The following is a 55,611-nucleotide window of genomic DNA, read 5'->3' as shown; positions in this document are numbered from 1 at the left end:
CCCTCCTGCTCGACGAGCGCCCCGCGAACACCTCGCGCCGGGCCACCGCTGATCGACGCGAGGTCAGTGGCCCCGCCAGGTGACCGACAGCCCCTTCCCGACCGGGACCGTCGCCGAGCGGCAGCGGGAGTCCGCGGCCACCAGCGCCAGGAAGTCCTCGACCTCGGTCGGGTGGGACAGGACGTTGTCCACTGCCAGCACTCCCCCGGGACGCAACACCCGCAGCGGATGTGGCCACCAACTCGCGTACTCGGTCCGCTCCGCGTCGAGGAAGAGCAGGTCGACGCTGCCTGACGGAAGGTCGGCCAGGTAGGCGCCGGCCTCGAGCAGACGCAGGTCGACCGACACACCGGCGCGGCGCAGGTTCTGCCGCACGCCGGGCCACTCCTGCGTGTCGACGCTGATCACCCGGCCGCCCACGTCCCGCGCCGCCAGTGCGAGCCAGATCGTCGAGTAGCCGTTGGACGTGCCGATCTCGACGATCCGCCGCGCACCGCTGATCCGGACGAGCTGAGCCAGCAGCGCCGCCGTGTCCGGCTCGAGGTTGCGGCGGCGCAGCAGGCGATCGGGCTCGGCGGCGTCGTGGTGCACGCCGTCGGCGTACAACTCAGCGAGTAGGGCCTGCATCGGCTCGTCCATCGCGCACCTCAGAAGACGTCACGGACGGCGACCGGCGAGCCGCCGTTCCGCAACGACCGTACGCCTGCTTCGCTCGCCGCGGTGGCCGCGAGTCCATCCTGGAGGCCCGGCCCGACTACCTCGCCTCGCAGGCAGGCCGAGACCCAGGACTGGACCTCGATGTCGTACGCCGATGCGAAGCGCACCAGGAAGTCCGGCGCCGGGGAGGCGGGCACGAACGCCGAGCCCCTCTCACCGACGGCCTCGCACCGCACCTCGTACCCCACCTGGCTGTTGATGAAGACCTCCGTGGTCGCGATGCCGCCGCCCGCCATTCGGAAGATCGCCACCTGCGGGTCCTGGACGCCCGCAGGAGCCAGCCCCGACGGCGCGGGAGACAGCACGCTCACCGCCGCGATCTCGTCGGCGAACAGCCACCGGCAGACGTCCACCTCGTGCACCAACGAGTCCCGCACGATCATCTCGGAGGTGAACGACGCCGGCGCGGAGACGTTCCGGTGGACGTTGTGCAGCAGCAGGAGCCGGCCCAAAGAAGGCAACAATCCGTGAAGCCGCGTGTACGCCGGGTCGAAGCGCCGCATGAACCCCACCTGCGCCAGCGGCCGTCCGGCCGCGGCCTCGGCCGCGACAAGGCGCTGAGCCGACGCCACCGTCAACGTCAGCGGCTTCTCGCACAGCACCCACTTCCTCGCCGCCAGACACGCGAGCACCTGTTCCTCGTGAACCGCGCCGGGGGATGCGATGAGCACCGCGCCCACATCAGCGGAGCCGATCAGCTCCAGTGGCGACGAGAACACCCGCACACCGGCGGCCGCAGCCCGCTCCGGAACGGGATCAGCGACTCCGGCCAACACCGCGCCGGTGACCCGGGAGGCGAGCCGGCGTGCGTGGTCGGCGCCCATCACGCCGGCGCCGACCACACCGACCCGGAGTGGGCCCGTCACGAAACAGCGCCCGACGCCGGCGGCACGACCTTGCCCGCGTCCACGCCACGCAGTTCGTGGCTGAGCTCGGCCAGCTCGTCGCCGCCCGCCATCTCGGCGGCCAGCTGGTCCAGGGTCAGCTCGTCACGGTGCGCGTCGAGCACGACCCGGCCCAGCTTCAGGATGACGAAGTGGTTGCCGACCAGGTAGGCGTGGTGTGGGTTGTGGGTGATGAAGATGACGCCGAGGCCGGCGTCGCGGGCCTTCACCACGTAGCGCAGCACCACCCCTGACTGCTTCACCCCCAACGCGGCCGTCGGCTCGTCGAGGATGATGACGCGCGCTCCGAAGTAGATGGCCCGCGCGATCGCCACACACTGCCGCTGCCCGCCTGACAGCGACGCCACCGGTCGGTCCAGGTCGGGAATCGACACGCCCATCTTCGACAGCTCGTCGGCGCAGATCCGCTTCATCGCAGCGATGTCGAGCGTCCGCAGGAAGCCCTTGCGCAGCTCGTTGCCGAGGAAGAAGTTCCGCCACACCGCCATGAGTGGCGCCAACGCCAGGTCCTGATAGACGGTCGCGATCCCTTGATCCTGCGCGTCGCGCGGCGATCCGAAGTGGACCGGCTCACCATCGAGTAGCACGGACCCGGACGTGTGTGCGTGCAGACCCGACACGATCTTGATCAGCGTCGACTTGCCCGCGCCGTTGTCGCCCAGCACGCACGTGACCTCGCCCTGCCGCACGGACAGGCTCACTCCACGCAACGCGTGCACGTTGCCGTAGCTCTTGCCCACGTTCTCCAGCTCGAGGATGGTCATCGCAGGTCAGCCCGCCTTTTCACGTACAGGTTGACGATCGTCGCCAGCAACAGCATCACTCCGAGGAACGTGCGGAACCAGTCGGGGTTCCAGCCGGCGTAGTTGATGCCGAGCTGGGTCATCCCGAAGATGAGCGCGCCGATCGACGCTCCGACCACCGAGCCGTAGCCGCCGGTGAGCAGGCACCCGCCGATGACCGCGGCGATGATGAAGATGAACTCCTTGCCGACGCCTTCGCCCGACTGCACCGTGTTGAACTGGAACAGCAGGTGCATGCCCGACAACCACGCGCAGAAGCCGACCGCCACGAACAGGCCGACCTTGGTCGAGCGCACCGGCACGCCGACGGCCCGGGCCGCGGCCGCGTCACCACCTACCGCGAAGATCCAATTCCCGATTCGGGTACGCAGCAGCACGTACGCGCCGATGATGGTCAGCACCAGCCAGTACAAAATGGTGATCTTGAAGTTGACCGGGCCGATGGTGAGCTGTGAGGCGAAGACCGCGTGGGCGCTGGCGAAGCCGTCCATGTCGCTGATGCCGGCGCTGGCCACGTTGCCCGTCGCGAGCCGCGTCACGCCCAGGTTGACGCCCTGCAGGATGAAGAACGTGCCGAGCGTGACCAGGAAGCTCGGCAGGCCCGTGCGCAGCAGCAACCAGCCGTTGAACGCCCCGATCGCGACCGCGAGCACCAGCGAGAACAGCACGCCGACCCAGACGTTGAGGCCGAAGTTCCACGCCAGCAACGACCCGGACAGGCCCGCGGTGGTCACGGCCACGCCGGCCGACAGGTCGAACTCGCCGCCGATCATGAGCAGCGCCACGGGTACGGCCATGATGCCGATCGTCGACGCTCCATAGAGGATGGTGCCGATGTTGGCGACGTTGCGGAACGGCTCGGCGACGGCCATGAAGAGCAGGAAGATGACCACGGCGGCGACCAGCGACCCGACCTCCGGGCGGCTGAGCATCCGGGCCGCGAGCGGGCGGCTGGCGACCCGGTCGTCCCGGGTCGCCGCCACGTCAGTCGCGGTGCTCACCGCTTGCCGTTGTTGGCGTACTGCTCGACCGACGCCACATTGCCGCTGTCGATGAACGCCGGCCCGGTCAGGGTCGCCTGGCCGCCGCCGATCGTGTTGCCGTTGGTCTTGTAGAGCCAGAGGCTGTCGACGGCGAGATAGCCCTGCAGGTACGGCTGCTGGTCGACGGCCCACTGCACGGTGCCGGACTTGATGGCGGCGACGAGCTCCTTGTTGGTGTCGAAGGTGACCACCTTGGCCGAGCTGCCGGAGTCCTTGACCGACTGCACGGCGGCCAACGCGAACGGCGCGCCCATCGTCAGCACCCGGTCGATCGCCTTGTCCTGCTGCAGCTTGGACGTGATGGCCGCCTGGACGCCGGGCATGTCGGTGCCCGTCACGTACACCTTCTCGGTGTTGGGGAAGCTCTCCTTGGCGCCGTCGCAGCGCGCCTCGAGGCCGACGTTGCCCTGCTCGTGGATGACGCAGAGGGCCTTCTTGCCGCCGTCGGCGCCAATCTTCTGCCCGGCGGCCCGGCCGGAGATCTTCTCGTCCTGGCCGAAGTAGCCGAGCACGCCCATGCCCTGCCAGGCGTCGATGCCGCCGTTGAGGGCGACGACCGGGATGCCAGCCTGGGCGGCCTTGGTGACGTTGGCCTTCATCGCGTCGGGCTTGGCGAGGGTGACCGCGATGCCGTCGACCTTCTTGTCGATCGCGGACTGCACCAGGTTGGCCTGCCCGGGACCGTCGGGATCGGCCTGGTACTGGAGCTCCACATTGTCCTTCTTGGCCGCGTCCTCGGCGCCCTTGCGGACCAGGTCCCAGAACGTGTCGCCGGGACCGGAGTGGGTGATGAACGCGACCGTCATCCGCGGGGTGGTGGCGGCGCCGGCGGCGGGGGTGTCGTCGGTTTCCTGCTTGCCGCCGCTGGAGCTGCACGCAGCCAGGGCAAGCGCGGCCGCGGCGCCGGCCGCCAGTAAGGATGTCCGAAGTTTGCGTGTCATGAGGGGTCTGCCTTTCTCCATCCGCCGCGTCGTCGGGGCGGGTGTGGCTTGGTTGCTGTCATTGCGCTCGTAGCCCAGGGTGCGTCGCCAGGGCTCATGCGCCCGGGATTTCGGCGAGGGTGATCGGGCGGCCGGACGCGCGGGACAGCTCGCACGCCTCGGCCACCCGGAACGCCTCCAAGGCGTCGCGGACCGTGCAAGGTGACGGCGCGGCGCCGCGGGCGACATCGACGAACGCGGCCAGCTCGGCCCTGTAGGCGGGCTGGAAGCGGTCCATGAAGGACCAGTGGCGAGGGCCGGCCGGGAAGTCGACGCCGGTCTCGGCCGAGTCGAGGGCCAGCGAGTGGTCCAGGCCGACGCCGAGTGAGCCCTTCTCCCCCAGCACCTCGAGACGCACGTCGTGGCCGGCGCCGTTGTAGCGGGTCGCGGAGACCAGCACGATAGTGCCATCGTCGAGGGTCAGCAGGGCGCCTCCGGTGTCGACGTCGCCGGCCGAGGTGAAGAAGTCGGCGCCCTGGTTGGCGCCCGTGGCGTACGCGGTGGCGACCTCGCGGCCGGTCACGAAGCGTACGACGTCGAAGTCATGCACCGAGCAGTCACGGAAGATGCCGCCCGACGTGGCGATGTAGCTCGCCGCCGGCGGCGCCTGGTCGTGGGTGTTGGCGCGGATGGTGTGGACGAAGCCGAGCTCGCCGGCGCCTACCGCCGCCTGGACCCGCTGGTAGCCGGCGTCGAAGCGGCGTTGGAAGCCGATCTGCACGGGTACGCCGGAGCGCTCGACCAGCCTGGTCAGCGCGAGGGTCTCGTCGAGGGTCGCGGCGACGGGCTTCTCGCAGAAGGTGGGTATGCCGGCGGCGACGCCTTCGGACAGCAGGGCGGCGTGCGCGGGGGTGGCGGCGGCGATGACCAGGCCGTCGATCCCGGCTGTGAGCAGGGCGGCAGTGTCGTCGGCGACCGCGACGCCGAGCTCGTCGCCCAGCGCTCCGGCCGCGGCGAGGTCGGCGTCGGTGACCACGAGCTCGTCGACGGCGTCGAGCGAGGCCAGCGTGTGGGCGTGGAAGGCGCCGATCCTTCCCACCCCTACCAGGCCGATGCGCATGGCCGTAGCGTGCACTTTGGTCAATATGACGGTCAAGCATTTGTTCCAACATTTTTACGTCAAGTCAATCCGATGTGACGGGGTAAAGTGCGGTTCATGGCCCTACAGGTGGCCGTGACCATCGACCGCTCGTCGCCCGTGCCGCTCTACCACCAGCTCGCCGAGCAGCTGCGCGCGGCGATCGACGACGGGCGCCTGCGACCCGGCGACCCGTTCGAGAACGAGCTCGCCCTCGCCGCCCGCCTGGACCTGTCCCGACCGACCGTCCGGCGTGCCATCGCGGAGCTCGTGAGCCAGGGCCTGCTGCTGCGCCGGCGCGGACTGGGCACGAGGGTCGCGAACCGCAAAGTGCACCGCCGGGCCGGGCTGACCAGCCTCTACGACGACCTCGCGGGCCGCCACCCGAGCACCGTCGTACTCGGACACGAGCTCGTCCACGACGAACGCATCGCGGCGGAGCTCGACCTGCCACCCGACGTCGACCTGCTCTCGATCGTGCGGCTGCGGCTGGCCGGCGACCAGCCGCTGGCGCTGCTGCGCAACTGGCTGCCACCGCGCTCGGCCGGCGTGACCCGCGAGGAGCTGACCACGCAGGGCCTCTACCCGCTGCTGCAGGCCCGCGGCGTCCGCGCGGTGGTGGCACACCAGGAGATCGGCGCCCGCACCCCCACCACGTTCGAACGGCGACACCTGGGCCTCAAACCGTCGGACCCGGTGCTGACGATGACCCGCAGCGCCTTCGACGCGTCCGGGGTGGCCGTGGAGTACGGCGACCACAGCTACCGGGCGCGGGACTACACGATCGACGTGACCATCGACGAACGTTAGGCTGCCGGGATGAAGCGTGCGGTGCTGGCCCTGGTCGCCCTGGTGTGGCTGGCCTCGGTCGCCATGACGGTGTCGGGCTTCCAGAACGGCTTGAGCGCCCCGGGCCGCTGGAGCGGCTTCGTGGTGATGCTGGTTGTGACGGCACTGGCCAGCGGCCTGGTCGTGGTCGCCGCCCGCCGACTCCGGCGGCCCTGACTCCCGCGTCACCGTACTTGAACGACCTGCAGCGACGTCGTGATCGACGGCGGACTCACCACGACCCTCTGATCACGACGCGTCGCGCAGATCGGCGAGGCGTTCGCCGGCGAAGCGGACCTCCTCGAACGTCGCGGTGCACCCTTCACCGATCGGCGACTGGCCTTCGAGGCCGATCCGGTGGCCTGAGGTCTCGTCGCCGAGCGCGAACGCGCGAATCAACTGCCAGGCCTGACCGTCGATCGAAGCGTGGTACGCGTAGACCCGATCGATACGCGAGACCCGCAGCCACACTGACGGACCAGGCACCACGAAAGCGTTCGCATCGTCTGCGACACCGCGGCAGACGACAGACACGATCATGGGTTCGGCCGCGGGCGAGTACTCGAAGCACAGCTTGGCCCAATGCCGCTCATCCACCCACAGCAACAGCACGCCGGCGTCGAACGTCGCCGCGAAGCCCACGGTGACCCGAGCGCTGAACTGGAAGTCACCGTCGGGCACGTCGCCGAGGAGCGTCGTCGCGTTGAGCGTGGACTCCGCGGCGCCGCCGGCGGGGTCGATGAAGATGTCGGTGCGCGGCTGCGCCGTCACGGTCACCGCACCGGCCGCCTCGTCGATGTGCCAGAGCTCGGCGGCCGAGGGTACGAGCGGAAACGGCACACCGGGAATCGTCAAGTCGTCAGCCATGGCACAAGACCGTACAACGACAGGCCGCCGGCGGCGGACCGTCGTTATCCACTGATGGCCGTCAGCGCGGCCCGGCATGCGCGGAGCAGGTGCTCGTCGTCGACGACCTGCGCCGAGCTGTAGCCCGACCCGCTGGCGTTGTGCCTGCGTACGCGGGCAAGTTCGGCCTCCAGCGACGATTTGGCGACGCTCGCGGATGGTCCCATGTCCGACCACACCTGAGCGATCGCCGTGCGGGTGTGCGGGTTCGCGTCCCAAATGCCCCCGAGTACGGTCGGCGTCTCGCCGGCGACGTGCCACAGCGCACGGGCCGCCGCCAGCCGGAGCCAGCCATAGGGTCTTTGCGGCGCAGGAGCTTGCGCAGCTGGCCCGCGTACGCGGCTGCCGGAGGCCCCAACCGGCCAAGTCCCTCAGCGGCCGTGCGCTGGTCGTACTCATTCCCCGTCAGCAGCCTGTCGTACACGGCCAACGCCGGGGCGGCGTCCCCGCCGATGGCATACAGCGCGTCGGCAGCGGCGGCGGCAAGGCGCCCGTCGGAGGCGGCGGCCTGCTCGCGGAGCCAGCCCATCGCCGGGGCCGCGCCCGGGCCGACGGCCGCCAGGGCCCGCACGACAGCCGTGCTCGCCGGCAGCTTCATCAGGTCGGGCACGGCAGGCGCGGCGGCCGGACCCATCGCACCGACCGCGTACGCGAGGTTGTCGCGCCGCTCGTCGTGCCGGAGCTGGTGAAGACGGCGGCGGATGATCGGCAGCAGGTACTCGGCACGCGCGCCGTAGCCCCCGATGAGCTGCCCGACATCGCGTGGCAGCTCACGACGTTCGAGCGCCCATTGCAGCATCGGCAACGCCCGGGGGTCGCCGGTGCCGGCGAACGCCTTCAGGGCCGGGCCGACGGTGGGCACGCCCTGCGCCCATTCGACCACCCACGGCAGCTCGTGCTCCATCGTCGAGTGGTGCGCCTCGCGCGAGGATCGGGAGAGGGCCGCGAAGAGAGAGTCGGCGGCGGGACGGGACAGCTCGCCGAGGTTCTCCAGCACCTGCGCGGCCCGCGACCGTAGACCGGGGTGGTCGTCGTGCAGCTGGGCACCGACGAGGGCCACGAGCGGGGCGAAGGGCCCGCGCCATCCGTTGATGAGGTTGCCTGCGGGGAACATGGCGTCGAGTCGGCATTCCCAGTGCGGCGAGGCCAGCAGCGTCGACAGTAGAGCGACGCGGTCCGCCACGCGGTCACCCAGGCCGTTGCTGACCGCGCGCGCCAGATGCTCCGCCTGCGGGGCGCGGCGCCCGGCGGCCGCGGCCTCCCGCTGACGGCGCAGGGAGCCGATCAGGGTGTCGGTCGTGAACCCGGCCGGCTCCACGACCGGCGTTCCCCGCGTGTACGCCGCGTCGAGCAGCTCCAGCGCCGTTCGTATCGGCACGTGGGGCTGATCGGGGAGCCGCGTGAGCGCAGCGAGCGCGGTCACCCGCACCTGCACGTCGTCGTCCTCTGCGGCGAGCACGTCAGCGAGCCACCCTCCGATCGCCGCCGCGTCGGTGCCGTCATCGGCGAGTTTCGCCGCGCCTTCGACGATCGCGATCCGCACCTGCGTGTCCTCTTCGACCGCGAACCGGTCCCGCAACAGGTCGACGCGGTCCGTCGCCGGCTCAGCACAGACGGACAGCACGGCCGGCACCGCCGCGCGGACCAGCGGGTCGGGATCGTGGGCCAGTGCCGACCAGAGCGGGTACGCGTCCGAGACGGCCTGCCTCGCCTTCCGGTGAAGCCCGGTCGGAGGCTCGGGATCGTCGGCGCCGCCGATGCTCGCGAGCAGTTCGACGACCTCGCCACGGCCTGGGCTGCCGGCATCGGCGGCGATCCGCAGCAGGAACGGGATCGCCGCGACCGTGCAGGCGTACACGTCGCCTTGGTGGTGGACACTCCCGTACATCGCGTCGAGCGCGGCCTCCCGTGCCGCGGGATCGGCGGCGGCCAAGCCGCGCAGCAGATCGGGCACCTCCACGGCCGGGCCGTACGCGTGCCGCATCCGGCCCCACCGAACTTCGTCGACCCCTGCCAGCAGCTCCCCGATCCCTGTCACGCGAGGATCATGCCGCATACCCCCGACATCCCGGGAGATCGACATCTTCGTCGCGCCGGTCCTGCTCGCCCACAGCATTCGCCTCCCGGCGGCATCCGACAGCGACGGAAGGCTGAGCTACCTCTGATATCCGTTGTTGTCGCACGTCCGCCGCTGCAGCAGGCAGTTCTTCGTCCGCTTGTTCATCGTCTTGACGTCCCACATCACGAAGGCGTCGCCGTGCATCGAGGAGGCGCTCTTGCCCTCCTTGTCCGAGGACAGGTAGTAGCCCGCCTTCGTGCCCTTGACTCCATATTGGATGTCGAACGTGATCGCGGGGATCTTCACCGGATGGCTGCGGGGACACGAGCCACCGGAGCCGTACGACACGTGGTCCTTGTGGTTCGGGCTGTCCAGGTGCTTGCCGTCCCAGCAGTCCGAAAACTGCATCATGAAGTGCAGTGTCGCGTCACCACCGCAGATGGGCCAGTTCCCGTTGTCGCTGCGGGCGATGCCGTCCAGGTCGCCCGGGCCGTAGAAGGCGCAGTAAAACTGGCCCTGCGCTCCGCGCGGGGTCGGCTTCTTCTTCTTGGCGTCACCACTGATCATGCGCAGGCCGCTGGGCATCGGCATCTGGTCCGTCGAATCCTTCGACAGCGTGCGGTAGTACACCCTAAAGCCCGTGGTCTCGACCGGCTTGTTGGTCGCGTTGTCGTAGAGCGTCGGCACCCAGTAGGCCGAGTGGTCCAGGATCGGCTTGCACGTCGTGGCCGTGAACGTCGTCAGGTCCGCCGCCACGGTGCTGGCTTTGACGGCCTTGTTGCCCACGAACGAGTGCATGTGCGAGGCACCCGGCAGGCCCGGCGCGACGATCGGGTCGTCCGGCAGCCGGTGGCTGTAGGTGCAGTCCGCGCGGAACTCCGCCAGATTCCCCACCCCGGAAGGGACAGGATCGAATTTCAATGCCTTGTACGCGTCGGCCTGCGCTTTCCAGGCGGCGGGGTCCACCGGGATCCAACCGGACCGGGGCACCGGCGGCGGAGCGGCGGACGAGGCCGAGGGCTTGGCACCGGCCCCCGCGCGAGCGCTGGCAGTGTCCGACGGCTGCGTGGAGGCGGCGGGCACGTCCGCCGCCGGTGCGACGTATCCGGCCGCGTTACTGACGTTCGACGGTGTGGGCTCGGCCGAGCCGCCGGACACATACACGGCCGCGGTCCCGACGACCAGGACGGCGCCGACGCCGGACGCGATAGCCCACTTGTATCGAGCGATGTGCGACAACACGTCACTTCCCAGCAGCGAGAAAAGCCAAGGTCGTCGGTAGGTTAGGCGCTGGGTCGCCGTACCCGGAAGCTATCTAAGATTCCCTTAAAACCCCTGTTCGGATAACACTTTTTTCGGCTCGAAAGAGAAAATCAGCGGGTCGAATACTGCGGGCTGTAGCGGCGCAGGACCGGGCGTTCGACGGCGCCGATCACCGCGTACAGGGCGACCGAGACGACCACCACGAGCACCGCGCCGGCCCACACGGTGCCGAACCGTGAGCCGCTGTAGGCGACGACGAGCAGGCTCCCGAGGCCCTTGCCGGTCGCCAGCCATTCCGCGAGGGTGGCACCGCCGATCGCGGCGGGCACCGCGATGCGGGCCGAGGCGAACAGCGCCGGCAACGCGTACTGGATGCGGACTTTCGTCACCGCGTGGAACGCCGAGCCGCCCAACGAGGTGACCACCTCGACCGCCGGCGCCGGTGCCGCGCGCAGCCCGACCGAGAGGTTGACCAGGGTCGGGAAGAAGACGACGAGGGCGACGATGACCGTCACGCCCAGCAGGCCGCGGCCGAAGACGAGGGCGATCAGCGGTGCCATGGCGACCAACGGGACCGAGCGCAGCACGATCGCGACCGGCATCATCGTCTGCTCGACCGCGCGGACGGTCACGACGACGATCGCCATGAGCACGGCCACGACGGTGCCCACGAGGTAGCCGACCGTCGCGTCCACCATCGTCACCTTCAGGGCCGCGAACAGCTCGTCGCGGTGGGCGGCAGCCTCCGGGTCCGAGAAGACGTAGGCGAAGACGTCGGCCGGGGTCTTGGCGAAGTAGCCGTTGAGGTCGAACAGGCGCAGCAGCGCGTACCAGCCGGCGATGGTGACGGCCACGGTCAGCACGAGGAACCCGGTGGTCTCGAGCGCGCGGAGCAGACGACTGGCGCGCGGCGTGGCGGTGTCCCCGATGCCCACGTCCAGCATGCGGCCCGCCCACGGTGTGACGAGGCGGGCGACGAGCGCGGTGACCGCGTACAGCAGCCCGGCGACGGCCGAGATGACCAGAGCGATGCCCCACGTGCGGGAGACCTCGAACGACGACTGGGCCTGCACGAGCGCGACGCCGAGGCCGCGGCTGGCACCGAGGTACTCGCCGATGATGGCGCCGAGCAGGGCCGCCGGGGCGGCGATGCGCAGACCGGCGAACAGGTTGGGCAGCGCCGCGCGGACCCGGACGAGCCAGAGGGTCTGCCAGGCCGATCCCCCGTACGCGTGGACGAGGTTCACCGCCGTCGCATCGCTTGACCGCAGCCCGACGGCCGTCGCGACGAGGGTCGTGAAGAACACCGACAACGCCGCGAGGGCTTCTTTCGGTGCGTCGCCGGGCAGCACGACCACGAGGATCGGTGCGATGGCCACGAGCGGCACGCAGTAGCTGGCGATGGCCAGGCGCAGCAGCACCCGTTCGACGGCCGGCACCCGCACGAACAGCACGGCGAGCAGGATCGCGGCGAGGTTGCCCCAGAGGTAGCCGACCATCGCCTCCCGCAGCGTGACCGCGGTGTTCGACAGGTGGGCGGAGCGGTCCTGCCAGAGCTGGGTGACCACGTCCGCGGGCGACGGGATGACGCGCAGGTCGGTCGAGAGCGCGAACCAGATCGCGACCACGAGGCCCAGCCCGACGACCGCGGGCACGACACGTTTCACTGTGGCGGTTCCTGGGTGAAGAGCAGCTCGCCGAGCTCGTCGCAGAGGGCGTGGAACTCGGGGCTGCGCAGGATCTCGGGGGTACGCGGCCGCGGCAGGTCGATGTCGACTGTGGACAGGACGCGGCCGGGGCGCTGGGCCATGACCACGACGCGGTCCGACAGGAAGACGGCCTCGGCGATCGAGTGGGTCACCAGCAGCGTCGTGGTCGCGCGCTCCATCCAGATGCGCTGGAGCTCGAGGTTGAGGCGCTGGCGGGTCATCTCGTCGAGCGCGCCGAACGGCTCGTCGAGCATCAGGACATCGGGATTGATCGCCAGCGTGCGGGCGATGGCGACGCGTTGCCGCATGCCGCCGGAGAGCTGGGCCGGCCGAGCCTTCTCGAAGCCGTCGAGCCCGACCAGCTTGACCAGGTCGCGGATCTCGGCCGGGTCGGCCTTGCGGCCGGCGATCTGGTGCGGGAGGCGGATGTTGGCCTCGACGCTGCGCCACGGCAACAGCGCGGAGTCCTGGAAGGCGACGCCGACGCGGTGCTCGCGGCGCAGCTTGTCGGGGTCCTGACCGTGCACGAGGACCTGGCCGGAGGTGGCGCTCTCCAGGCCCGCGAAGATGCGCAGCAGGGTCGACTTGCCGCAGCCGGACGGGCCGAGCAGGGCGGTGAACGAACCGTTGGTGGTGGCGAGGTCGACCTGGTCGAGCGCGAGGACGCTGGAGCGGCCCATCCGGAACGACTTGCTGACCTTGTCGGCGACGAAGCCCTTGGTCTCGACCGTGATCATTCCCGTTCCGCCGTGGCCGCGGCGACCAGCCAGTCGCGATAGGTGGTGTCCCGCCCCGGGAGCTCGTTGGTGACCCGCGCCCCCTCCCGCAGGAAGTGCAGCAGGTCGCGGCCCATCTCCTGACCGCGGCGGGTGTGCATGTCCAGCGCGTGATCGGGGATCTGCGGCAGTCGGTCGGCGCGGGCCGCCCAGTTGGCGAGCTCGTCGGACGTGCGGTCCTTGGTGGCGCCGGCGAGCAGGCGGATGGCGTGCACGGCGAACAGGAACCGGTCGCCGCGCGGGCGTGGGACGCGCTCGTGCATGCGGTAGACCGCGTCGACGATGACGGGCTCCTGGAACGTCCCTGAGCCGACGTCCTCGACGGAGATGACCTGGAGCCGGTGCCAGAGGCACTCCTCCAGCTCGGCGCTGGTGGCGTACATCTCGTAGGCGAGCAGGATCGCCTCCTCCAGCTCGCCGCGCCGGATCGCCTTCTGGAACGCCGAGATGACCTCGTCGGCCGGCAGGTCGTGCAGGGTGCGGACCTGGGTCCAGGGATCGAATTCCATTGTGGTCATGCCTTATACCGTCGACTTTCCGGCGAAGACGTCCGCGAGGATCGTCGTGTCGAACAGCTCGTCGGCGGTCGCGGTGATGCCGACCGCCGCCATCGTCGCGATGTTCGCCTCGATGCCGGCCTTGGACATCGTGAGCAGGCCGTTGGTCTTCGTCTCCGGCGTCTGGATCAGCGGGACGAACGACTGCGCGGTGAGCAGCTGCTCGTCGGCGTTGAGCTGCAGGCTCTTGCCGTACTTCTCTACCGCGAGCTTCACGCCGCGGGCCGGGTCGGCGACCGCGTCCTGCCAGCCCTTGACGCTGGCGCGCATCAGGTTGACGAGGCGCGCGCGAGACTCCTTGTCGGCGAGGGTCTGCTCGCTGACGACGAATGCGTCGGCCCACAGCCCGTACCCGAAGTCCGCCAGGAGGAACGCTTCCGTCTCGATGCCCTGGCGCTTGAGCTGGATGGGTTGCGACGTGAGGAAGGACGCGAACGCGTCGACCTCACCGTTGACGAGCGGGGCCGGGTCGAACTGCACCGGCACGTACGTGACGGACTTGGGGTCGACGCCGTTGGCCTTGAAGAACGCGTTGTAGATCTCGGTGCCGGACTGCTGCACGCCGAGGCGCTTGCCGACCAGATCCTGCGGCGTACGGATCGGGCTCTTGGCCAGCGACACCACGGCGGACGGGTTCTTCTGCAGGGTGGCGCCGACGACCTTGAGCGGGGCGCCTTCCTTGCGCGCCCGGGCGATGGTGTCTACCGAGTCGAGGCCGACGAACGCCTTGCCGCTGGCGACCAGCGGGCCGACGGACACCGACGGGCCGCCCGGGACGACCGTGGTCTTCAGGCCTTCCTTGGTGTAGTAGCCACCGTCGTCGGCGACGTAGATGCCCATGTTCTCGACGTTGGCGAGCCAGCCGAGCTGGAAGGTGACGGGGCTGGTGCCTCCGGTCCCGCCTGCCTTGTCACCGTCGTCGCTGGAGCAGGCAGCGAGGGCTCCGCCGGACACGGCCATGAGAGCGCCGCCGCCGAGGAGTTTCGCGGTCACGGAAAGGAAATCACGGCGAGTGGTCATCAGTGTCCAATCAGGTTCGGGCCGGTGGACCCACGTACCAGCAGGTTGGTCTCGAGCACGATGCGGCGGGCGGTCACGTCGCCGCTCTCGCGCAGGCGGCGCAGCAGGAGCCGCATCGCTAGGGCGCCCTGCTCCTCCATCGGCCGGTCGACGACGGTCAGCGGCGGGTTGAGCAGCGCCGCGAGGTCGAGGTCGTCGAAGCCGATGACGGAGAGTTGGTCGGGCACGCGGATGCCGAGGTCGTGCAGGGCCCGCAGCGCGCCGACCGTCATCAGGTTGTTGGTGACGAACAGCGCGGTGGGCGGGTGTTCGAGGGCGAGCAGGCGCAGCACCGCCTGGTAGCCGCCCTGCTCGCGGAAGTCGCCGACCTCCTCGACGGGGTCCAGGCCGTGTTGTTGCAGCGTCTCGATGAAGGCTTCGCGGCGCTGGCGGCCCGGCGTCGAGTGCATGGTGCCATTGACGATGGCGATCCGGCGGTGGCCCAGGTCGAGCAGGTGCCGGGCAGCGTCTCGGCTACCGCCGGCGTTGTCGACGAGGACCGTGTCGAAGCTGTCGGTGCCGCCGATCTCGCGGTCGAGGAAGACGATCGGCAGGCCGGCCTGTTGGGCGCGCAGCGGTGCCTCGTCGGACTCGACCGTCGGCGCGAGGATCGCCCCGTCGACGCGGCCGACCAGGTCCGCGAGGACGGCGGCCTCGCGGTCGACGTTCTCGTCCGTGTTGGAGAGGAAGAGGTGGTATTCGTCCTGCCGGGCCACCGCTTCGGCACCCTTCACGACGGCGGCGAAGAACGGGTTGGTGACGTCGGGGACGACGACCGCGATCGACCGGGTACGACCGGAGCGCAGGCTGCGGGCCACAGGGCTCGGGCGGTAGGCGAGGTCCTGCACGGCGGCCCGGATCGACTCCTCGGCGCGCACGGGCTGACCGGCGAGGAACCGCGAGACCGTCGTCGTGGAGACGCCGGCCCGCCGAGCCACATCACCGATCGTCGCCTCGGACATAGCAGGTCACAGCCCCCTGGAATCGAACCCTGGTATCGATTGCACTGGACCGTAGATCCGTGCGAGCATCCCGTCAAGCAGACGTGAAAGATCTTGGAGGGATGACCTCTTCCCGCATGGAGCCGCACAGCATGACGAGTCTCGAGCCGGCACGCATCGTGGTCATCGGCAGCACGATGATGGACATGATCTCCTACATGCCGCGCATTCCGGACACCGGCGAGACGCTGCTCGGCGACCGCTTCGCTCTGGGCTTCGGCGGCAAGGGCGCCAACCAGGCGGTGATGGCCGGCCGCCTGGGCGCCTCGGTGTGGATGGTCGCGTGCGTCGGCACGGACGTCTTCGGCGACATGACCCTGTCGAACTTCGAGGCCGCTGGAATCGACACCACCCACGTGACCAGGACGTCCGCGGCGAGCAGCGGCGTGGCACCGATCTGGGTGGAGGCCAGCGGAGACAACCGGATCGTCGTGGTCCCAGGCGCGAACGCCCACCTGACCCCGGCCCAGGCGGCAGGTGCGGTCGCGTCGATCCCCCGGGTCGACGTGGTGGTCGGCCAGTTCGAGGTGCCCCAGAACGTGACGGCTGCTGGCTTCCGCGCGGCCAAGGACCGCGGCGCGGTCACGGTCCTGAACCCGGCTCCGGCCGCGGAGATCTCGCCGGACCTGCTGGCGGTCACCGACTGGCTGATGCCGAACGAGGTCGAGTTCGAGTCGCTGTCGGCGTGCGCGCCCACCGACGCGGCGATCGCGTCGCTGGCCCGTCGCCTGGGCGTCAACGTGGCGACCACCCTCGGCGAGGCGGGGGCGGCGGTCGTGGACGGATCCGGATCCGTCGTGCGGATCGCACCGCCTCCCACCACCGTCGTCGACACCACCGGCGCCGGCGACGCGTTCGTGGGCGCGTTCTCCTACGGTCTGGCCGCGGGCCTCTCCCCCGCAACGGCCGCACGGCTGGGCTGCGCGTGCGCGACCTCGAGCGTGTCCCGCGCGGGCACGCAGTCCTCGTTCCCGGAAGGCACCGACCTGGACGCGGCGCTCAGGTGGGCAACGCCCTGAAGCGCGGTCCTCGCCCCGCGACCGGGTCGCCCTCCAGAGCGCCTCACCCGTGGAACGCCCGGTGCCCCGCGTGGGCACCTGTGCGACGACCCGCAAGGCACGTGGCTCGCCCGCCCGGCGTCCGTGTCCGTGCGGGCGGAGCTCACCTCGGCGACGGCCTGAAACGCAGGTGGGTCGCCGCGCCCGCGACCGGCTGGCCTTCCTGGGTCAGCTCGGCGCGTTCCCCCCGGAACAGCGGCGTTCCCGATCCCAGCAGGATCGGGACCACGTGCAGATGAATCTCGTCGAGCAGGCCTGCCTTCAACAGTTGACCGGCGATGTCAGCCCCCATGACCAGGACGTGCTTGTCGCCTGCGGCCTTCTTCGCGCGTCGGGCAGCGGACTCCAGACCGTCGAAAGCGAACACGCCACCGTTGTCACCGATTAGGTCCTTCCTGGTCCGGTGGGTGACCACGAAGCTCGGGATGCCCGGCCACGGTGTGCCGCCCCACGGGCCGAGACCAAGGTCGAAGGTGTATCTGCCGATGAGGGTGGCGCCGACGCCGTTGTTGATCGCGTCGCGGGCGCGCACGTCCTCCGGTGTCGGACCGGCCATCCATTCGTGCAGCCGCTCGCCTCCGTCGCCCATGGGCTCGTCGGGACGGACGTTCGGACCCGTGGTGAAGCCGTCCAGGGACATCGACACGTCCAGCACGATCTTGCTCATCGTCTGTCTCCTTCGCCCGGCGCCGCCGTCCGGCGCCTCCACACGCGACGTCGGAGCCGCCGGACGGGTTTCGACAACCTCACGGCCGACGAGGTGCCGTCGTCGACGCAGGAGACATACGCCGCTGACGCCGTACTCAGCCGACAGATTCCGGTCCGTGCCCGACCGGAGCTACCTCAGACGGACCGGCGTCGCGCCGACCGGGATGCGGACGATCTGGTACGGCGGGATGCGGTCGTCGACGTCGTGGTTGAACAGCGGGGTGCGTGGCAGTTGGTTGAGGCTCACGTACAGGTTCCCGTCCGCGGCCACGGCGAGTGTGTCCGGCCACAGCGCCGCGGGCGTGTTCAGCACGGTGGACCAGGAGCCATCGGTGGCGAGCTTGAGTACGGCGCTGTGCTCGTAGGCGGTGACGTAGATGTTGCCGGAGGCGTCTGTCTCAAGGCCGTCGGAGGCGCCCTTGTCGCCGTGGTCGACGACCTGCTCGGCGACCTTGTCGTCGCTGAGCGTGCGGTCGATGAGGGCGGTCGTCGGGACGCTGTAAAGCTTGCGGCTCGCCAGCGGGCAGTAGTAGAGCCGGTCGCCCGTGGCGCTGATCGCGATGCCGTCGGCCCCTCCGTTGTACAACTCTCCCTGGCGGACGATGCCTTGGACGATCGCGCGGAAGCCGTCCTCGGCGTGGGTGCTCAGGTGCCCGCGGAGTCTGGCCCAGGTATCACCGGTGGCCAGGTCGATGACGACCAGGGCGCCTTCGGCCTGTGAGTCGGTGAGGTACGCGTAGCCACCGGCGCCTCTCGTCAGGTCGAAGCGGACGTCGTTGAGGTAGCTCGTCGGGGTCAGCGCCTCGGTTGCGGGCCGGATGACGCGCACCACGGTGTTGGTGTCCAGGTCGATCTCGACCAGCTTGGGGCCGTCCTCGATCCACGGGGCGAACGCGAGGCTGCCGGTGTCGAGGGCCCACAGGTGACCGTCGGGACCGATCACGACGCTCTGCACCGATACCAGGAGCTTGTCGTTGACCTGTCGACTCGGGTACGGGACGGGTTTGCCGTCGACGATCTCCGCGACCGTGTACGGCACCGGGTCGCCCCAGCGCGGCACGGAAATGAAGACCCGGCCGGAGTCGGCGGCGGTGACGCCGGTTGCCATCAGGTCATCCAGGTCGGCCACGACCTCGAAGTCGGGGGCGACCCACGCTCCCAAGGGTTCTGCGGTCATTGGTGCGCTCCTGTCCTCGGTGGGTTGTGCTACGCCCCGAACCAGGGTGTGATGACGCCTCGGGCCAGCGTGTGGCCTGCCATGTTGAAGCCGAGGAAGGCCGGCGTCGCATCCTTGTCGAGGCCGAGGGTCTCGACATCGAGGGCGTGCACACCGATGAAGTAGGTGTGCCGGCCGCTGCCGGGCGGCGGAGCCGCGCCGACGTAGCGGCGCATGCGGGCGTCGTTGGCCACCTGCCATCCACTACCTGGCATGTCGGCGCCGTCCGCGCCGGTGCCGGTCGAGAACGACGTCACGCTCGTCGGCAGGTCGGCTACGGCCCAGTGCCAGAAGCCGCTGCCGGTCGGCGCGGTCGGGTCGTAGACGGTCACCACGAAACTCTTCGTCTCCGCGGGGAAGTCGCTCCAGCTCAGCTGGGGCGACACGTCCTGCCCACCGGACCCGAAGATCCCGCTGGCGTGCGCCGACGGCATCTCTTCGCCGGTGCTGACGTCGGTGCTCGTCACGGTGAACGACGGCACCTTGGCGATCATGTCGTAAGGAGTGTTCATCGGCTCCTCCGTCGGCGGCTTCCAGAATGGGCTCGGTTCGTTGCCTCTGGCGGACGTTTTTCCACGCTAGCTCGGCCGGATTTCGCGTTCTAGCGATAGCGCCTTTCGTTGCCGCTGATGGTTTCGATGGATATGAGCAACGAGGGATCTCCCGAAAGACCTCGGCAGCGGTCGTCGCTGGGTACGGTGATTTCTTTGGGAATTCGATCGGGAGGTGCGCCGGACATGCTTGCGGTCAGCATGGACCACTACGGAAGCCCGGACGTTCTCCAACCTGCGCAGATTCCGAAGCCCGCACCGGAGCCGACCGAGGTGCTGGTGGAGGTGCGCGCGGCGGGCATCAACCCAGCCGACGTGAAACAGCGCGCGGGACACGGTCCATTGTCGACTTTCCCGATGATTCTCGGGTGGGATGTTTCCGGCGTCGTGGCCGAGGTTGGATTCGGAGTCACCATCTTCTCGCCGGGCGACGAGGTGTACGGCATGCCATGGTTCCCGCGGCAGGCAGGCGCGTACGCGGAGTATGTCACCGCGCCCTCTCGCCAGTTCGCCCCCAAGCCACCCTCCCGGTCGTTCGCCGAGGCGGCCGCATTGCCGTTGGCGGGGCTCACGGCATGGCAGCTGGTGACCGACACCGTTCATCTGGATGCGGGCCAACGGCTGTTGATCCACGGGGCGGCCGGCCACGTCGGCGGTCTGGCCGTCCAGATCGCCAAGGCGCGTGGGGCTCACGTCATCGGCGTCGTCGACGGCAGCGACAGAGACCGACTACGGTCGTTGGGCGGCGACGAGATCATCGACTACACCACGACCCGGTTCGAGGACGTGGTCGATCCGGTTGATGCCGTCCTCGACTTTGTCGGCCACGACTACACGTCCCGCTCCGTGCCGCTCGTCCATCGCGACGGAGTCATCGTCCAGGTGCCCTCCGGTACCTCCCACGAGGACGTCCGCCGCGGCGCGGACGCCGGAGTTCGCGTGACCGACTTTCTCGTCGAACCCGATCACTCCGGTCTCCTGGCCTTGACCGACCTCGTCGAGCACGACCAACTATCCGCACAGGTGGCCGCCGTCGTGCCGCTCGCCGAGGCCGCGCGAGCGCACGCGCTGGTGGAAAGCGGCAAGGTGAAGGACAAGGTCATCCTGTCGACGCCTGCCTGACCGCCTGAGACGACGGTCAGGCAGGCGTTGCCCCACGGTCGAATGTCGACGGTCAGTGCACGAGCATTGGTGTCACGTCGCCGGCCGGGCCGTCGCTGGGTTCGTCCGCGCGCGCTAAGGCGATCCAGGTCATGCTCGACGGCCTAGTCACCCCCGAACGCACTGCGGCGCCGTGACGTCTTCCCAGCTCATAGTGTGCGTCTCGATGCGGCGTAGGGGCGCGTCTCGGGTAGGGCTCGAACCTTCTGCGGAGCTCAGCCAGGGCTACTGCTCAGGTGTTCACCAGCCACTGTTGCCCGTCGATGAGTTCGCGAACCGCGTCGAGGTGTCCGGCGTGGCAGGCGGTCTCAGTGATGACATGGAGCAGGACATCGCGAACATTGTGCAGGCGCCACTCGCCCTCGGGAAAGGGCCACCAGACCAGGTCGGCGTCTGGGGATGAGGCGGCGATGACGGCGTCCGCCGAGGAAGCCTCATGGCGATAGCGGTCAAGGACGTCGGCGGCCGGCAGCGCGGGATCCACCTGCCATGCGCTGGCTTGGCTGCCCACCTGGTCGATGACCACCGGATCCCCAGCCACAACGGCACGGAACCACAAACGCTCCACCGACAGCGTGAGGTGCTGCACCATCTCCAGGCAGCTCCACCCGGAAGGCAGGACGGGGCGCCGTAGCGCCTCATCGCTGAGGCCTTCCACGGCACCGAGCACGTGGTTCCGCTGCCTCTGGAGGCACTGCATCAACGCGGTGATCTCGGCGTCGACCGCCACCGTCATCTCTGCACCTCCCGGACACGACACTTCATCATGGATGCGAATGTAACCTTGCGGGTACGTACCCACAAGGTTACATTCGCATCATGGACGCCGTGTTGCACGCGCTGGCAGACGAGAGCCGGCGCACGGTTCTCGGGATTCTCCGCGACCACCCGGCGAGTGCGGGTGAGCTGGCCGAGGCTCTCCCGATCGCTCGCCCGGGCGTGTCCCGGCATCTCCGCGTGCTGCGGGAAGCCGGGCTGGTCGACGTACGCCAGGACGCGCAGCGCCGGATCTACACACTGCGCCTGGAGGCGCTCGTCGAGCTGGACGAGTGGCTGGGAGATTACCGCCGGCTCTGGGAGAACCGGCTCGACGCTCTTCATTCTGAGATCGCACGAGGAAAGAAGGCACGACGATGACCACGATCGCGACGATGCGAGCGCTCGACGAGACCCGCGGAGCAGTCAGGGTCGAGGACCTTTACGACACGGACATCGGAGACCTCTGGCAGGCGTGTACGTCGCCCGAGCGGCTGGCCCAGTGGATCGCCCGGGTCGACGGCGACATGCGGGTCGACGGCACGATCCAGATCGTCTTCGCGAGCAGCTGGACCGGTCCGGCGCGCATCGAGGTGTGCGATGCGCCCCACCACCTGCTGCTGACGACGGAGCCGGGCACGGACGACGAGGGGCAGATCGAGGCGTGGCTGACCGCGGAGGGCTCCAAGACCCGGCTGGTGGTCGAGGAGCGCGGCCTGCCGATTAGGCATCTCCCGTTCCACGCCTCTGGGTGGCGGGTCCACCTCGAGGATCTCGGTCGGTCGCTGGAGGTCGACGGCCCGGTCCATCTGGAGGGCTGGAGCTCCGATGCCGGAGCGCCCGGCTGGAAGGAACGCTGGGAAGCGCTCACGCCGACATACCAGCAGATGGAGATTGGCTGATGTCGGACCTGATCAGGCTCAGCCTTACGACGGTCAACGCGCCCGACGCAATCGCGCTCGCGCGGTTCTACGCCGAGATCACCGGCGGGGTCGCGAAGGGTGACGAGCACTGGGCGCTCGTAGAGGGGCCGAACGGTGACATCGGGTTCCAGCAGATTGACGACTACCGGCCACCCACCTGGCCGGATGGTGAGGTGGGGATGCAGATGCACCTCGAGTTCTTCGTCGACGACCTAGTGGCGACCGGAGCGCGTGTGCTGGCGGCCGGCGCCACCCGATTCGAGCATCAGCCCAACGCGGACCACTGCTTCGTGTACGCCGACCCGGCCGGGCACCCGTTCTGCCTGTCCATGTGGGGAGCCCCGAGAGTCGACCACTGACTCAGCTCATTCCGACCACTGTTGTCAGGCGCGACCGCTCGGCGAGCTCTTGGCACGCGCCGCCAACGTGCGCAGGTAACCCCGCGACCCCGCCCAGCACCTCCTGCGGCACGGGTCATTCGCCGACGTACATGTCCATGACCAGGGACAACCGCGCGGACGGTGCGCAGGTGTGGGCTGTATCCCGCCTTCGAGATCAACCTGCGCCTCGGCGGGTATCCGCCCAGCTCAGGACCTATGCCTCGGCGCGTCTGGAAGCGCGTTTCGGGGTCGTGAAGCCGCGTCTAGGTGGGGCATGAACCTGCGCTCGATCCACTCACTAGGATCTGTTAACGCGGGGCTGCGTTAGCGGACGCTCCTGGCCCGAGGAGCGTAGTTCAAAACGTGCGCGCCTCGCTTCCATCGCCCGAACTGAAGTCGTGTCGACGGCGACAACGGTGCGATAGAGCAGCCCGAACAGGTTGGCACCGACGTCGTAATGGGAGGTGCGGCGCGTTCTGTCAGTTCACCGGGCCACGCACGACCTCATGCAACGCCACCGCGTGTTAGACATCGAGCGTGGATCAACCGCCAATACCCGCCGCCCTGGCCAGCTTCACCGCCGGTACGGCCGACGAACTCGCGCTCACATACACGGACCAGGTCGTTTACCCGCGCCATATCGTCATCGACCGGCCCGACGCACCAAACCGCCGATTCCCCGCCTGGCCGACACCCGTGCTGCTGCTCGCGATCGAGAACCAAGGCGTGTGCGCATGGGGCCTGCCACTCGACGGAGACGACAACCCACCTGTCATCGTCAGCGGCGAACGAAGCGACGGCTCCGACACAACCATCCCATACGGGGCGGACCTCGACGCGTACGTCGCTGCACGCCGGTGGGACCGTCAATGCCTCTCCTCCGCCGTGGTCCTCCAGGCACAGGCGGATCCAGTCGACCCGACGACACTCGCTTACCTTCACGCCAACTACGAACAGTTGCCCTCGACCGCGGGCTGGCCCGGCGACCTCACCTACCGCTTCCGAAACGGTCCAGTGCGGATCATGCTGTGGGCCGGCGCCGACCAATGCGACTGGTTCATCACTGGTACGGACACCGATCAACTCGCCGATGCGACAGCCGCCCTGCTCCCCTACTCAGACCTGCACACATCCCTGTGGTCCAACGACACCGCCGGCCAAGAACTACTCAACCGGCTCCGCCGGACCCCACCCAGCTAGACATGCACCCAGCCGCGCAGTTGGCCACCGGCACTCTCCCACAAAGCCCGAGCCAGAGCCAAGATCCATGTATATGGGCCAACACCTCGGCCGACGGTTCGGCAACGGCGACGTCTACAACCGCGTCACCCTCCGACGTAGACCTCGCCAACCACGGCCAACGCTGATCCTGCACAGTTGCGGTATGCATCCGGCCGCACGCTCGAACCTGTGCCTCGACGCTGTTTCTGCAGCTCAAAGTCCCTGCCTCGATGCGCTTGGGGGCGGGTTTCGGAGCATGGGGTGGGGCTCGAACCTGCGCACGACGAAACGACAAACGACGGCCGCCGGCCTCCCCAGCAACCACGACGCCGCAATCACCTAGGGCGCTCCATCCGCAGCGCCCGAGCTCAGCATGTCCGAGATTGCCGGGACGAGGATCTCCGGAACAAGTTCACCGCATCGACAGCGCGCTGCTTGACAAATTGGGACCGTTCGCATCTAGCAGGGTCCGCAACGACGCATGGCCTGCCGGCCGGGCCGCGCGCACGGTCAGCGGCAATAGCGGTGGGCGTCGATCACTCGTCGAGGAATGCGATCAGGGTCCTGAGGTACTCGTCTGGAACGGTCTCGTGCACCAGATGGCCGGCCGCGATCGTAGTCAGCCGGGCGTCGGCCAAACGATCGGCTAGTTCGGCAACGTACTCCTGGGGGATATGGCTCGCTGCTCCCCCGCCGATGAGCAGAGTGGGCGCCGTGATCCGGGCGACGACGTCGGCCCATCCTGGGTCCGGATCGTCGATCTCGGGCCGGACCTGCTCCACCATGTGCCAGTCGAAGGGCAGCTCCCCTGCGGGACGGTCGGGAAGCCCCGGCGGTCGAGGCCGCGGGTAACCGATGTCCTCAAGCACGAGTGTCTATCAGTTCAGGCACGCCCTGAGCCTCTCCGACGTCGCCTCCGGATCCAAGCCAATCCGCCGTGGGCAGAGCCACGCGCGGCATTCGGTAACTCTGGGTACCGGCTGCTCCGCTCGCTGTTACTCGGCGTAACGCGCGGCAGAACAGCGTGTCGGCGGAAGGCGAAGGCGACGCGCGGAATCGGGTCAGAACCAAGTCGACGGGTGCGCAAGTCGCCACAATGCGTCCACGCCAGCGTGCACGCCGAGGGTGGAGGAACTCGATGTCATTCAGCGCGTCGGCGGCAATACCTCTGACGTGGGGCCTGCCGCGGGCGAGGCGAAGCGCAGTGACACGATCCTCATCGAGTTGGCCATTGACCCTTGCCAGGTGCCCAAGGCATGTGGCGGCGAGCGCCTGCACTTGCTGGTCGTTGTGTTCAAGTAGAGCCAGGTATAGGTCCTGCGATTCTCTCCAGTCACCGTCGCCGTATAACGCGCAGCCCACCATGGCATCGAGAGCGCCTACGAGATCCTCGCGGTCGAGCGCCGTGCGTACATCAGCTGGCGTGGCCGGCGGAGGGTTGTGGAAGGTGCGGTGCTCGTGGGCCATGCCCACATCCTTGCCGCGCCGGGTCAACCAAGGCCCAGTCACGGGGTAGCCGCAGCCATCGGAACCGGCCGCCGCGAGCAGGTGAGCCGAGCCAATCTGCGTCGGTCCAAGTGAGAGATCACTCAATAGTCAATGCGTCGCCTCAGGGCGTATTGCGAGCCGCTTCACGGTCAGGCGATTTTGGAAACGTGGTAGTGGATGATCCGCCATCAACTTGATCGGACGCATCCGGCGCTTCTCGCTCAGAATTCGGGACTTCAATCCTAATTCTCCCATTTTGCGCATAAGCGAACCAACTCTCTCCTCCTCCTGCAACGAGAGAGGTTCGAGTCTGGCCGCTCGCCATCCACCACTGAGAAATCGACTGCGTCGCTCGATACGCCTGCGACAGCAAATAACTACCGCGTCGACCTCACGTTCGAGGTGCCACCGCCAACCGACCCCGCCCTTCTCGCGAAGGCGGCCCAGAAGCTCAGCGAGCTTTACCGCCCGGCTCACAGACCATCCGCATCGACTCGGGCACCGACCCAGAGGGCGTGGGTAGGGTAGCCGCGCGTGTGCCTGCGAACGGCCCAGCGCGCGCATTGCGGTCCGTGGCCTGGGCAGTGGAGATCATCGCGGCCGAGTCTAACCAACTGGACGACCTCGGCCCGATGCGGCGCGCGGTTGTCGAGTACGTCGGCGACTAGCTTCAGCCCTGCCAGCGCCCAACCGGTCGGATCGCGGTGGCCCAGCAGCACAGCGCGAGGCCGCAGTTCGATCTTTCCGACTGATCCTCACTTTCCACTAAGGACGGTCGCAGTACGGCATACCGCGAGGAGCGGTCCGGGGTGTGCCAACGACCGCCACGGCTTCCCTTCCGCCGTCACTTTAGCCATACGGCCAACTCCGACCCGGGTACCGTAGGTACGAGCAGGGTGACCGCGGCTTACTCGTCATTACTGACGATGACTGGCTCGTTTGCCGTAGGCGACGCTCGTGTCCGGCTCGATCGCGGTTAGCGGGAGCCGCTGGACTGTCCTGGCGCCGCCACCACCGGTCATGGAATCGACCGACACAGGCGGTATCGGCTCTGAGCGTGGTACCGAAGTTTCGACCCGGACGTTCGGCGCGACAAGCATGAACGTTGGCCGACGCGGCGGCCACTGGCATCGACGGCTCAGACCGGCAACCAGGAGGAATCATGGAATTCACCGGACAGCTTGACGCGCTGCAGTCGCGCGTCGCGACGGCCAAGACCGACGTGCAAGCGGCCGCCGTCGAGTCCCGCGAACAGCTCAAGAAGCGAGTCGACCAGGTCGGGCTCGACCTCGACCAGGCAGTCAAGAAGGCTCAGCAGCAGGCCGACCAGGCCAGCCCTGGCGCTCGCAGCAAGTGGGAGCAGATGAGGGCCGACGCCGCCGCCAAGAGGGAGGGCATCAAAGCCAAGATCGACAAGCGTAACCGGGAGATGGATGCGGAGGACGCGGCCATGGAGGCGAACTGGGCCGAGGCCGACGCGGCCGACGCGATCAACTTTGCGGGGCGGGCGGTGGAAAGCGCGGAGGTGGCCATTCTTGACGCCATCTCGGCTCGCGCCTACGCCGCCGAGCGGGCCAAGGCGGCGGGCTCCTGACCGGCCGAAGGGGCACGTTGACCATCGACTGGCCGGGTGTGCCGCGACGCAGAGGTGATCGCGATGGCGAACGCCGCTGACCAGTTGCCCGCCGGCAGTGCGGTGCTGGTGATGAATCCGCGCTCTGGCGGCGGGAAGGTGGCCCGCTTTCGCTTGGTGGAGCGGGCCCAGGCGGCAGGCGCACAGGTCAGGCTGACCGCACCAGACGAGGACGCGGCGTCGTTGGCGAGAGCTGCCGTCGCCGAAGGGGTAAGCGTTCTCGGCGTCGCCGGCGGCGACGGTACGGTGGCTGCGGTGGCCGAGGTGGCCGCCGAGGCGCGACGGCCGCTCGTGGTGATCCCCGCTGGAACCCGTAACCACTTCGCCCGGGATCTAGGCCTGGACATCACGAATCCGGCGTCGGCGGTGACCGCGTTGTCAGCGGCGGATCCGGTGTTGGTCGATCTGGGGCAGGTCGGCGCGCGGGTGTTCGTCAACAACGTCTCGTTCGGCGTCTACGCGGACGCCCTGTTAACGCCTGGATACCGGGAGGCGAAAGCCCGGACGCTGGTCAAGAACGCTCCTGGCTATCTCGGCGGGCAACAGTGCGTCAACGCCACTGTGGACACCCCGCAAGGCCCAGTCGATTCTCCCCAAGTTGTCCTCGTGTCCAACAACCCGTACCAGATCGCGACCCCGCAACACCTCGGCCGCCGCTTCGCACTCGACACCGGCCAACTCGGTGGCATCGTGCTCAAGCATCCTGCCAGCCCACCACCGCCAGACCTGCTCCTACGCCTTCACCACGAACTGCAGCGACAGGGCCAGGCAGGCCCACCCGGTGAGGGAGTCATCACCTGGAGCGCCACCCGAATCACATTGCACGGCACGGTGGCGCAACTGCCAGCCGGCATCGACGGTGAAGCCGTGCTGCTGGAACTCCCGATCGTGTGCCAGATTCGCCCTCGCGACCTGCGGGTGCTGCTGCCGCACAAGCGGCCCGACATCCCGGCTCAGCCCGCCGTCCCGACCTCAGGGCCATAGCTGGAGCGCCGAGCGATACCGGTCACGGCCCAGGCCCGCGGCTGGCGCGCGGTTCCCTTCCTACGGATGGCGAATCCGGTCGCATGCCCCTGCGACCATCGCGGCTGTTCCCGCTCCGATGATGGAGCCGAACACCACATCGCCCGGATAGTGCACGCCGAGGTGGACCCGCGAGTAGGCGACTCCGCCAGCCAACAACCTGATCGGCACAGCGAATCCGGGCAAGTGCCGGCCGACGGCGTAGGCAAACGCGAACGCCGTCGCGGCATGCCCAGAGGGGAACGAGGTGGATTCCGGCATCCGCACCTGCCGCGCCGGGAACCGGTCCGGACCAGCACCATCTGGACGCCGCCGTCGGGCAAGAGTCTTCACGCCAAGATTGACCGTCGCCGAGGTCACGCCGATCGCCAGGACGCCCTCCAGCGCGGCCCGGCGTCCCCCTTCACCGGCGAACAAGGCGATCCCCCCGGCGAAGCCCAGCCAAAGGCGTGAGTAGTCGGCGGCATGCGAAAGACGGCGGATAGGGCCGTCCAGCACTGCGGTAGGAGTACGGGCCACCGCCTCATACTTTGCTCCGTCGACCATGCCCAGCTCACGCAACGCCTCGACCCAAACCGAGGTCGGCGCACGCCGCGCTTGGAGCCGTCTCGCCAGCGCGCCTCCGACCGTCTCCTGTCGCTTGTCAGTCGACTGCGCCATGCCAAAAGCGTAGGCCGGGAGCCGGGACCTTGGCGTGACGGCGGTGAACATCGCCAGCGGGGTCCGTCGCGTCGTCGCGGTCCTTGCTGCAGTCGCGGTGACCGTAGTGACGGCCCGGCGTCCGCTGTTGTTTCTGGTGGATCCGTGGCGAGTGGGGGTGGTGCGGGCCGCGAGTCCAACGCGACTGGTGCGCCTGGATGATCAGCGCTTACCGCAACCGGCACGCTAGATCAGCCGACACGCGCCCGGACTACCAGTCCTCTTCGGATAGATCGATACTCCCTGACCGGTGATCACGTCATTGGCATTTGGTTCGTGCCGCCCGGCCGAGACGGGAAGACCACGCGATCAACCGGCCAGTCGTGATCACCGCTGCGCAGGATGCCGCGAACATCACCTGGCAACCAGCACCAACCGGCGCGGTCAGTCCCCACGTAGAAGTCACTGACCAGGGACAGCCGCCCGGACGGTGCGCAGTTGTGGGCTGTATCCCGCCATCGAGATCAACCTGCGCCTCGATCGGTATTCGCCCAGCTCAGGGCCTGCGCCTCGACGCGTCTAGGGGCGCGTCTCGGCCCGTCGAGGTGGGGCTCGAACCTGCGCACGGGTTGAAGACAGCCGTGGAGCTCAGTCCGTCGACGCGCGGGCTAGCACTTGCTTGGTTCGATCGCGAACGCCTTCGAGGTCAGTTGAACTGCCTCTGACCTCGATGACGGGCTCGGCCGCGGCCAGCAGGTGCTCAAACGTCCTCATCGAATGGAGTGTCATCCTGAAACCGATCGAGCAGAAACTCGAACTCACCCAGCACGGCTCGACGTGAGTGGCGGCCCGGTCGGATCGCCGTTTCGCCAGATGCACCATGCCGACTCGATCATCGCTATACCAGCGAGGTTCAACACGCCAAGACCACAACGTCCAGCGCCAGCAGCGACGACGCGGACCCAGCCAAGCCCCCGCCGCTGGCGAGCAGGCAGGAAGCGCCTGATCGCCGCGGGTCCGGCTTCCTGACCGATACTCAGGCCTGTGATCCAAGATCCTGCCGCCGTCCGCGAGGTCCGGCGATTCGCCGCAGCACTGCGTGACATCCGGGGACGGCTGTTCCACGACTTGTCGCCGGTCACGGACGTCGCCGGCCTGCTCAAGGCGGTTCGAGCCACCCGGGAGTTGCCGCGCGAAGGAGTAACCGCCAGCGGCATCGAGTTTCTCGTTCACGGCGCGGGTCGTCGGATGACTGCTGCCGACGGGCAGGAAGTCGACGTCGACCTCGTCGCTGATCCGGCGACAGGCGCTCAAGTGGAGGCGTTCGACGCATGGCGGATCCGCTGGTTCCTCGACGAAGCCGCCGATGACGGACTGCAGGCTGCCGAGGTGAACGCGGCATGCCGCCATCTGGTGGGATCCGGAGAGCTTCGCGAAGTGGTTCCCGACCGCTGGTTCGCGCTCAAGGCGGACTGAGACGGAGCTCCGGTCATGATCTCCGCAGAACCATGAAGCTCCCAGCATCGGCGTCTTCACCCGGCCTATTACGGTCCGGTCGGTGGAACGGGCAGACTTCTGGCGCATCGTCGAAGGTGCTCGCACTGTCCGGCGTCGCGCGCACGGTCCGCGGCATGTGCGGACGACAGGTCAGGGGTTCATTGTCCAGCTAGTCGCAGAGTTCGTCCGCGTGGGCCCGGGAGAAGGGGCGCAGCAGAGTTCCCCGGGGTCGCTGGTCGGCGTATTGGAAATCCTCGGCAGAGTTCCGAGGCGGTGTCGGATCGGGGCAGAGGCGTTCGTAGAAGGGGTGAGGACCGGAGACCCAGCCATATCTACTGACTTGGACAGGAACGATGATCGATTCGACGGCAACTCGCGCAACCAGGTCCTTCCGATTCGGGGTCGTTGCCCCGCTCAGAACTGACCTGTCGACGTGGCGAGAGCAGGTGCGCCGCATTGCCGACAGCGGCTACTCCACGCTGCTGATGCCTGACGTGCCGCGATGGCAGCCGGCGCCTGGCCCGACCCTGGCCGTCGCGGCCACCCAGGCCGACCTGCGGGTGGGTACGTGGGTGTATGCCTCCCCGCTGCGCCAGCCGTGGAGCACCGCGTGGGAATCGCACTCGCTGTCGGTGCTTACTGACGGTCGCTTCGAGATGGGCATAGGCACCGGCAGACCCGGTATCGAGGACGAACTCCGCGAACTCGGGCTGCCCGTGGTACCGCCCGGCGAGCGGTTGGCGCAAGTGCGCGAAACCGTGAGGGCGCTGCGCGATCTCGACGGCCCCGACGTGCACACGCCGGTGGTGATGGCCGTACGCGGGCCAAAGGCTCGGGCGATGGCTGCCGAACTCGCGGATACGGTCGCCTTCGCGTTGATGCCGGGAGACGATCGGGCCGAGATCACCCGGGTGGTACGTGGCTTCCGCGCCAACCGAGACGTCGAACTCGCACAGCACGTGGCGGTCATCGGCGATGCCGTCGCGCCGTTTATGGCTTCTCCGGACACCGATCCTGCCGCCCTTCGCGCGGTGGACTCGCTGGCGGTGCTTCCCCCCGATCCCGCGGCGGCCGCCGAGGAGATCCAGCGGCGACGGGAGGAGATCGGCTTCTCCTACTTCGTCTTCGGCGCCGACTTCGCCGACACTCTTGCTCCAGTCGTAGCCGATCTAGCCGGACGTTAGGCCAGGGAGCGCATTCGGTTCGACCGGAGTGCGGACGTGCGATCTTGCGGCAGGTAAGGATGGGCTCCATTGATCACCCAACGTAGCGACCGGGCAGCGGCATGAGAGCGTGCTCGATCTTGGATGTGCATGATGCCTTTGCCTGTTTGTGGAAGGCAGAACGCATCGCTGGGAAGATCAGTCAACGACCAACCGAAAGGCTAGAGCGGTCGCCGCGGCACCGTTCACCAACACGAAGCACCGCTTCCAGCACTTCGCGTTCGTGGTCGTCAGCGCGGTAGCGGTAGCGGCAAGAAGTTGGTCCGACTTGCCGTGAGACTGGGGCATCTCGTCCCAGGAAGCGCACATCGAAAAGGATCGCGTGGGCGGTCACGATGTCAGGATGCGATTGAGAGGCGCAGGTCCTCTACCGTTTCCCAGAGCCGTCGTTCACGATCGGGGTCGTAGGACTCCTTGGACGAGGAGACTTCTCGGGTGCGGTCGATGTAGGAACCGGAAGGTGCCAGGATGCGTCCGAGCGCGACGTCGGCGAGGTGTTGGCCGGCGGTCTTCTGGCTCGAGGCCATCGGGGTCAGCGTCATCAGCGGCATGATCCGTCGCCCCACGAACCGGACGGCTGCGCCTGCTTCGCGGCTCAGGCCGGTGCCCGGCACGAACCCGGGGTTGTAGGCGACAATGCCGACGCCCTGTGGCAAACGTCGTGCGTACTCGTGGACGAGGTATATCGCGGCGAGCTTGCTTGTGGAGTATGCGGCCCCTCCCGCTGTGACGGTTTTCGGATTCGGGAACGCGCGGATGCGGGCCAGGCTGGCCGGGTCTCGCCATGACGGCGCGGGCATCATTCCCGCGTTGTGGCGAAAGTCGCCGAAGTGAGCGTCGCTGACGGTGAGGACGATCCGTGACGGCGCCTTGAATCGGCCCTGGAGAAGACGGAGAAGGACGTGATTGGCGAGGACGTTGACGGCGAATGTCGCCTCGAACCCGTCCGGGCTCTCCGTGACGTTGTTCGTGTAGAGCAGGCCGGCGTTGCCGACGAATCCACGCAGCGGTGGCAGGTCTCCCGTATCGAGCCGTTGGATGAGCTCGTCGGCCGCCGCGCGGACGCTGGCCAGTGCCAACAGGTCCGTCGGGATTGATGTCACGGCGCGTCCGCCTTGGCCGAGATGAGCGGCGAGCTCAGATCCCGCGGCGCCCCGAGCTAGGAGCACGAGGTGCGCCTCAGGATCGCCGTCGACGATGCGCTCGACGGCGACACGGCCGAGCCCCCGAGTCGCGCCGGTCATGACAATGGTGTGGCCCACAGAATTCTCCCTTGTTGAAGACTTATGGACGTGCCCGGTGCGTATCGCTTACGACGTCAAGCCGACCGAACCGGTCGGCAGGCGAGCCGCCGGTGACGAGGGCGGGCTGTGTCAAGCCCATCCTCTTTACTATGTCACGTAAATTTACCGTGTATAGCTACAGTAGCGCTCCTTTGCTCGACCGTCAACGGTGCCCTTTACGAGATAAAGTAAGTCGCATGTCACCCCGACCGCCCGCCTCCGAACGACTCGACCGCGACGAGATCCTGTCCACCGCCCTCGCCATCGCCGACGCCGACGGACTCGACGCCGTCACGCTGCGCCGCGTCGCCGCCGCCTGGAACGTCACACCCATGGCGCTGTACTGGCACTTCAAGGACAAGGACGCCCTGCTCGACGCGCTGGTCGAACGGATCCTCGGCGAGGTGGACCTGACCACCAGCGGCAAGACCGACCTGCGTACCGTGATGACGGCCCTGCTGCGCGTCCTGCGCGCACACCCCGCCCTCGCCGAGATCACGCCGATCCGCTTGATGCGCACGGACGCCGGCATCGACATGGCCGAGCGGGTCATCGCGCTACTGCGCGCCGAGGGGCACTCGCCGGTGGCCGCCGCCCAGCTAAGCATCTTCCTGCTCAACGCGCTGATCGGGTTGGTGATCCGCCAGCCGGGTGACCCCGCCGCCGACCCGGCCCTGCGGGAGTCCCTGCTCACAGCAAAGCGCGCACGACTGAAGTCACTCTCCCCACAGGACTACCCCCACCTGACCGAAACCGCCGACTTCTTCCTCGGCCTGCCCGACGAGCAGGAGTACTACGAGCGAGGTCTGACCATGCTCCTCGACGGGGTACGTCTCACCTGACCAACCGAGCACTCGCATAGGCTCTGAGCGGCATGAAGAAGCCTTTCACAGCTGGTCCGAGGGCGCCGAGAACGCACCTCCGGCTGAGACCATGTGTTGCCGTGTCATGTTCCAGACCGTGGCGGAGACCTCCGACGTTGAACGGTGCGTCGATCGACGTCGATCGACGGCCTGCCCCGACCCAACTGGACCTTGCGCATTTCGTCCGTATTGTTTCTGATCTGCTTGTTAGTCTTCGACCAGATCGTCGAGGTCATTCATCAGCACGGCTTCGGTGAGGACGAGCGTGAAGACGGCATCGCATGAGCCGAGGCAGCCGCAACGCGCGCGGATCGCAGCATGAGAGTGCGCGCGCCGGCCGCCTTCGGGTCTCGACGAGGATTCGCACGGCGGCGGCACTGATCTACCTGACAGCAAGCGCCGGCTGCGACGCCCCGGCGGGATGAGCGGGCGCCGTCGCGTCGCGCCGGGTGGTGAGCGTGGCGCGAGCGGCCAACGAATTGTGGCTGGCTTCCGCTACGGGTCAGGGGATGATCACGACTCCACCGCGCACGGCGCCTTGGGCCAGCCGCTCGTGTGCGGCCGCCGCGTCGGCGAAGGTGTACACGTCAGCCACCCGGAGCGGGATGTCGCCGCTGGTGACGAGTTTGACCAGTTCGGCCAGACGGGGTCCGTCCGGTAGCACCTCCAGCGCGAAGGTCCGGATTCCTCGCACCGGCTCCGGGCGAAGCGGGGGTGACGCGGCCACGTAGCCCCCGCCGTCGCGGATGAGGTCCAGCAGCGAGGAGCCGATCACCGCCAGGTCGACGACCGCGTCGTACGTACCGGTCGGGTCGCCTGAGCGCGACAGGAACGCCGCGCCCAGCGACTCGACGAACTCGCGGTCGTCGGCCCCGGCAAGTCCCGTGGCGTGCAGGCCGGTCGCCCGGGCCAGCGCGAGAACGAACCCACCGACCTGCCCCGCGGCGCCGGTGACGAGCACGGTCGAACCCTCTGGGAGCGCGAGCAGGTCGAGGGCCTGGGCGGCGGCCAGGCCATTGGTCGGCAGCGTCGCCGCCTCGGTCGCGGAAACGCCGGTGGGCGCGGTCGTCAGCCAGCCGGCGTCGAGTACCACGTATTCCGAATGGGCACCGACGGTGGTTTGCAGCCACGGCGAGAAGCCGATGACCTCGTCGCCGACCGCGATCTCCTTGACCGATGGGCCGACCGTGTCGACGGTGCCGGCAACGTCCCAGCCGGGTGTGTACGGCAGACCGGTCGGCAACGGGGCCGGGAACCGACCGGAGCGGACCATCAGGTCGACCGGATGGACAACCGACGCCCCCACCCGCACCCGCACCTGGCCCGGTCCGGGCTCGGCCATCGGCACGTCGGCCACGTGCAGGACCGCCGGCCCTCCGAACTGTGCATACCTGACTGCGCGCATCTCCGTCTCCTTCGTGAGACCTCGTGATCACCACAACCGTACGAATCGTAGGTACTGTGAGTAAGTAGGTACCGCGAAGTGCCTAGGGCACCGGAGGTGAGAAGATGGCGACGACCACCGCCGCACAACGCCGCGAACAGGCCAAACGCGACTACGACGCGTTCCTGGCAGCTTGCCCGACCCGCGAGCTGCTGAGCAGACTCACCGACAAATGGGTCGCCCTGGTGATCCCAGCGCTCGCCGACGGCCCGCAGCGGCACAGCGAGCTCGCCCACCGCATCGCCGGCGTCAGCCAGAAAATGCTCACCCAAACCCTGCGCACCCTGGAGCGCGACGGCCTGGTCACCCGCACGGTCACCGCCTCAGTGCCGGTCCGCGTCGACTACGCCCTCACCCCACTCGGCCATGAACTGTTCCCCGTCATGATCGCGATCAAGAACTGGGCGGAGACACACATGGACCGCGTCTTCGAAGCCCGGCTCCAATTCGACGCACGCCCCTGAGTCGACAACACCGATCACAGCAAGAGCCCGCTCATCGGCAGTTCGGGAAGTCGGCCGGACTGAAGTCCAGCCACGCAGTGTGACGGCAACTGCGAGCAGGTAGCGCGCCCGATCGGCGGCAGATGCGGACGCTCGTCGGCCAACGGCTATCGCCACGCCGCAGCACATATCTCTATCCAGGCCGCGAGGTTGGGCACATGATCGATCGTGAGCAGTGAGTACGGCGGGGAGCCGGCCAACGGCGTGACATTCGCGAAAGCGTGGTCTGGTGCGAAGAGAAGGAGCCGGCCGTTATCGCAATGCGCCAGCGTCAGATTCCCGTTGGCCTCCACAGCGACGGCGTAGTACTCGTCGGGGTTGATGGAGACTTCGAGGCCGTCGTCTTCCCATAGCCATGCGTAGTCGGTGAGCACATCGGCGACTCGTACGCGCGTCGCGTCAACCGTAAGCACCTCGTTCTGGTTGTTCCACCAGGTGTCGGGCTCGCGGAACCGTTCGACGATACCGCCGCAGCGCTTCCAGAAGCTCTTGTGGGTCCAGGGAACGGAATCGCTATCCACGTCGTGGGGCGGGCGGCAGAGCCATCCCCGTCGATCGTCCGATGATCCCCATGCAAGCAACTCGTAGGCGTCGCCTTCGACGGAGACGGGTGTGAGGGTCGCCGAGGCGAACAGCGCGGAGAGTTCAGGCAAACCGTCGATTGATCCGCGGGTCCACGATTGCGCCTCACCCACTACGGCACTCTCTCCGGGACGGAGGAACCACGGAACCTCGTGGAGGAAGTGCTCCCAGTCGCTCATTGCTCCGATGATGCCAGGGTCACCTTCATCCACCAGTGGGAGCCGATCGTCCGCTCATCGACAGAAGCGGATGCAGCCGCCTGACAGTCTGCAAACCCACCTGCCATGATCTACACCTCACGCCGCCCCGTGCGCAGGTCCCCACACCAACTGCCCACCCAGCGACCCCCTACGGCGCGGTCAAATCGCCCACATACACGTCCGTGACCAGGGATAACCGCCCAGACGGTGCGCAGTTGTGGGCTGTATCCCGCCGCCGAGATAGACCTGCGCGTTCGGAGATGTATCGGCAGCACAACGGCCTTGCTTCCATGCGTTTGGAGGCGCGTTTCGCGGCTTCGAGGTGCGGTACGAACCTGCGCACCTGGCGATCTTCGATCACCGAGCCGAGTGTCGGAAAGCCAAACGTTGAAACGGCGAGCCCGGCGACGGTCCGTGGATACATCGTCCAGGCCGCCGGCATTGCTACCGTTCAGCGACCCTGTCTTCAGGTGATCGCGAAGGGTCACAGTGGATCGCGGGATCCCGGACCCGACGCCGCGCCGACGCACGTCGGCCAGCACCCTCAAGGTGTTCGAAACCATCGCGAAGAACGCTGCCTGAACCGGCCGCTGGTGCAACGTCGATCCCCGTGGCTACCTGGAGTGTGGCGTGTCGGGCTCGCTGGGCGGCTGCAAGGACGGCGACGGCACACGCAAGCCGTACCGGGCTCGGTCCGTCCCGATGACGTCCGAGCCCGGTCCCGGCGAACGGGCGCTCGAGGGCGCTGGCGAGAGCAGGAGTTTGCGGAGCAGCGTGGACCGCTCCATCCGGTTGTCGCCCAGGTCGACCGTCGAGGGATTCGCTTTGGTACGTCCAGACGGCTCCTTGACGGCCGAGGTCGTACACGTGCAATGGATGGACAACCACCCAACAGGTCCCGACACTCACGTGACAGTCTCGTTCGCAGACGGGTCGAACGTGGAGTTCGCATTCGATGTCCGAGTCGTGAAGGTCCCCCGGCATGAGAGGCGGCTGGTCTCGCCGTCGCCGTAGACCAACCACCGAAACTTCGAACGCTACGACTGCCGGTGTGACGGTCGGACTCGTGGCGCGGGTTGAAGCTGGACCAGGACCATCCTGGCGTGTGAAGGGGTTACGGTCTGCGGCGTGATTGGAGTGATGGACGACCCAGACGAGATCGCCGCCGAGTTCCGGGGCACGGTGCTGGATGGGCTGCCGGTCGAGGAAGGCCTCGGCGACACGTGGGTGGTCACCGGCGTCGAACCGAGCCGCCTCCTTCTCGCTTGGCGAGCGGCGCGGGCCGCCGTGGCGCGGACCGGCCGGTGGCCCGTCCTGACCATGGTCGACGAAGAGTGGCTCGACGCCGAGACCGAGCAGATCGAGGCGCTCGAGCATGCGGCTCGGACGGTGGATCCGTGGACGGTCTATCGCTGGTGGGGGTGTGACTCGCTGATCAAGCCGGACGAGCTTCATCTGTGGCTGCCTGATGTCCTCGGCGCGGATGCCACCGCCCACGCACTGCGGAGCCTTAGCCAGCCAATGTCACTGTTCGCGGTCGAGCGCTGGGCATGGGAGCGGCTATTGGCCAATCCTGCGGTCCTGGAGCAGTCTTGGCCGAGGGCTGCGCAGCACGTCGGCACCGGGCAGTGGTTCGCGAATGTCGGCGAGGCACAGGTTGTGCTCTTGCCGACGTCGACACAGTGGCTCGCGCCGGCATGGCTGAACTACTTCGGCGCGACGCAGAAGGCCAGTCGTACGGAGCCTAGCGACGATCCGGGCCGCGAGGGGCTCGCTGCGGCGATCCGGCAATGGGAGCGGCAGTGGGGCGCTGAACTGGTGGCGTCGTGGGGAACGATGCTGCAGTTCGTCGTCGCGAGGCGACCTGCCCTCGGTGAGCAGGCGTGGCAGTTGGCCCTTGAACTTCTTGCGGTGGGCGGCAGTCTTCAGTCGCCGAGCTGGGAACTCGCGCTCGCCGTGACCCGCAGCGACGCCTGGTTCCTCCACGACCGTCCCTGAGCCGGCCCGAGACGTGCCACGAGGTTCGAACAACGGCGACCCACCGGAGCCGAAGTGCTGTAGGCCCGGCTCGCGTGACGTCGTGTCGGGCGAGGCGGGCCTGATCATCGTTACTTCACGTGGACCTGCGGCGACCCGCCGCTCAACGTAACCGAGGCATGGAAGGCCGCCCCAGCGACCGAGGGCTGTCACACACGCAGTTGGTCCTGCCGGGCGGGCTTCGCGGATACGTCGGTCGGCGACAGCTTGGCGTGACCCGCTCGATGGTTCGAATCCGCGAATGATCACACCTAAGCGCCAGTCTCCCGGCCGCACGGTGGCCGGAGCCTTCGACCCCTGCGATGCGTCTCGGGCCTTCCCGGTCGGCGGGGTTGCCTACAGACGCTGAGACGCTGTCCGCCGGCCCGACCAGACGGCTGGCCTCTGGCATCCGTAGCGATTGACTGTCAACCGCTTGTGTGAGCAATCGGTGAGCAGGCGTCATGACCATCCATCGTGGACCTTCTCGGCTGTTTGTCGGCAGGGTCTGCGACTATGTCCGCATGACGACAACCGATCCCTTAGCCCCGTTCCAGTGGCTCAACGCGTCCGAGCCCGGCGGTCCACTGGGCGTGATCTTCAGCGTGGCCTTCTTCAGCGGGCTTGACGCCGCGGAGGTGGTGCGCCGCTTCAGCCGGGGCGCAGGCTCCGGCCAAGCGTCGGACTTCGGCGAACTCAACGCTAAGGCAGAGGAGTTCGTCAACAAGACGGGTGGCGGGAATGGCGGCGGTTACGTGGGTGTCTTCCAGACTGGCAGGTGGTGCGTGGCCATCGAGCCCTACGGCTGGATGACCACGGTCCACGAGGTGGTGACCGGACTGTCGCGTGGCTGCGAGGTGCTGGCGGTCACTCGACACGACTACGCTGCGGAGCACAGCTTCGAGTACGCGATCGACGGCACGATCGTCACCGGCTATCGACTGCGGCATCCATACGAGCGTTACGGCTCCAATCGTGACCGGCTCAATAGCTTCATGCGCGAGCTGGGAATGGGGGTGGACAAGCCAGAGGACCAAGACGCGTGGGACGCTGCCTGGGATGACAACTACTCCACTGCCGTGCCAAGAGGTTTCGCCCTGGCGGCGAAGGTCACCGGGGTGTCGTTCACACCAGACATGCTCGGCCGCCCGATGCTCGTTGGGCCTATCGTCGAAAGGTGACGTCACGCGGCGCTTGCGACCGGGCGCGCTCGGTAGGCCCGTAGGTCTAACGCCGCGCGGCCTCGATTCGCACAGGTTCTCCCCCGTTTCCTTCCACAGCGCTCGATCAGCGGCGCCACTAGCGTCGGCGTCCTACGGATCCGCAGAAGAGCCGTCGAGTGGAGCCACCGTCAGCGACCTGCTGCCGGAATCGACGAAATCTGGCTCGGTGCGCCCCGCAGGATCGGGGAATGTCAACCTCTTAACTGACTCGCGAGTGGCTTGCCGGCGAGGGTATGGAGCTGTACGCGGCCATCGCGGACCCGGGCGAGCACGCGCCAACCATCCCACTTCGGCTGGTACGCCCACGCCCACGCCGGCCCGGTCGGGATCTCGCTGACCGACGAGGCGATCACCAGCTCGACCGGGTAGTGCAGCGCGCTGCGGTCGCGCGGGGCCGGCCTGGTCACCGCCGGTCGACGGCCTGTGATCGCTAGTAACGCTCTACCTGGTCAGAGACGCGAAACGTGCTGCCGCACTGAGTGCAGGTGGCGTGGCCGAATAGGTAGGTGAGCGCTTCGGCGACGGGATGCTGCCCGACGTCGTTGCTCATGGAGTACAGCCGTAGACCGACGCCATCGAGGTCAACGGCTGTCGCGGGTAGCAATGGCGTCTGGACGACGTCCGATTTCGTCGCGTAGTCCTCGTGCGTGGCGAAGTGACCGCGTTCGCCGAACGCTATGAACAGGGAAATCTCGCACTGCGGGCACTCGACTTCGACCTCGTCGTAGATGAGCCGCTCAAGTTCTTCGCCCCAGAGCAGATCGCCCTCCAAAGCCATGACTGCCCGGAGACGGTAGATGAACGACCGCCCGTCAGTTGGCGTCGGCAACCAGTCGGTGGTCAGCTGACGTAACTGCTCCAGCGCACCGGCGTGCTGCCGGAGAGATCGCTCGTCCATGTCGACCGCCAGTTGTCCGGCCAGGATCAGCACATCGTCGCGATCGGCGGGTGTGAACTCGGCGGCGACGTTGGCCAATCGCGAGATGAGCAGCGCCTCTTCACTCTCGTGAAAGCCCTCCTGACAGGCGCGCTCGTACAGCACGTTCCATGCCGGCGCATGCGGGTCCGCCTCGGCCTCCACCAGCAAGTTCTCAACCGACGTCACGGCGTGATCTAACCAGCCGGTCATGGCGCCGATCAACACCCGGTCGGATGCGACCGGTCCAGGGCGAACAGGTCGTGGAGGAGCTGGATCGCGATCGAGCCCTCTCCGACGGCTGATGCGACGCGCTCCACGGAACGCCCGCAGGCGGGACTCCACGCCTTGATCGTTGTCCGGGACGCCGGCAGGGCCGCAGGAAGATTCGCGAGCGTGAGCGCGGCTATGCCTCGTCGAGCTCGTCCTCAACCCGCCGCCGGGCGTGGTCGGTCCACCGTGCCGGCTCGCCTGCGAGAGCAAGAAATCGCCGTCTGCTGATGGGGATACCTCCGCCATTGCCACACCTGCCCCTGTCGAAACGCATCCGTCCCGACAGCGCGGCCGGCATACTGACCGCCGTGGATGATGAGTGGCGGCTTGGCGAGGCCGGGGTCGGGGCGGACTGGTCACACGAGATGGTCTTCGCCGAGGAGATCGCCTGGAAGCGCGAGGACCTGGTGGCCGGGATGGTCGAGTTCCTTCGGACGCTGCCGGGCGTGACCGCGGTGGAGCACGTCGAGCGGGAGGCCGTGGTGATCTCGGCTGCGGCCGTGCCGACGGGGCGGCTGTCCGCGGCAGTGCGGCGCCGGTGGGAGGAGGCCAAGAAGGAGCGGCCGCCGTGGCTGGCCGCGATGGACCGGGCCGCCCGGACGGTGGCGAGGCTCACCGGTCTTCAGCGGGACGGCTGGCGGCTGACCCGCATCCTCGACAGCGAGCTGAGCCACGTCATCACCCTCGACCACTGTTTCGGCCGCGAACCGGGCGAGCACCTGATCAGGGTCGAGGCGTACGTCCGGCTGGAGCTGCCGGACGTCCACCACCACAGAGTCCTGCTGTACAGCGGTGACCTCGACGACGCCGTGCAGCTCCGTGAGGTGGTCACCGGTCGACTGCGGCGCGCCCTCGAACCGTTGACGTCGGTGGACGCGATGCTGAAGCGGTGGCAGAACCACGAGTCGATCGAGGAGGCCGGGCGGTACGGACTTCCCGAGGTCCGGCTGCACGCTCGCGTCCTGGTATCGCGTGGTCGGCTCGCCGCGGCCCGCGACCTGTACCAGATCGACTACGAGCGGACCCAGCCGTCGCACCGGCCGTACCTGCTGGAACGCCTGGCCGCGCTCGACGTGCCGGCGCTGACCACGGGAAGCGACCCGCGGCTCAGCGTCATCGAGGAGGCGACCCTGACCGCGTGGCACACGAGCACGTTGCCGCTCACCGACCGGCTCCGCGACCTCACCGGCCTGCGCCTGGACGGGGCACGTACGTCACTGGACGAGCTCTGGGCGTGGCTGCGCGATTCGCGGGACCGTCTCCAGCGGGAGTTCGCCGAGGCGACGCCGACACTGGCGATGTCGTACTACGGCGTGCTCGCCGGCGGCACCGACGCCGGCCACGCGCCACGCGATCCGTGGTACCGGGTCACAGTGGAGCTTGTCACCGCGTACGTCGGTGAGGTCGTGATCGCCCAGGCGCCGGGGACGCTGTGGGGCATCGGCGTAAACGGTGAACTGGCGTTGATCCGCCGTAACGGCACAGGACTGCTGTGGCGGGTGCTGGCCATCGTCCATGGCGCTTTCGGCGCGCCGATCGACGAGTTCGACCCGCACCAGCTGCGCCGCCTCGCCGACGACATGCTCCGGTGGGTCAACGCGGACCCGACGAGCCAGGTCTGGATCACCCACACCGGCGCTTAGAAGGGCAGAGCCCGGCCAATTCGAAGCACGTGCCCTACGCGGCTGATCCGGTCGTTCATCTCACGAGGCGGGCCGCGTCGAGCACCCGCTGGATCAACTGGGTGGTCGAGATTCCTTCCGTACGCCGAAGGTATGTGAGTTTTCCAGCTGCTGCAGCCGGTCCGTACACGAACTCGGCCCCCTCGGGCGACAGGTCGTCGCCGTGCACCACGGTGGTGATCCCGTGCTCGGCAAGAAACTCCTCGGTCACCTGAAACGGGGCGTCCTCGATCACCTCGTCGACGTACCTGCACGACTCGATCACGGCGACCCGCTCGGCGAGGGTCATGATGGGACGACGCTTGTAAGAGGCTGCGGTGTCGTCGGACAGCACGCCGACGACCAGCCAGTCACCATGACGGCGCGCCTCCCGCAGGAGCGACACGTGGCCCGCGTGGAACAGGTCCCCAACCATGTCGGCGTAAACCCGCGATATCGCAGCCGCACCCACGTCCGGGTTCTCCACAACAACTCACCTGCTCCTTCGCCACACCGGTCGCGGTCGCTCCCCGCCCTCGAAGTCGTGCCGGTCTAACGGTGGGCGCGTCGTTCCGCTTCGGTCTTGACCGCGTCGAACGTGGCGGCCACCGCCTGCTGCCAGTGACCGGCCACCAGCCGACCCCACCAGGCACCGGCCGCCCATAGATCGGTGCCGAGATCTCCGTGGTATTCCAGCAGAGTCGCATCGTCGTGGGCTGTCAAGAGGAACGTTTCGGTGACGTCGGGGACCGGGCCGCGGACCAGACGGAAGTCGACGCGGTCGGGTCGGGTGAACCGAACGGTCTCGACGGTGGTGGCCGCCAACCGGCCGTGGAGAGGAGTGCGGTGGGCGGCCAGCACCATGTCTGTGCCGCGTTCGAGAATGTGGATCTTGTCGGCCATGGCTCGGGTCTGCCGGCCCAGGTACGGGGCGGCGAGGATGTCGAACACCAGCTCCCGTGGTGCGGCGATGTCCACGCGCAGCGGGCCGAGCCGCCGGTGGCGGCGCCCGACGCCCAGGTCTACGGGGATGGCGGCGGTGACCAGGCCCAGGTATCCGGCGGTGACGGCACCGACGGCCAACGCCGCTCCGGCCGCGAGCGTTGCGACGGGACGCATCGGGTTCCTCCGTTACACGCTGGGCTGCTCATCGCCTCAATTATCAGCGGCTCGGCCGCTCCCGGCGGCCGACTGTGTCATCTGGCCAACTACGGGCTCGTATCGTGGATCGCGGGCGGGATGCTGGTGATGCCGGCCGAGCTGGGCATCCCAGTTCGCCCTGAACGCCACGGCAGGTCGCCGATTTACCACCTGGTCTTTGAGACCCAAGGGACCGCCTGACCGACAAGCGCCGCATCCGCGTGGAGGTGTTGTATGACCGAGATCGTTCCTCGCCCCGCTGACGCCGCATCGGCTCGGAAGGCCGATCGCGATGAGGTGTTCGTGGAGTACACCAAGTCGATCTGCCCGGTGTGCAAGACGGTGGTCGACGCGCAGGTCAACATCCGCGGCGGCAAGGTGTACCTGGGCAAACGCTGCCGTGAGCATGGCTGGTTCGAGGCGCTCGTGTACGGCGACGCGAAGCGGTACCTGGATTCGGCGCGGTTCAACAAGCCGGGCACCATCCCGCTGGCCTTCCAGACCGAGGTGAAGGACGGTTGCCCGTCGGACTGCGGGCTCTGTCCGGAGCATAAACAGCACGCGTGTCTCGGCATCATCGAGGTCAACACCGGTTGCAATCTGGACTGCCCGATCTGCTTCGCCGACTCCGGCCACCAGCCCGACGGGTATGCGATCACCCTTGAGCAGTGCGAGCGGATGCTCGATACCTTCATCGCCAGCGAGGGCGAGGCGGAGGTGGTGATGTTCTCCGGCGGCGAACCCACCATCCACAAACAGATCCTGACGTTCATCGACGCGGCGCTGGCCCGGCCGATCCGGTCGGTCAACCTCAACACGAACGGCATCCGGCTGGCCAACGATCGGCCGTTCGTAGCGGAGCTGGGCAGGCGGAACGACGGGCCCTTCCGGGTCAACATCTACCTCCAGTTCGACGGGTTCGACGAGCGCACCCATCGCGAGATCCGGGGCCGGGACCTGCGCGAAATCAAGCGCCGCGCGTTGGACAACTGCGCCGCAGCCGGGCTGACCGTCACCCTGGTCGCGGCGATCGAGCGCGGCCTCAACGAGCACGAGTGCGGCGCGATCATCGAGTACGGGCTCGCGCACCCGGCGGTGCGGTCGGTGGCGTTCCAGCCGGTTACGCATTCCGGCCGGCATGTCCAGTTCGATCCGCTGACCCGGCTGACCAACTCCGACGTCATCGACCTGATCGCCGAGCAGCGGCCGGACTGGTTCACCGCCGACGACTTCTTTCCGGTCCCGTGCTGCTTCCCCACCTGCCGCTCGATCACCTATCTGCTGTCGGAGGGCCCGCCCGGCCAGCCAGGCTTCGGCGTCGTGCCGGTCCCGCGGCTGATCAACATCGAGGACTACCTGGACTACGTGTCCAACCGGGTCGTACCCGACCTGAACGTGTTGGAAGCGCTGGAGAAGCTGTGGTCGGCCTCGGCGTTCATGGGAACCGACACCACCGAGGACAAGCTGCGGGTCGCCGCCGAGGCGCTCGACTGCGCCGACGCATGCGGGATCAACCTGCCCGAGGCGATCGAGAACCTCACCGAGCGGGTGTTCATGATCGTGGTGCAGGACTTCCAGGATCCGTACACGCTCAACGTCAAGCAGCTCATGAAGTGCTGCGTCGAGGAGATCACGCCCGACGGCAGGTTGATTCCGTTCTGCGCGTACAACTCGGTCGGCTACCGCGAGCAGGTTCGGGAACAGATGTCCGGCGTGTCGGTGGCCGATGTGGTGCCCAACGCGGCGCCGCTGCAAACGATCCTGGCCGACTCGCCGTACGGGTCGAAGGTTGTCGGCGCCGACGGGCACCGGTTCCTGGACGCCACCAACGTCGGGCAGCCCGCGGTACGGCGCGGCGCCGTCGGGTGAGCGCTATGGCCGTTGACAGTGGGCAGTCAGGACGGGCCGCGGAAGCAGTCAAGAGCTGCTGTGCGGCGGCCTACCAGAGCGACGCGGTCGCGCTGATCCTTGGGGACTCCTACCATCCCGGCGGCCTGGCGTTGACCCGTCGGCTGGCCGACGTCCTGCGGTTGCGCGACGGGCAGCGGGTGCTCGATGTGGCGGCCGGCACGGGGACCAGCGCGCTGCTGCTGGCCGAAGAGTTCGGCGTCAGGGTCGACGGCGTGGATCTGGGCGAGCGCTCGGTCGCCACCGCGACGCGGGCCGCCGACAACGCCGGGCTGGCCGACCGGGTCCGATTCCGGGTGGGCGACGCGGAGCGGATTCCCTTTCCCGACAACACGTTCGACGCCGTCGTCTGCGAGTGCGCGTTCTGCACGTTCCCCGACAAGGCCACCGCCGCGACCGAGCTGGCCCGCGTGCTGAAACCTGGCGGCCGGCTCGGCATCACCGACGTCACGGTCGCGCCTGGTGGGCTGCCGCCGGAGCTGGCCGGCCTGACGGGATGGGTGGTCTGCCTGGCCGACGCCCGACCCGTCGACGAGTACGCGGCAATGCTGGCCGCGGCAGGGCTACGTGCCACGGCGCGGGAGACCCACAACGAGGCGCTGGCCCGTATGGTCACCCAGATCGACGCCCGCCTGCGGGCGTACCGGCTCATGCGGTTGCCAGCACTGTCCGATGTCGACATCGACCACGCCCTGGAGCTGACGGCGCAGGCGGCCCGCGCGGTGGCGACCGGTTCCGCCGGGTACGCGCTGCTGATCGCCGAGAAGCCGGCCTGACGGTCGCGGTCGGTCTGCTGCCGGCCGCACTGGCGATCCGATCCGCTGCGACGGAACCCGACGACCTCGTCCGCCCCTGCGGATCGTCGCCGGATTCGCGCCGGCGCTGTGAGGTTCTCGGGGTGCTCCGCTTGCTGTCGGATGGCAAGCTCGTGTCCCGTGATCGATGATTTCGCGAAGGACTGCCTGCACGGCCGGCTCAAGGGGATCCGGGAGGCACTGGTCTGGAAGCTCGACGGCCTTTCCGAGTACGACATCCGGCGTCCCCTGACAGTCACGGGGACCAACCTCCTCGGCCTGGTCAAGCACATGGCGACGTTGGAGGCCTGGTATTTCGGTGAGGTCTTCGGCCGCCAGTCCCCGGAAGCGTTGCGGCGATGGCAGGACGCGGACGGCAGCGACCTGTGGGTGAGGTCGGACGAGGCTCGCGAACAGATCATCGACTTCTATCGGCGTGCCTGGGTGCACGCGGACGCGACGATCAAAGAGCTTCCGCTCGACGCGCCTGGCCACGTGCCGTGGTGGCCGCAGCCGGACGTCAAACTGTTCACCATCATGATCCACGTCCTTCAGGAGACCACCCGGCATGCCGGACACGCCGACATCCTGCGCGAGCAACTCGATGGCCGCACCGGGGTGAGGCCAGAGCACGAGGAGCAGATCGACACCGCGGCCCGCGAGGCGTACCGGGCGAAGATCGAGCGGGCTGCGCAGGAAAGCGCGGGCGGCTCATGTCACGCTGGCCTGCGCGACGGGCATGGTGCGGTAGGGACTGCGCCGTGAGTCCGGATGCCACCCAACCGCGCAGACGGTGCGCGGTGTGGCGGGGCCCGCGCACGATCGGGACGCGTTCCGCGACTCCGTCACCCGGGCCATGACCCCGGCTCATCCGCACCGACCTGATCATCGTCAACGATATCGGACTGCTCCGCGTCGGCACCGACGCCGCCGAAGGGTTCTACCGCCTCGTCGGTGTCGGCGGTATCCGGCGCCGCCGTTGTTCTACGGGATCAACTCAGCCACGGAAAGTGCCTCGTCGACCCGACCAGCGACCAGGTCGACGTGACGGACCACGAAGCTCCCGTCACTCCGGTAATAGAGCTCGTTGTCCACGGGAAAGCGGGCGAGCGACACCCACTCACTCGTCAGCCGGTGCGTCTCCTTCTCCACATGGGAATACCATTTCGCGACCGGGATGACGATCTAGACTCTTGATTACCTCCTCGTCGGCATACCCGCCGATATAGGCGCTGACATAGCCGTTGTCAGGCGGCCAGAGGTCGTTGGCCAGAGCACAGAGTTCGTCCAGGTGCGGCAGGTCACGCTCGAGGTCACGGGCCAACTGCTGCTGGGCGACAGGTCGTCCTCGTCCTCGTCCGCCGCGAACCAATCGGGGAACTCCGCGCGCAGCGTGGCGCCAACGTCGTACTGCTCGCCGACGAACGCGTCGTCGGTGGATCGTGTCGCCACCTCGGCATCGGTGCCGGCCGGCACATACACGATTCGCCCGTACCCCGCTCCCCCGTGGCAGCCGTGATCGGGTGCGCATATCTCGGCAGATCGGGAACGCCCGATCGCGGCAGTTGAGTACGTCATCTGCCGACGATCCGCGGAGCGCTGACATCACTGTTGTCGATGAGGATATCGGCTCGCTGTTGCGGGGAGCAGGCTCTGAAGTAGATGCGCTGGGCCTCCACGTACCGCCGCATGCTCGGGTGCTCTGGATCGGGGTTTGTGCCGTCACGAGCGGCCATACGCCTAGCCGTTTCATCGAAGGGGACATCCAGGAACACCGACAAGTCCCAGGCCATGACGATCTCGTCCCGATGCAGAAACAGCCCGTCGACGACGAGCACCGTCCCGGGAAGGGCAGTAAGGGGTTCCGGGTCGAGGATGGTGTCGGTCGCGAGGTCATGCGCGGCTGGCCGGTATCGCCGGGAGCCGGCCGGGCCGAACGGATCCAGGACGTCGCTCAGGAATCGCAGGTAGTTGTATGAGTCCTGCCAGAAGCCTTCCGGCGACTCGCGTCCCTGTCGGTACCGGACCGCTCGGACGTTGTGGAAGTCGTCGAGTGATACCCGCACGACACGGCGGCCGAGAGCGTGCACGGCCGCGGCGAGTTCGTCGGCGAACGTGCTCTTGCCGGATCCGTCCGGGCCGTCGACAGCAACGCGGAGACATCCAGGGCCGTCGGGTGCGGGAATGCGCTGTGCGACCTGCCCGATGACGTCACGCCGCTCCGCAGAGGCAATCATCCGGCAAGTCTCCCAACCGGCAAACCGAACAGCCGGTCGGGGCAATGACACACATACTCTTCTCGGCAGATCGGGAAGTCGGCCGGCCTGACGTCCAGCCACGCGGTGTGACGGCATCTGCCACCAGGTGGCGCGCCCGATCGCGGCATGAGCGGGTAGGCCGACAAAGGGTTTCCGACGATCGATACCGGCCACGGTCGCCGTCGTGTCAAGGCGTGGAACGCGACGGACTCCGCAGGTTGATCTCGCAGATGCCCAAACACTGCTCACATACACTCTTGCCACCCGCACTCGAGGTAGGAGGAGCTCGTCGTGATCCGCCCGGCAACATTCCTGCTGGAGTGCCTGCTCCGGGCGGGAATGCGCGATGTCGTCACAGTAGATCCGGCGGCGGGTGGGCTCGCGGCGCTCGCGGGCATAGCCACCCGCCGAGACGCGCCACCGGTGTTCGTCAAGGCATTCGCCGACGCGCCGGCCGACGACGTCTTCGTGACGGAGGCCGAAGGGCTGGCCGCACTGCGCGAGCTCGGCGGCAGGACAACACCCGAGGTGATCCTGGCCGACCGGCAACTGCTTGTGTTGTCCGTGCTGCAGCCCAGGCCGCGCAGCGAAGCATTCTGGGAGCAGTTCGCGCACATGCTAGCCCGTCTGCACACGAGCACAACCCACCGTCGCTTCGGATGGCACCACGACAACTGGCTGGGCCGTCGCCGCCAGGTCAATACCTGGGATGACGACGGCTTCCGGTTCTTCGCACAGCACCGGCTGCTTCGGTGGCTCGGGCAGCCCCGCGTCGAGGCGGCACTCGACCCGGCAGACCGATCGGCGTTGGAACGGCTGTGCCATCGGCTGCCTGACCTGCTGCCGGACCGGCCAGCATGCATGACGCACGGCGACCTGTGGGCACAGAACGTCCTCGCCGCTCCGAACGGGCAACCCGCACTGATCGACCCGGCGGTGTCCTATATGTGGGCCGAGGTCGACCTCGCCCATCTGTGGTCCACCTCGCCACCGCCCGAGGCACAACGGTTCTTCGCGGTTTACGCCGAGCTGACCGGCCTCGACAGCGACTGGCGCGCCCGCATGCCGATCATCCAGCTGCGACAACACCTCGCCGTGCTGGCCCAGTTCGACGACGACTGGGGAGCGGCCAACCAGATCCGCGCAACCATCGCCCCGTTCCGGACGCGCACCTGACAGCCGACGCGACAGCCGACAGCAGGTGGGTGGGCACCTGGTGGTCTCACGAAACGGAACCGGTCGCTCACTGATCGGCGCTTGTCCGCGATGAGCGGACGGTGTTACCACGTAACGAGTTCGGTCAGTGCGGTGCTGGTGGTTTCGTCTGCCGGGAGGAATGCTTCCAGTCGGAGTTCGGCGATGGTGACGTCGGTGGCGGTGCCGAAGTGGGTGAGTGTGGTGATGAGCCGCAGTTCCCGGTTGTCCGGGTCGCTCATGCGCAGATGCAGCGGCACCGCGAACCCGAGGTAGTGCGGCGAGACTTGCCGTGGCCGCGGGGGTGCCAGATCGACGAGTTCCTCGGCGAGGCGCTGGAGCCGTTCGCTCGGGTTGCGGACGCTTTCGGCTCGGACGCTGTCGATGATGTGCCAGGCCCATTCGTCGAGATTGACGATGCGCGATGCGAGACCGCGGGGGTGCAGCAGGACTCGGGGAACGCTCACGGGTGGGGCCAGCAGGTGTGGGTCCACTCCGCGGATGATCATGTCGAAACCGGCGTTTGCGGAGATGAGGTCGCCGTGCCGGTCGAGGATCACGGCCGGGTACGGCAGGTGGCCCTGCAGGACGCGTTCGAGGGCGGTGCGGACCGGTGCCAGTTGAGGATCCTCCAGTTCGCGCTGCGGGTACGCGGGTGCGAATCCGGCGGTGAGGAGCAGTTCGTTGCGTTCGCGGATCGGCACCTCCAGCGATTCGGCCAGCCGAATGATCATCGCCCGCCCGGGGTTTGAGCGTCCGCTCTCGATGAAGCTGACGTGCCGTTGTGTGGTGCCGGCCCGCACCGCCAGTTCGAGTTGGCTGACGCGTCGTCGGGTGCGCCATGTGCGCAACGCACCCGCGAGTCCGCCGCTCGCGGATTCGGTGATCACTCTTCCTGTGTACCCGGGTGCCGTGCCAATTGGCGATTCCCTCCGGGGAATTGCCGTGGGGCGTTCAGCGCAGAACAGTCGTGGTCGCAACGATCATCCACAACTGAAGGATCACCATGGCTGACACCGACCTGAAGAGCCTCGTGGACCGCTACATCGCGGTATGGAGCGAACCCGACCCGAGGCGTCGCGGCGCCGCCGTTCGTGAGCTCTGGTACACCGACGGGGTCCATGTCCTGCAGCCGCCTCAGGAGATGCGACAGGCCGCCCAGGGCCTGGGCTTCGATCATCTCGTGTTGGAGGCGCGCGGACACGACGAACTGGAGGTGCGAGTGACGCGCGCGTACGAGGAGTTCATCGCTCCGGGCACCTTCATGTTCCGCTCCCGCGGGGATGCCGAGCGGCTCCACGACGTGGTCAAGTTTCGCTGGGAGATGGTGCCGCGCGACGGTGGCGACGCGGCCGGTGCCGGGCTGGAGATCCTCGTGCTCGGCGCGGACGGGCGCATCGTCAGCGACTACCAGTTCATCGAAGGATGACCGCGATGACTGTGGCGCTGCCGCTCACGCCGTCTCGCTCAGCAACCCGGCACCTGCCGCAACTGGGAGGCTCCCTCGACGGCATGCTCACCGAGTTCGCCGTCCTGCCGGAGCAACCCTCGTCCGGTCCCCGAAGACCTCTCCTACGCCGAGGCAACTACGCTGCCGTGCGCCGCGGTCACCGTGTGGAACACGCCCTCGACGCGTTGAGCCGCGTTTCGGCCCGTCGAGGCAGGGCTCGGATCTGACACCGGCTCGAAGAACGCGAGTTCGCCTCTAAGATCCTTCGGGTGGCCGATGTCGATGCGCTCGTGAACAACGCCGTCGCGATGTGGGCTGGGGCGGCTCTGAATGTCTCTGTGGATCCCCGAGTCTTCCGGGTGGAGACACCCCGCATGACGCGGCTCATTCTGCGGGCACCGGCATCCGCAGGAGTCGTCACCGAACTGCTCGAGTCGGTTCCACCGACGAAGGCCGCGGTGTTGGAGGATGCATTCGGCGCCGGTCGAGCGGAGCCACCGGACCCAACGGTGCGGGTCTTGGACATGCCTGTCATGGTGCGCCCGCCTGGAACCGTGCGGGTTTCCGGCGAGCCCGCGCAGGTGGCCCGCGTTACAACTCCCGACGACCTGGCCCTCGCAGAACGGACGATCGTCGAGGGCTTCCCCGTGTCCGCCTTGCGTCCTTGGCGGAAAGGCGAGGCGCTGCCGGCGCGCGTGCTGAACATCCCGGGCTGCTCCGTCTGGCTCGCCCACCTGCGGGACCAGCCGGCCGCCGCCGGATGCACCTTCGACGACGGCGCCGTAGTCGGCGTCTATTGGCTGGCGACGTTGCCGGAATACAGATTCGCGGGCCTCGGCCGGGCGGTCATGACCAAGGCCATCAACACCCGCCCCGACCGGCCCTTCGTCTTGACCGCAACGGATGCCGGACGGCCGCTGTACGAGTCGATGAACTTTCGGGCAGTGACCACGACGACCTGGTACATGCGGCCGGCCAACGCTTCCCGTATTGCCGCTGACCGCGCGTGAGACGAGGTGAGGTGCGGTCGGAGGTTGTCAGACCCTGATGGCCTTCGACGACGGGTACCCAGCCGAGACGCCGATAGAAGCGTTGAGCGGGCGAGCGCATGCGGCCGTGTGTTGGCACCGGAGCACCGTGACGTGGGCGTCGTCCGACCGGCCGTCGCCGTGGCCGGCGCCGGGTCGGGTCTGGTCGCGGCGAACCCGTCCTCCCGCAGCGGCAGCGAACCGCCCGTTGGACGCCTCCCTCCATTCCATGCCCATCGACGGGAAACGCAGTGGACGCGGTGGTGCTCGGCCTTGTAGCTTGCGCTTGACCGTGACACCGCCCGAGGAGGTGAGACCCATGACCGCTGGATCGATATGGGTGCTCCCCATCCCGTCACGGGCGGGCGACTGACGCAGGTGTCGCCGGGAGCGCACGACACTCCCGAAAGGCAACACCGAATGTTCGACGTGATCATTTCCGGGTGCGGACCCACCGGCGCGATGCTGGCCGCCGAGCTGCGGCTGCACGATGTGCGGGTGCTCGTCCTGGAGCAGGAAACCGAGCCCGTGTCGTACGCGCGCATCGTCAGCCTGCACATTCGCAGCATCGAGCTGATGGCCATGCGCGGGCTGCTGGCGCCCATCCTCGAGCGCGGCAGGCGGCGCCCGGCCGGCGGCTTCTTCGCCGCGATCGACAAACCCGCGCCGCAGGGGCTGGACTCCGCGCACGCCTACCTGCTGGGCATCCCACAGCCGGTCATCGTCGACCTGCTCGAACAGCACGCGATCGACCTGGGCGCGCAGGTCCGCCGCGGCAGTGCGGTGGTCGGCCTCACGCAGGACGACGACGGTGTGACCGTCGAGCTCGCCGACGGCGAACGACTGCGCACGCGCTACCTCGTCGGCTGTGACGGCGCGCGCAGCACCGTACGCAAGCTGCTCGGTGTCGCCTTCCCCGGCGAGCCGTCACGGACCTACACGTTGATGGGCGAGCTGGCGGTGGGTGTGCCGCAGGAGGAGATCGCCGCGACGATGACCGCGATGCGCGAGACCGACAGGCGGTTCCTCGTCTCGCCGGCGGGCGTCGGCGTCTATCGCGTCATCGTCCCCGGAGCCACCGACCGTTCGGGCCCACCGACACTCGAGGAGTTCCGGCACCAGCTGCGCGCCACCGCCGGAACCGACTTCGGCGTGCACTCGCCTCGCTGGCTGTCCCGCTTCGGAGACGCCACCCGCGTGGCCGAACGCTATCGGGTCGGGCGGGTCCTCCTGGCCGGCGACGCGGCACACATCCACCCGCCCATCGGCGGCCAGGGCCTCAACCTGGGCGTCCAGGACGCCGTCAACCTGGGCTGGAAACTGGCGGCGCAGGTCCGCGGGTGGGCGCCGCAGACGCTGCTGGACACGTACGAGACCGAACGTCACCCGGTCGCCGAGGACGTCCTGGACAACACCCGCGCCCAGATGCAACTGCTGTCGACCGAGCCGGGACCGCGCGCGGTGCGCCGGCTGCTGACCGAGCTGATGGACTTCGACGAGGTGAACCGTCACCTGATCGAGAAGATCACCGCGATCGCCATCCGGTACGACTTCGGCGCGGGGCCCGACCTGCTCGGCCGCCGCCTGCCCGACCTCGACGTGATGCAGGGCCGCCTCTACGACCTGCTCCACCACGGCCGTGGCCTCCTGCTGGACCGCACCGGACGCCTGGCCGTCGGCGGCTGGTCAGACCGGGTCGACCACCTCGCGGATCCGACGGCGGCCCTGGACGCGCCGTGCGTCCTGCTGCGCCCCGACGGCCACGTCGCCTGGATCGGTGACGACCAGCGGGACCTGAACGACCACCTTTCCCGCTGGTTCGGCCAACCGGCAATCTAGCTGCGAGCCGCACCACGACACCTGGCATCGGGGTTCCGGCGTCTGAGTCCCCTCGGCTCCCCCGTGGTTCGAGCCCCCATACCCGAAACGCGTACTCGAACGCGGCCTGCACAGGCGGCAAAACGCCTGGTCAGGCCACGTTTCGGTTGGTTCGCACAGGCCCGTTCGGGGGTGGTGGGGCCGCCGCCACAGGGACGGCTGTCGGGCCGCAGATCGACTCTCCGCTCTCGATGCTGCAGGAGCGTTGAGCAAGATCGGGGATAGTCGTCAGGGGTTCACCTCCACGGTGGACCAGGCGCGCATTGAACCGGTGCCCGGGCTGAGGTAGGTGACGCCGGGCCGGTTGTCTCGGCCGAAGAGGGTGCCGTCCGGTAGCTGCCCCACCCAGTCGAGGCGGAGCGCGGCGGGCGCCGGGGAGTAGACCCCGCCGTCGAGGTATCCGGTCTGCTCGGGGCCGGTGATCGCCAGGACTCCTCCGCCGGCCGGGGCGACCGAGTAGGGCCAGTTGGCCTTCTCCTCGATACCGGTCACCGGGCGGGGCACCCAGGACTCGGCCTGGAGTTGCCACAGCAGCGGCAGCCCGGTGCCCTTCCGGGCCAGGACGCGCGCCGCGAAGGTGCCGCCGCCACCGCTCCCACCGCTCCCGGCGCCGTCCAGTGGGTCCTGGTCGGCGACGAGCCAGACGTCCCGGCCGTCCGCGGAGATCGCCACCCGGGCGTTCCAGACCGTGCGGCCCGGCTGCTCGGGTACCGCGAGTCGGGTGAAGCCGCCGTCGACCCGGCCGACCGCGGTGACGATCCGCCCACCGTCCATACCTGACAGCCACACCCGGCCGTCGCGTCCGTTGGTGAGGGAACGCGCGGCCACCAGCTCCGCCGGGAGCTCCCGGCGCCAGGAGGTGCCGGCTGTCCAGTCCCGGATCGCGCAGCGGGCGCCGGACTCGGGGCAGTCGAGGTGGTACCTGCCGTTGGCGGAGTGGTACTCGACCGGCGTGACCCCGAGGGCGTCATACGGACGGGGCTGCCAGGAGGCGCCGGCGTCCCGCGAGACGTACCACGAGTGGGGCTCGGCCAGCAGCACGACCACCCGGTCACCCCCGGTGTAGAGCTGGTGGTTCTTCGCCTCCGGACGCGGGTGCGCACGCGGCCGCCAGGTGTGCCCGCCATCAGCGGTGTGGAAAAGCCGCGCCTCGCAGAGCCCGCGGCAGCGGACGAAGAGGGCGTACCCGTGGCGGACGTCGGCGAACTCGACCGACAGCGGCGCGAACCCCTCCGGCAGCCCGATGTCGGCTTCGACCGCCAGGGACGTCGGCGCGGATACCGGCGTGGAGGGCGCGGCCGCGGGCCGGTCGGTGTCCGGGCCGCAGGCCGTGGCCGCCACCAAGAGACCAAGTGACAGCGCGACGTGGGTGAGCACTCGGCCCCCGCGGGTATCCATGCGAATAGGAGCCGTAGATGTGGCGGCAGGTTCCCGCCGCTCGTGGAGTGCCGCCGGAGCGAATCGAACTCCTACGGTCCGCGTCAACGTGCGGAGCCCGTCCATCAGGCGCCCGCGGCAGATCGCGGACCGCACGGCGACCCGCTTGGCCGTCTAACGAGCTTCGGGAGTCGAGATCGCCGCCCGGCCCGATCTGGACGCCAGCGCTCGTCGCGGCTTACCGCTGTCGGTCGACAGGCCTGGCAGGGCATCGCCCTTCCCGTTCCTGCGGACCTGCTCCCGGCCAGCACGTTGTCCGGGAGCAGGTCGTTCGTGGGATCAATTCCTCACGGCGCGAGGGCGGCGAGCCTGAATTGCTGGTTCGTCTGTCCGTGGCAGTCGTAGAGCTGGATCTGTGCTCCGTTGGCGGTGCTCCAGGCGTCGAGGCACCGTCCGGAC

General features: G+C 68.3%; 60 protein-coding genes (1 of these 60 only partly in view). 27 read left to right on the top strand and 33 right to left on the bottom strand.

Features of this window, described 5'->3' with window-relative positions; genetic code table 11:
* Positions 1-83, top strand: partial view of an alpha/beta hydrolase family protein gene (locus tag AB0J88_RS37540; protein ID WP_364360387.1) — the 3' portion only. The gene continues 646 nt to the left of window position 1, outside the view; the window shows 83 of its 729 coding nt (coding positions 647-729); the start codon falls outside the window, past its left edge; its stop codon occupies positions 81-83.
* Here AB0J88_RS37540 and AB0J88_RS37535 read toward each other — a convergent pair.
* The 6 genes from AB0J88_RS37535 to AB0J88_RS37510 all read right to left on the bottom strand — a co-directional run bounded on the left by AB0J88_RS37535 (position 64) and on the right by AB0J88_RS37510 (position 5,508).
* Positions 64-639, bottom strand: coding sequence for a class I SAM-dependent methyltransferase (locus AB0J88_RS37535; protein ID WP_364360385.1), 576 nt, complete (start codon positions 637-639; stop codon positions 64-66). The two genes, AB0J88_RS37540 and AB0J88_RS37535, sit on opposite strands and share 20 nt — an antisense overlap.
* 8 nt (positions 640-647) lie before the next feature.
* Positions 648-1,583, bottom strand: a complete 936-nt coding sequence (locus AB0J88_RS37530; protein WP_364360383.1) for a Gfo/Idh/MocA family oxidoreductase — start codon at positions 1,581-1,583, stop codon at positions 648-650.
* Positions 1,580-2,386 carry an ATP-binding cassette domain-containing protein gene (locus AB0J88_RS37525; RefSeq protein ID WP_364360382.1) on the bottom strand — a complete coding sequence of 269 codons (807 nt, stop codon included), beginning with the start codon at positions 2,384-2,386 and terminating at the stop codon, positions 1,580-1,582. Before AB0J88_RS37525 ends, AB0J88_RS37530 begins: the two co-directional genes overlap by 4 nt.
* Positions 2,383-3,426: an ABC transporter permease gene (locus tag AB0J88_RS37520; RefSeq protein WP_364360380.1), complete on the bottom strand. Its 1,044-nt coding sequence runs from the start codon at positions 3,424-3,426 to the stop codon at positions 2,383-2,385. The genes AB0J88_RS37525 and AB0J88_RS37520 overlap by 4 nt, the downstream gene beginning before the upstream one ends.
* The gene (locus AB0J88_RS37515; RefSeq protein ID WP_364360378.1) at positions 3,423-4,409 is read right to left on the bottom strand and encodes a sugar ABC transporter substrate-binding protein; all 987 of its coding nucleotides are present in this window, start codon (positions 4,407-4,409) and stop codon (positions 3,423-3,425) included. The genes AB0J88_RS37520 and AB0J88_RS37515 overlap by 4 nt, the downstream gene beginning before the upstream one ends.
* 94 nt (positions 4,410-4,503) lie before the next feature.
* Positions 4,504-5,508: a Gfo/Idh/MocA family oxidoreductase gene (locus AB0J88_RS37510; protein ID WP_364360376.1), complete on the bottom strand. Its 1,005-nt coding sequence runs from the start codon at positions 5,506-5,508 to the stop codon at positions 4,504-4,506.
* A 96-nt stretch (positions 5,509-5,604) separates the two neighbouring features.
* On the opposite strand from AB0J88_RS37510, the gene AB0J88_RS37505 reads away from it, so the two are divergent.
* Positions 5,605-6,336, top strand: coding sequence for a GntR family transcriptional regulator (locus AB0J88_RS37505; RefSeq protein WP_364360374.1), 732 nt, complete (start codon positions 5,605-5,607; stop codon positions 6,334-6,336).
* A 9-nt stretch (positions 6,337-6,345) separates the two neighbouring features.
* The gene (locus AB0J88_RS37500) at positions 6,346-6,531 is read left to right on the top strand and encodes a hypothetical protein (RefSeq protein ID WP_364360372.1); all 186 of its coding nucleotides are present in this window, start codon (positions 6,346-6,348) and stop codon (positions 6,529-6,531) included.
* 72 nt (positions 6,532-6,603) lie between these two features.
* Here the strand turns inward: AB0J88_RS37500 and AB0J88_RS37495 are convergent, their stop codons facing one another.
* From AB0J88_RS37495 to AB0J88_RS37460, 8 genes are all read right to left on the bottom strand, one after another.
* Positions 6,604-7,221, bottom strand: coding sequence for a DUF1349 domain-containing protein (locus tag AB0J88_RS37495; RefSeq protein WP_364360370.1), 618 nt, complete (start codon positions 7,219-7,221; stop codon positions 6,604-6,606).
* 61 nt (positions 7,222-7,282) lie between these two features.
* Entirely contained in the window at positions 7,283-9,298 is a 2,016-nt protein-coding gene (locus tag AB0J88_RS37490; protein ID WP_364360368.1) for a hypothetical protein, read from the bottom strand.
* 117 nt (positions 9,299-9,415) lie between these two features.
* Positions 9,416-10,561 (bottom strand): DUF1996 domain-containing protein, encoded by a 1,146-nt coding sequence (locus tag AB0J88_RS37485; RefSeq protein WP_364360366.1) that lies wholly within the window; start codon positions 10,559-10,561, stop codon positions 9,416-9,418.
* A 131-nt stretch (positions 10,562-10,692) separates the two neighbouring features.
* On the bottom strand, positions 10,693-12,249 hold the full coding sequence (locus AB0J88_RS37480) for an ABC transporter permease subunit (RefSeq protein ID WP_364360363.1): 1,557 nt from the start codon (positions 12,247-12,249) through the stop codon (positions 10,693-10,695).
* Complete coding sequence (locus AB0J88_RS37475; protein WP_364360360.1) at positions 12,246-13,028, bottom strand: ABC transporter ATP-binding protein; 783 nt, start codon at positions 13,026-13,028, stop codon at positions 12,246-12,248. Before AB0J88_RS37475 ends, AB0J88_RS37480 begins: the two co-directional genes overlap by 4 nt.
* Positions 13,025-13,585, bottom strand: coding sequence for a hypothetical protein (locus AB0J88_RS37470; RefSeq protein WP_364360357.1), 561 nt, complete (start codon positions 13,583-13,585; stop codon positions 13,025-13,027). Before AB0J88_RS37470 ends, AB0J88_RS37475 begins: the two co-directional genes overlap by 4 nt.
* Positions 13,586-13,588: 3 nt before the next feature.
* Positions 13,589-14,617 (bottom strand): ABC transporter substrate-binding protein, encoded by a 1,029-nt coding sequence (locus tag AB0J88_RS37465; protein ID WP_364360354.1) that lies wholly within the window; start codon positions 14,615-14,617, stop codon positions 13,589-13,591.
* 26 nt (positions 14,618-14,643) lie between these two features.
* Entirely contained in the window at positions 14,644-15,645 is a 1,002-nt protein-coding gene (locus tag AB0J88_RS37460; protein WP_364360351.1) for a LacI family DNA-binding transcriptional regulator, read from the bottom strand.
* Positions 15,646-15,776: 131 nt separating this feature from the next.
* Between AB0J88_RS37460 and AB0J88_RS37455 the strand changes: the two genes are divergently transcribed.
* On the top strand, positions 15,777-16,703 hold the full coding sequence (locus AB0J88_RS37455) for a ribokinase (RefSeq protein WP_364360348.1): 927 nt from the start codon (positions 15,777-15,779) through the stop codon (positions 16,701-16,703).
* A 142-nt stretch (positions 16,704-16,845) separates the two neighbouring features.
* Here the strand turns inward: AB0J88_RS37455 and AB0J88_RS37450 are convergent, their stop codons facing one another.
* The 3 genes from AB0J88_RS37450 to AB0J88_RS37440 form a co-directional block, all read right to left on the bottom strand.
* Positions 16,846-17,409: a dihydrofolate reductase family protein gene (locus AB0J88_RS37450; protein WP_364360345.1), complete on the bottom strand. Its 564-nt coding sequence runs from the start codon at positions 17,407-17,409 to the stop codon at positions 16,846-16,848.
* Positions 17,410-17,580: 171 nt separating this feature from the next.
* On the bottom strand, positions 17,581-18,627 hold the full coding sequence (locus tag AB0J88_RS37445) for an L-dopachrome tautomerase-related protein (protein WP_364360342.1): 1,047 nt from the start codon (positions 18,625-18,627) through the stop codon (positions 17,581-17,583).
* 29 nt (positions 18,628-18,656) lie between these two features.
* A complete protein-coding gene (locus tag AB0J88_RS37440) occupies positions 18,657-19,178 on the bottom strand; it encodes a YbhB/YbcL family Raf kinase inhibitor-like protein (protein WP_364360339.1) in 522 nt (173 codons plus the stop codon).
* 225 nt (positions 19,179-19,403) lie between these two features.
* Between AB0J88_RS37440 and AB0J88_RS37435 the strand changes: the two genes are divergently transcribed.
* Positions 19,404-20,339, top strand: a complete 936-nt coding sequence (locus AB0J88_RS37435; RefSeq protein ID WP_364360337.1) for an NADP-dependent oxidoreductase — start codon at positions 19,404-19,406, stop codon at positions 20,337-20,339.
* A 271-nt stretch (positions 20,340-20,610) separates the two neighbouring features.
* On the opposite strand, the gene AB0J88_RS37430 is transcribed toward AB0J88_RS37435, so the two are convergent.
* Complete coding sequence (locus AB0J88_RS37430) at positions 20,611-21,114, bottom strand: DinB family protein (protein ID WP_364360334.1); 504 nt, start codon at positions 21,112-21,114, stop codon at positions 20,611-20,613.
* Positions 21,115-21,197: 83 nt separating this feature from the next.
* Between AB0J88_RS37430 and AB0J88_RS37425 the strand changes: the two genes are divergently transcribed.
* The 4 genes from AB0J88_RS37425 to AB0J88_RS37410 all read left to right on the top strand — a co-directional run bounded on the left by AB0J88_RS37425 (position 21,198) and on the right by AB0J88_RS37410 (position 23,637).
* On the top strand, positions 21,198-21,515 hold the full coding sequence (locus AB0J88_RS37425) for a metalloregulator ArsR/SmtB family transcription factor (protein ID WP_364360331.1): 318 nt from the start codon (positions 21,198-21,200) through the stop codon (positions 21,513-21,515).
* Positions 21,512-22,036, top strand: coding sequence for an SRPBCC domain-containing protein (locus AB0J88_RS37420; RefSeq protein ID WP_364360328.1), 525 nt, complete (start codon positions 21,512-21,514; stop codon positions 22,034-22,036). The genes AB0J88_RS37425 and AB0J88_RS37420 overlap by 4 nt, the downstream gene beginning before the upstream one ends.
* Positions 22,036-22,416, top strand: coding sequence for a VOC family protein (locus tag AB0J88_RS37415; protein ID WP_364360325.1), 381 nt, complete (start codon positions 22,036-22,038; stop codon positions 22,414-22,416). Before AB0J88_RS37420 ends, AB0J88_RS37415 begins: the two co-directional genes overlap by 1 nt.
* Before the next feature lie 558 nt (positions 22,417-22,974).
* Positions 22,975-23,637 carry a hypothetical protein gene (locus tag AB0J88_RS37410; protein WP_364360322.1) on the top strand — a complete coding sequence of 221 codons (663 nt, stop codon included), beginning with the start codon at positions 22,975-22,977 and terminating at the stop codon, positions 23,635-23,637.
* Between the two features lie 557 nt (positions 23,638-24,194).
* On the opposite strand, the gene AB0J88_RS37405 is transcribed toward AB0J88_RS37410, so the two are convergent.
* Positions 24,195-24,527: a hypothetical protein gene (locus AB0J88_RS37405; RefSeq protein ID WP_364360319.1), complete on the bottom strand. Its 333-nt coding sequence runs from the start codon at positions 24,525-24,527 to the stop codon at positions 24,195-24,197.
* 256 nt (positions 24,528-24,783) lie between these two features.
* Here AB0J88_RS37405 and AB0J88_RS37400 point away from each other — a divergent pair, with 256 nt between their 5' ends.
* The 3 genes from AB0J88_RS37400 (at position 24,784) to AB0J88_RS37390 (ending at position 27,763) form a co-directional block, all read left to right on the top strand.
* Positions 24,784-24,960 carry a hypothetical protein gene (locus tag AB0J88_RS37400; protein ID WP_364360316.1) on the top strand — a complete coding sequence of 59 codons (177 nt, stop codon included), beginning with the start codon at positions 24,784-24,786 and terminating at the stop codon, positions 24,958-24,960.
* A gap of 1,348 nt (positions 24,961-26,308) precedes the next feature.
* Entirely contained in the window at positions 26,309-26,740 is a 432-nt protein-coding gene (locus AB0J88_RS37395) for a hypothetical protein (RefSeq protein WP_364360313.1), read from the top strand.
* A gap of 63 nt (positions 26,741-26,803) precedes the next feature.
* Positions 26,804-27,763: a diacylglycerol kinase family protein gene (locus AB0J88_RS37390; protein WP_364360310.1), complete on the top strand. Its 960-nt coding sequence runs from the start codon at positions 26,804-26,806 to the stop codon at positions 27,761-27,763.
* Between the two features lie 60 nt (positions 27,764-27,823).
* Here AB0J88_RS37390 and AB0J88_RS37385 read toward each other — a convergent pair whose 3' ends face one another.
* Positions 27,824-28,462, bottom strand: a complete 639-nt coding sequence (locus tag AB0J88_RS37385; RefSeq protein WP_364360307.1) for a phosphatase PAP2 family protein — start codon at positions 28,460-28,462, stop codon at positions 27,824-27,826.
* A 1,023-nt stretch (positions 28,463-29,485) separates the two neighbouring features.
* On the opposite strand from AB0J88_RS37385, the gene AB0J88_RS37380 reads away from it, so the two are divergent.
* Positions 29,486-29,917, top strand: coding sequence for a hypothetical protein (locus tag AB0J88_RS37380; protein ID WP_364360304.1), 432 nt, complete (start codon positions 29,486-29,488; stop codon positions 29,915-29,917).
* Between the two features lie 374 nt (positions 29,918-30,291).
* Positions 30,292-31,122 carry an LLM class flavin-dependent oxidoreductase gene (locus AB0J88_RS37375; RefSeq protein WP_364360301.1) on the top strand — a complete coding sequence of 277 codons (831 nt, stop codon included), beginning with the start codon at positions 30,292-30,294 and terminating at the stop codon, positions 31,120-31,122.
* A gap of 377 nt (positions 31,123-31,499) precedes the next feature.
* On the opposite strand, the gene AB0J88_RS37370 is transcribed toward AB0J88_RS37375, so the two are convergent.
* Entirely contained in the window at positions 31,500-32,423 is a 924-nt protein-coding gene (locus AB0J88_RS37370) for an SDR family NAD(P)-dependent oxidoreductase (protein WP_364360298.1), read from the bottom strand.
* A 218-nt stretch (positions 32,424-32,641) separates the two neighbouring features.
* Between AB0J88_RS37370 and AB0J88_RS37365 the strand changes: the two genes are divergently transcribed.
* Both AB0J88_RS37365 and AB0J88_RS37360 read left to right on the top strand, forming a co-directional pair.
* Complete coding sequence (locus AB0J88_RS37365; protein ID WP_364360295.1) at positions 32,642-33,286, top strand: TetR family transcriptional regulator; 645 nt, start codon at positions 32,642-32,644, stop codon at positions 33,284-33,286.
* A 144-nt stretch (positions 33,287-33,430) separates the two neighbouring features.
* Positions 33,431-33,592, top strand: a complete 162-nt coding sequence (locus tag AB0J88_RS37360; RefSeq protein WP_364360292.1) for a hypothetical protein — start codon at positions 33,431-33,433, stop codon at positions 33,590-33,592.
* Between the two features lie 217 nt (positions 33,593-33,809).
* Here AB0J88_RS37360 and AB0J88_RS37355 read toward each other — a convergent pair whose 3' ends face one another.
* Positions 33,810-34,712, bottom strand: a complete 903-nt coding sequence (locus AB0J88_RS37355; RefSeq protein ID WP_364360289.1) for an NADP-dependent oxidoreductase — start codon at positions 34,710-34,712, stop codon at positions 33,810-33,812.
* Between the two features lie 104 nt (positions 34,713-34,816).
* Between AB0J88_RS37355 and AB0J88_RS37350 the strand changes: the two genes are divergently transcribed.
* On the top strand, positions 34,817-35,215 hold the full coding sequence (locus AB0J88_RS37350; protein ID WP_364360286.1) for a helix-turn-helix domain-containing protein: 399 nt from the start codon (positions 34,817-34,819) through the stop codon (positions 35,213-35,215).
* 146 nt (positions 35,216-35,361) lie between these two features.
* On the opposite strand, the gene AB0J88_RS37345 is transcribed toward AB0J88_RS37350, so the two are convergent.
* Positions 35,362-36,015 carry a hypothetical protein gene (locus AB0J88_RS37345; protein WP_364360283.1) on the bottom strand — a complete coding sequence of 218 codons (654 nt, stop codon included), beginning with the start codon at positions 36,013-36,015 and terminating at the stop codon, positions 35,362-35,364.
* Between the two features lie 1,149 nt (positions 36,016-37,164).
* Here AB0J88_RS37345 and AB0J88_RS37340 point away from each other — a divergent pair.
* Together AB0J88_RS37340 and AB0J88_RS37335 are read left to right on the top strand one after the other, a co-directional pair.
* A complete protein-coding gene (locus tag AB0J88_RS37340) occupies positions 37,165-38,034 on the top strand; it encodes a DUF4253 domain-containing protein (protein ID WP_364360280.1) in 870 nt (289 codons plus the stop codon).
* Positions 38,035-38,516: 482 nt separating this feature from the next.
* Positions 38,517-39,233: a DUF6461 domain-containing protein gene (locus tag AB0J88_RS37335; protein ID WP_364360277.1), complete on the top strand. Its 717-nt coding sequence runs from the start codon at positions 38,517-38,519 to the stop codon at positions 39,231-39,233.
* A 233-nt stretch (positions 39,234-39,466) separates the two neighbouring features.
* On the opposite strand, the gene AB0J88_RS37330 is transcribed toward AB0J88_RS37335, so the two are convergent.
* A complete protein-coding gene (locus tag AB0J88_RS37330; RefSeq protein WP_364360274.1) occupies positions 39,467-39,682 on the bottom strand; it encodes a hypothetical protein in 216 nt (71 codons plus the stop codon).
* 23 nt (positions 39,683-39,705) lie between these two features.
* Positions 39,706-40,419 carry a hypothetical protein gene (locus AB0J88_RS37325; protein ID WP_364360271.1) on the bottom strand — a complete coding sequence of 238 codons (714 nt, stop codon included), beginning with the start codon at positions 40,417-40,419 and terminating at the stop codon, positions 39,706-39,708.
* 353 nt (positions 40,420-40,772) lie between these two features.
* On the opposite strand from AB0J88_RS37325, the gene AB0J88_RS37320 reads away from it, so the two are divergent.
* Positions 40,773-42,107 carry a hypothetical protein gene (locus tag AB0J88_RS37320; protein ID WP_364360268.1) on the top strand — a complete coding sequence of 445 codons (1,335 nt, stop codon included), beginning with the start codon at positions 40,773-40,775 and terminating at the stop codon, positions 42,105-42,107.
* A 55-nt stretch (positions 42,108-42,162) separates the two neighbouring features.
* On the opposite strand, the gene AB0J88_RS37315 is transcribed toward AB0J88_RS37320, so the two are convergent.
* Positions 42,163-42,612, bottom strand: coding sequence for an adenylyltransferase/cytidyltransferase family protein (locus AB0J88_RS37315; protein WP_364360265.1), 450 nt, complete (start codon positions 42,610-42,612; stop codon positions 42,163-42,165).
* Between the two features lie 65 nt (positions 42,613-42,677).
* Positions 42,678-43,244: a hypothetical protein gene (locus AB0J88_RS37310; RefSeq protein ID WP_364360262.1), complete on the bottom strand. Its 567-nt coding sequence runs from the start codon at positions 43,242-43,244 to the stop codon at positions 42,678-42,680.
* Between the two features lie 255 nt (positions 43,245-43,499).
* Between AB0J88_RS37310 and AB0J88_RS37305 the strand changes: the two genes are divergently transcribed.
* The 3 genes from AB0J88_RS37305 to AB0J88_RS37295 all read left to right on the top strand — a co-directional run bounded on the left by AB0J88_RS37305 (position 43,500) and on the right by AB0J88_RS37295 (position 46,732).
* Positions 43,500-45,134, top strand: coding sequence for a radical SAM protein (locus AB0J88_RS37305; RefSeq protein WP_364360259.1), 1,635 nt, complete (start codon positions 43,500-43,502; stop codon positions 45,132-45,134).
* Positions 45,135-45,139: 5 nt separating this feature from the next.
* Positions 45,140-45,949, top strand: coding sequence for a methyltransferase domain-containing protein (locus AB0J88_RS37300; RefSeq protein WP_364360256.1), 810 nt, complete (start codon positions 45,140-45,142; stop codon positions 45,947-45,949).
* A 159-nt stretch (positions 45,950-46,108) separates the two neighbouring features.
* Positions 46,109-46,732, top strand: a complete 624-nt coding sequence (locus AB0J88_RS37295) for a DinB family protein (protein ID WP_364360253.1) — start codon at positions 46,109-46,111, stop codon at positions 46,730-46,732.
* A gap of 219 nt (positions 46,733-46,951) precedes the next feature.
* Here the strand turns inward: AB0J88_RS37295 and AB0J88_RS37290 are convergent, their stop codons facing one another.
* The 3 genes from AB0J88_RS37290 to AB0J88_RS37280 all read right to left on the bottom strand — a co-directional run bounded on the left by AB0J88_RS37290 (position 46,952) and on the right by AB0J88_RS37280 (position 48,204).
* Entirely contained in the window at positions 46,952-47,119 is a 168-nt protein-coding gene (locus tag AB0J88_RS37290; protein WP_364360250.1) for a hypothetical protein, read from the bottom strand.
* A 45-nt stretch (positions 47,120-47,164) separates the two neighbouring features.
* The gene (locus AB0J88_RS37285) at positions 47,165-47,449 is read right to left on the bottom strand and encodes a hypothetical protein (RefSeq protein ID WP_364360248.1); all 285 of its coding nucleotides are present in this window, start codon (positions 47,447-47,449) and stop codon (positions 47,165-47,167) included.
* 92 nt (positions 47,450-47,541) lie between these two features.
* Entirely contained in the window at positions 47,542-48,204 is a 663-nt protein-coding gene (locus AB0J88_RS37280; RefSeq protein ID WP_364360245.1) for an AAA family ATPase, read from the bottom strand.
* A gap of 312 nt (positions 48,205-48,516) precedes the next feature.
* Here AB0J88_RS37280 and AB0J88_RS37275 point away from each other — a divergent pair, with 312 nt between their 5' ends.
* On the top strand, positions 48,517-49,401 hold the full coding sequence (locus AB0J88_RS37275) for a fructosamine kinase family protein (protein WP_364360242.1): 885 nt from the start codon (positions 48,517-48,519) through the stop codon (positions 49,399-49,401).
* A gap of 104 nt (positions 49,402-49,505) precedes the next feature.
* Here AB0J88_RS37275 and AB0J88_RS37270 read toward each other — a convergent pair whose 3' ends face one another.
* The gene (locus AB0J88_RS37270) at positions 49,506-50,309 is read right to left on the bottom strand and encodes a helix-turn-helix transcriptional regulator (RefSeq protein WP_364360239.1); all 804 of its coding nucleotides are present in this window, start codon (positions 50,307-50,309) and stop codon (positions 49,506-49,508) included.
* A gap of 116 nt (positions 50,310-50,425) precedes the next feature.
* Between AB0J88_RS37270 and AB0J88_RS37265 the strand changes: the two genes are divergently transcribed.
* From AB0J88_RS37265 to rox, 3 genes are all read left to right on the top strand, one after another.
* Positions 50,426-50,848, top strand: a complete 423-nt coding sequence (locus tag AB0J88_RS37265; RefSeq protein ID WP_364360236.1) for a hypothetical protein — start codon at positions 50,426-50,428, stop codon at positions 50,846-50,848.
* A gap of 290 nt (positions 50,849-51,138) precedes the next feature.
* The gene (locus tag AB0J88_RS37260) at positions 51,139-51,879 is read left to right on the top strand and encodes a GNAT family N-acetyltransferase (protein ID WP_364360233.1); all 741 of its coding nucleotides are present in this window, start codon (positions 51,139-51,141) and stop codon (positions 51,877-51,879) included.
* Positions 51,880-52,317: 438 nt separating this feature from the next.
* Positions 52,318-53,736 (top strand): rifampin monooxygenase, encoded by a 1,419-nt coding sequence (gene rox, locus AB0J88_RS37255; RefSeq protein WP_364360230.1) that lies wholly within the window; start codon positions 52,318-52,320, stop codon positions 53,734-53,736.
* Between the two features lie 267 nt (positions 53,737-54,003).
* Here rox and AB0J88_RS37250 read toward each other — a convergent pair whose 3' ends face one another.
* Positions 54,004-55,173, bottom strand: a complete 1,170-nt coding sequence (locus AB0J88_RS37250; RefSeq protein ID WP_364360227.1) for a hypothetical protein — start codon at positions 55,171-55,173, stop codon at positions 54,004-54,006.
* A 326-nt stretch (positions 55,174-55,499) separates the two neighbouring features.
* Positions 55,500-55,611 (bottom strand): RICIN domain-containing protein (locus AB0J88_RS37245; protein WP_364360518.1); only part of this gene is annotated, 112 nt, incomplete at its 5' end.

Source organism: Asanoa sp. NPDC049475, from assembly GCF_040676915.1.
Classification (GTDB): Bacteria; Actinomycetota; Actinomycetes; order Mycobacteriales; family Micromonosporaceae; genus Asanoa.
The sequence above is the reverse complement of the archived record's forward strand: the minus strand, read 5'-3'. Positions and strand labels throughout refer to the sequence as shown.

Bases quoted from the DNA above. Each gene is read 5' to 3' on its own strand.
- AB0J88_RS37475 (WP_364360360.1), bottom strand. From the start codon at position 13,028: ATGATCACGGTCGAGACCAAGGGCTTCGTCGCCGACAAGGTCAGCAAG.
- rox (WP_364360230.1), top strand. From the start codon at position 52,318: ATGTTCGACGTGATCATTTCCGGGTGCGGACCCACCGGCGCGATGCTG.
- AB0J88_RS37515 (WP_364360378.1), bottom strand. From the start codon at position 4,409: ATGACACGCAAACTTCGGACATCCTTACTGGCGGCCGGCGCCGCGGCC.
- AB0J88_RS37280 (WP_364360245.1), bottom strand. From the start codon at position 48,204: ATGATTGCCTCTGCGGAGCGGCGTGACGTCATCGGGCAGGTCGCACAG.
- AB0J88_RS37460 (WP_364360351.1), bottom strand. From the start codon at position 15,645: ATGTCCGAGGCGACGATCGGTGATGTGGCTCGGCGGGCCGGCGTCTCC.
- AB0J88_RS37450 (WP_364360345.1), bottom strand. From the start codon at position 17,409: ATGAGCAAGATCGTGCTGGACGTGTCGATGTCCCTGGACGGCTTCACC.
- AB0J88_RS37345 (WP_364360283.1), bottom strand. From the start codon at position 36,015: ATGAGCGACTGGGAGCACTTCCTCCACGAGGTTCCGTGGTTCCTCCGT.
- AB0J88_RS37420 (WP_364360328.1), top strand. From the start codon at position 21,512: ATGACCACGATCGCGACGATGCGAGCGCTCGACGAGACCCGCGGAGCA.
- AB0J88_RS37250 (WP_364360227.1), bottom strand. From the start codon at position 55,173: ATGGATACCCGCGGGGGCCGAGTGCTCACCCACGTCGCGCTGTCACTT.
- AB0J88_RS37375 (WP_364360301.1), top strand. From the start codon at position 30,292: ATGATCGATTCGACGGCAACTCGCGCAACCAGGTCCTTCCGATTCGGG.
- AB0J88_RS37430 (WP_364360334.1), bottom strand. From the start codon at position 21,114: ATGACGGTGGCGGTCGACGCCGAGATCACCGCGTTGATGCAGTGCCTC.
- AB0J88_RS37510 (WP_364360376.1), bottom strand. From the start codon at position 5,508: ATGCGCATCGGCCTGGTAGGGGTGGGAAGGATCGGCGCCTTCCACGCC.
- AB0J88_RS37335 (WP_364360277.1), top strand. From the start codon at position 38,517: ATGACCATCCATCGTGGACCTTCTCGGCTGTTTGTCGGCAGGGTCTGC.
- AB0J88_RS37300 (WP_364360256.1), top strand. From the start codon at position 45,140: ATGGCCGTTGACAGTGGGCAGTCAGGACGGGCCGCGGAAGCAGTCAAG.
- AB0J88_RS37390 (WP_364360310.1), top strand. From the start codon at position 26,804: ATGGCGAACGCCGCTGACCAGTTGCCCGCCGGCAGTGCGGTGCTGGTG.
- AB0J88_RS37395 (WP_364360313.1), top strand. From the start codon at position 26,309: ATGGAATTCACCGGACAGCTTGACGCGCTGCAGTCGCGCGTCGCGACG.
- AB0J88_RS37495 (WP_364360370.1), bottom strand. From the start codon at position 7,221: ATGGCTGACGACTTGACGATTCCCGGTGTGCCGTTTCCGCTCGTACCC.
- AB0J88_RS37435 (WP_364360337.1), top strand. From the start codon at position 19,404: ATGCTTGCGGTCAGCATGGACCACTACGGAAGCCCGGACGTTCTCCAA.
- AB0J88_RS37310 (WP_364360262.1), bottom strand. From the start codon at position 43,244: ATGCGTCCCGTCGCAACGCTCGCGGCCGGAGCGGCGTTGGCCGTCGGT.
- AB0J88_RS37415 (WP_364360325.1), top strand. From the start codon at position 22,036: ATGTCGGACCTGATCAGGCTCAGCCTTACGACGGTCAACGCGCCCGAC.
- AB0J88_RS37365 (WP_364360295.1), top strand. From the start codon at position 32,642: ATGTCACCCCGACCGCCCGCCTCCGAACGACTCGACCGCGACGAGATC.
- AB0J88_RS37525 (WP_364360382.1), bottom strand. From the start codon at position 2,386: ATGACCATCCTCGAGCTGGAGAACGTGGGCAAGAGCTACGGCAACGTG.
- AB0J88_RS37355 (WP_364360289.1), bottom strand. From the start codon at position 34,712: ATGCGCGCAGTCAGGTATGCACAGTTCGGAGGGCCGGCGGTCCTGCAC.
- AB0J88_RS37350 (WP_364360286.1), top strand. From the start codon at position 34,817: ATGGCGACGACCACCGCCGCACAACGCCGCGAACAGGCCAAACGCGAC.
- AB0J88_RS37445 (WP_364360342.1), bottom strand. From the start codon at position 18,627: ATGACCGCAGAACCCTTGGGAGCGTGGGTCGCCCCCGACTTCGAGGTC.
- AB0J88_RS37305 (WP_364360259.1), top strand. From the start codon at position 43,500: ATGACCGAGATCGTTCCTCGCCCCGCTGACGCCGCATCGGCTCGGAAG.
- AB0J88_RS37440 (WP_364360339.1), bottom strand. From the start codon at position 19,178: ATGAACACTCCTTACGACATGATCGCCAAGGTGCCGTCGTTCACCGTG.
- AB0J88_RS37535 (WP_364360385.1), bottom strand. From the start codon at position 639: ATGGACGAGCCGATGCAGGCCCTACTCGCTGAGTTGTACGCCGACGGC.
- AB0J88_RS37455 (WP_364360348.1), top strand. From the start codon at position 15,777: ATGACGAGTCTCGAGCCGGCACGCATCGTGGTCATCGGCAGCACGATG.
- AB0J88_RS37470 (WP_364360357.1), bottom strand. From the start codon at position 13,585: ATGACCACAATGGAATTCGATCCCTGGACCCAGGTCCGCACCCTGCAC.
- AB0J88_RS37385 (WP_364360307.1), bottom strand. From the start codon at position 28,462: ATGGCGCAGTCGACTGACAAGCGACAGGAGACGGTCGGAGGCGCGCTG.
- AB0J88_RS37265 (WP_364360236.1), top strand. From the start codon at position 50,426: ATGGCTGACACCGACCTGAAGAGCCTCGTGGACCGCTACATCGCGGTA.
- AB0J88_RS37505 (WP_364360374.1), top strand. From the start codon at position 5,605: ATGGCCCTACAGGTGGCCGTGACCATCGACCGCTCGTCGCCCGTGCCG.
- AB0J88_RS37500 (WP_364360372.1), top strand. From the start codon at position 6,346: ATGAAGCGTGCGGTGCTGGCCCTGGTCGCCCTGGTGTGGCTGGCCTCG.
- AB0J88_RS37425 (WP_364360331.1), top strand. From the start codon at position 21,198: ATGGACGCCGTGTTGCACGCGCTGGCAGACGAGAGCCGGCGCACGGTT.